This is a genomic window from Blastopirellula marina, assembly GCF_002967765.1.
GTDB lineage: Bacteria > Planctomycetota > Planctomycetia > Pirellulales > Pirellulaceae > Bremerella > Bremerella marina_A.
This window is the reverse complement of the sequence record NZ_PUHY01000004.1, coordinates 230,687-288,357: the sequence shown is the minus strand read 5'-3', so window position 1 is coordinate 288,357 and position 57,671 is coordinate 230,687. Positions and strand designations below refer to the sequence as shown.

43 protein-coding genes and 1 tRNA gene (1 of these 44 cut by a window edge) are annotated in these 57,671 nt (G+C 53.4%); 16 read left to right on the top strand and 28 right to left on the bottom strand.

What is annotated here, in order from left to right; all coding sequences use genetic code 11:
- Window positions 1-384: 384 nt before the first annotated feature.
- The 6 genes from C5Y83_RS02535 to C5Y83_RS02510 all read left to right on the top strand — a co-directional run bounded on the left by C5Y83_RS02535 (window position 385) and on the right by C5Y83_RS02510 (window position 12,097).
- Window positions 385-3,951: a flagellin gene (locus C5Y83_RS02535; protein ID WP_105328079.1), complete on the top strand. Its 3,567-nt coding sequence runs from the start codon at window positions 385-387 to the stop codon at window positions 3,949-3,951.
- A 202-nt stretch (window positions 3,952-4,153) separates the two neighbouring features.
- Window positions 4,154-7,915: a flagellar filament capping protein FliD gene (gene fliD / locus C5Y83_RS02530; protein ID WP_105328078.1), complete on the top strand. Its 3,762-nt coding sequence runs from the start codon at window positions 4,154-4,156 to the stop codon at window positions 7,913-7,915.
- Window positions 7,916-8,018: 103 nt separating this feature from the next.
- On the top strand, window positions 8,019-8,576 hold the full coding sequence (gene fliS, locus C5Y83_RS02525; RefSeq protein ID WP_105328077.1) for a flagellar export chaperone FliS: 558 nt from the start codon (window positions 8,019-8,021) through the stop codon (window positions 8,574-8,576).
- Window positions 8,577-8,720: 144 nt separating this feature from the next.
- A complete protein-coding gene (locus C5Y83_RS02520) occupies window positions 8,721-9,584 on the top strand; it encodes an MqnA/MqnD/SBP family protein (RefSeq protein WP_233207048.1) in 864 nt (287 codons plus the stop codon).
- Window positions 9,585-9,682: 98 nt separating this feature from the next.
- Window positions 9,683-10,951 carry a M20 family metallopeptidase gene (locus tag C5Y83_RS02515; RefSeq protein ID WP_158262199.1) on the top strand — a complete coding sequence of 423 codons (1,269 nt, stop codon included), beginning with the start codon at window positions 9,683-9,685 and terminating at the stop codon, window positions 10,949-10,951.
- A gap of 9 nt (window positions 10,952-10,960) precedes the next feature.
- Window positions 10,961-12,097 carry a YbdK family carboxylate-amine ligase gene (locus C5Y83_RS02510; RefSeq protein ID WP_105328074.1) on the top strand — a complete coding sequence of 379 codons (1,137 nt, stop codon included), beginning with the start codon at window positions 10,961-10,963 and terminating at the stop codon, window positions 12,095-12,097.
- Window positions 12,098-12,120: 23 nt separating this feature from the next.
- Here the strand turns inward: C5Y83_RS02510 and C5Y83_RS02505 are convergent, their stop codons facing one another.
- From C5Y83_RS02505 to C5Y83_RS02445, 13 genes are all read right to left on the bottom strand, one after another.
- On the bottom strand, window positions 12,121-12,714 hold the full coding sequence (locus tag C5Y83_RS02505) for a thioredoxin family protein (protein ID WP_105328073.1): 594 nt from the start codon (window positions 12,712-12,714) through the stop codon (window positions 12,121-12,123).
- A gap of 102 nt (window positions 12,715-12,816) precedes the next feature.
- Window positions 12,817-13,599, bottom strand: a complete 783-nt coding sequence (locus C5Y83_RS02500) for a TatD family hydrolase (RefSeq protein ID WP_105328072.1) — start codon at window positions 13,597-13,599, stop codon at window positions 12,817-12,819.
- A 68-nt stretch (window positions 13,600-13,667) separates the two neighbouring features.
- A complete protein-coding gene (locus tag C5Y83_RS02495) occupies window positions 13,668-14,108 on the bottom strand; it encodes a hypothetical protein (protein ID WP_146117599.1) in 441 nt (146 codons plus the stop codon).
- Window positions 14,109-14,128: 20 nt separating this feature from the next.
- A complete protein-coding gene (locus C5Y83_RS02490) occupies window positions 14,129-15,838 on the bottom strand; it encodes an NADH-quinone oxidoreductase subunit N (protein WP_105328070.1) in 1,710 nt (569 codons plus the stop codon).
- 20 nt (window positions 15,839-15,858) lie between these two features.
- A complete protein-coding gene (locus C5Y83_RS02485) occupies window positions 15,859-17,619 on the bottom strand; it encodes a NuoM family protein (RefSeq protein WP_105328069.1) in 1,761 nt (586 codons plus the stop codon).
- A gap of 33 nt (window positions 17,620-17,652) precedes the next feature.
- Window positions 17,653-20,076, bottom strand: a complete 2,424-nt coding sequence (nuoL, locus tag C5Y83_RS02480) for an NADH-quinone oxidoreductase subunit L (RefSeq protein ID WP_105328068.1) — start codon at window positions 20,074-20,076, stop codon at window positions 17,653-17,655.
- Window positions 20,076-20,411 carry an NADH-quinone oxidoreductase subunit NuoK gene (nuoK, locus tag C5Y83_RS02475; RefSeq protein WP_105328067.1) on the bottom strand — a complete coding sequence of 112 codons (336 nt, stop codon included), beginning with the start codon at window positions 20,409-20,411 and terminating at the stop codon, window positions 20,076-20,078. The genes nuoL and nuoK overlap by 1 nt, the downstream gene beginning before the upstream one ends.
- Window positions 20,412-20,433: 22 nt before the next feature.
- Window positions 20,434-21,138, bottom strand: coding sequence for an NADH-quinone oxidoreductase subunit J (locus C5Y83_RS02470; protein WP_199194967.1), 705 nt, complete (start codon window positions 21,136-21,138; stop codon window positions 20,434-20,436).
- On the bottom strand, window positions 21,135-22,370 hold the full coding sequence (gene nuoH / locus C5Y83_RS02465; RefSeq protein WP_105328066.1) for an NADH-quinone oxidoreductase subunit NuoH: 1,236 nt from the start codon (window positions 22,368-22,370) through the stop codon (window positions 21,135-21,137). The genes C5Y83_RS02470 and nuoH overlap by 4 nt, the downstream gene beginning before the upstream one ends.
- 135 nt (window positions 22,371-22,505) lie before the next feature.
- A complete protein-coding gene (locus C5Y83_RS02460; protein ID WP_105328065.1) occupies window positions 22,506-23,711 on the bottom strand; it encodes an NADH-quinone oxidoreductase subunit D in 1,206 nt (401 codons plus the stop codon).
- 20 nt (window positions 23,712-23,731) lie between these two features.
- Window positions 23,732-24,295 carry an NADH-quinone oxidoreductase subunit C gene (locus tag C5Y83_RS02455; RefSeq protein ID WP_105328064.1) on the bottom strand — a complete coding sequence of 188 codons (564 nt, stop codon included), beginning with the start codon at window positions 24,293-24,295 and terminating at the stop codon, window positions 23,732-23,734.
- Window positions 24,276-24,911: an NADH-quinone oxidoreductase subunit A gene (locus C5Y83_RS30110; protein WP_105328063.1), complete on the bottom strand. Its 636-nt coding sequence runs from the start codon at window positions 24,909-24,911 to the stop codon at window positions 24,276-24,278. The genes C5Y83_RS02455 and C5Y83_RS30110 overlap by 20 nt, the downstream gene beginning before the upstream one ends.
- A gap of 112 nt (window positions 24,912-25,023) precedes the next feature.
- Window positions 25,024-25,560 (bottom strand): 4Fe-4S binding protein, encoded by a 537-nt coding sequence (locus tag C5Y83_RS02445; protein WP_105328062.1) that lies wholly within the window; start codon window positions 25,558-25,560, stop codon window positions 25,024-25,026.
- 542 nt (window positions 25,561-26,102) lie between these two features.
- Between C5Y83_RS02445 and csrA the strand changes: the two genes are divergently transcribed.
- The 4 genes from csrA to C5Y83_RS02425 all read left to right on the top strand — a co-directional run bounded on the left by csrA (window position 26,103) and on the right by C5Y83_RS02425 (window position 28,408).
- The gene (csrA, locus tag C5Y83_RS02440; RefSeq protein WP_105328061.1) at window positions 26,103-26,315 is read left to right on the top strand and encodes a carbon storage regulator CsrA; all 213 of its coding nucleotides are present in this window, start codon (window positions 26,103-26,105) and stop codon (window positions 26,313-26,315) included.
- A gap of 215 nt (window positions 26,316-26,530) precedes the next feature.
- Window positions 26,531-26,603: transfer RNA gene (locus tag C5Y83_RS02435), tRNA-Glu, on the top strand.
- A gap of 146 nt (window positions 26,604-26,749) precedes the next feature.
- Window positions 26,750-27,793: a ferrochelatase gene (locus C5Y83_RS02430; protein WP_105328060.1), complete on the top strand. Its 1,044-nt coding sequence runs from the start codon at window positions 26,750-26,752 to the stop codon at window positions 27,791-27,793.
- A gap of 6 nt (window positions 27,794-27,799) precedes the next feature.
- Window positions 27,800-28,408: a hypothetical protein gene (locus tag C5Y83_RS02425; protein WP_105328059.1), complete on the top strand. Its 609-nt coding sequence runs from the start codon at window positions 27,800-27,802 to the stop codon at window positions 28,406-28,408.
- On the opposite strand, the gene C5Y83_RS02420 is transcribed toward C5Y83_RS02425, so the two are convergent.
- From C5Y83_RS02420 to C5Y83_RS02405, 4 genes are all read right to left on the bottom strand, one after another.
- Window positions 28,390-28,920 carry a PH domain-containing protein gene (locus C5Y83_RS02420; protein WP_105328058.1) on the bottom strand — a complete coding sequence of 177 codons (531 nt, stop codon included), beginning with the start codon at window positions 28,918-28,920 and terminating at the stop codon, window positions 28,390-28,392. The genes C5Y83_RS02425 and C5Y83_RS02420 overlap by 19 nt on opposite strands.
- 45 nt (window positions 28,921-28,965) lie before the next feature.
- A complete protein-coding gene (floA, locus tag C5Y83_RS02415; protein ID WP_409994580.1) occupies window positions 28,966-29,892 on the bottom strand; it encodes a flotillin-like protein FloA in 927 nt (308 codons plus the stop codon).
- Window positions 29,893-30,092: 200 nt separating this feature from the next.
- Window positions 30,093-31,676: an aldehyde dehydrogenase (NADP(+)) gene (locus tag C5Y83_RS02410; RefSeq protein ID WP_105328056.1), complete on the bottom strand. Its 1,584-nt coding sequence runs from the start codon at window positions 31,674-31,676 to the stop codon at window positions 30,093-30,095.
- Window positions 31,677-31,715: 39 nt separating this feature from the next.
- The gene (locus tag C5Y83_RS02405) at window positions 31,716-32,582 is read right to left on the bottom strand and encodes a fumarylacetoacetate hydrolase family protein (protein ID WP_105328055.1); all 867 of its coding nucleotides are present in this window, start codon (window positions 32,580-32,582) and stop codon (window positions 31,716-31,718) included.
- A 709-nt stretch (window positions 32,583-33,291) separates the two neighbouring features.
- On the opposite strand from C5Y83_RS02405, the gene C5Y83_RS02400 reads away from it, so the two are divergent.
- Window positions 33,292-34,404, top strand: a complete 1,113-nt coding sequence (locus tag C5Y83_RS02400; RefSeq protein WP_105328054.1) for an HD domain-containing protein — start codon at window positions 33,292-33,294, stop codon at window positions 34,402-34,404.
- Between the two features lie 32 nt (window positions 34,405-34,436).
- Here the strand turns inward: C5Y83_RS02400 and C5Y83_RS02395 are convergent, their stop codons facing one another.
- Complete coding sequence (locus tag C5Y83_RS02395) at window positions 34,437-35,960, bottom strand: RNA polymerase sigma factor RpoD/SigA (RefSeq protein ID WP_146117598.1); 1,524 nt, start codon at window positions 35,958-35,960, stop codon at window positions 34,437-34,439.
- Window positions 35,961-36,199: 239 nt separating this feature from the next.
- Complete coding sequence (locus C5Y83_RS02390; protein WP_105328052.1) at window positions 36,200-37,672, bottom strand: hypothetical protein; 1,473 nt, start codon at window positions 37,670-37,672, stop codon at window positions 36,200-36,202.
- Between the two features lie 469 nt (window positions 37,673-38,141).
- Between C5Y83_RS02390 and C5Y83_RS02385 the strand changes: the two genes are divergently transcribed.
- Window positions 38,142-41,231 (top strand): secretin N-terminal domain-containing protein, encoded by a 3,090-nt coding sequence (locus C5Y83_RS02385; protein ID WP_158262198.1) that lies wholly within the window; start codon window positions 38,142-38,144, stop codon window positions 41,229-41,231.
- On the opposite strand, the gene C5Y83_RS02380 is transcribed toward C5Y83_RS02385, so the two are convergent.
- The 7 genes from C5Y83_RS02380 to C5Y83_RS02350 all read right to left on the bottom strand — a co-directional run bounded on the left by C5Y83_RS02380 (window position 41,228) and on the right by C5Y83_RS02350 (window position 50,604).
- Complete coding sequence (locus C5Y83_RS02380; RefSeq protein WP_105328050.1) at window positions 41,228-41,680, bottom strand: acyl-CoA thioesterase; 453 nt, start codon at window positions 41,678-41,680, stop codon at window positions 41,228-41,230. The two genes, C5Y83_RS02385 and C5Y83_RS02380, sit on opposite strands and share 4 nt — an antisense overlap.
- A gap of 49 nt (window positions 41,681-41,729) precedes the next feature.
- Entirely contained in the window at window positions 41,730-42,890 is a 1,161-nt protein-coding gene (locus C5Y83_RS02375) for a DNA topoisomerase IV subunit A (RefSeq protein WP_105328049.1), read from the bottom strand.
- A gap of 110 nt (window positions 42,891-43,000) precedes the next feature.
- Entirely contained in the window at window positions 43,001-44,329 is a 1,329-nt protein-coding gene (locus tag C5Y83_RS02370; RefSeq protein WP_105328048.1) for an ABC transporter permease, read from the bottom strand.
- An 18-nt stretch (window positions 44,330-44,347) separates the two neighbouring features.
- Window positions 44,348-45,091: an ABC transporter ATP-binding protein gene (locus C5Y83_RS02365; RefSeq protein WP_105328047.1), complete on the bottom strand. Its 744-nt coding sequence runs from the start codon at window positions 45,089-45,091 to the stop codon at window positions 44,348-44,350.
- A complete protein-coding gene (locus C5Y83_RS02360; RefSeq protein ID WP_158262197.1) occupies window positions 45,088-46,866 on the bottom strand; it encodes an efflux RND transporter periplasmic adaptor subunit in 1,779 nt (592 codons plus the stop codon). The genes C5Y83_RS02365 and C5Y83_RS02360 overlap by 4 nt, the downstream gene beginning before the upstream one ends.
- Before the next feature lie 434 nt (window positions 46,867-47,300).
- Window positions 47,301-50,075, bottom strand: a complete 2,775-nt coding sequence (locus C5Y83_RS02355) for a TolC family protein (RefSeq protein ID WP_105328045.1) — start codon at window positions 50,073-50,075, stop codon at window positions 47,301-47,303.
- A gap of 16 nt (window positions 50,076-50,091) precedes the next feature.
- Window positions 50,092-50,604: a MarR family winged helix-turn-helix transcriptional regulator gene (locus C5Y83_RS02350; protein ID WP_158262196.1), complete on the bottom strand. Its 513-nt coding sequence runs from the start codon at window positions 50,602-50,604 to the stop codon at window positions 50,092-50,094.
- A gap of 467 nt (window positions 50,605-51,071) precedes the next feature.
- On the opposite strand from C5Y83_RS02350, the gene C5Y83_RS02345 reads away from it, so the two are divergent.
- From C5Y83_RS02345 to C5Y83_RS02335, 3 genes are all read left to right on the top strand, one after another.
- On the top strand, window positions 51,072-52,571 hold the full coding sequence (locus C5Y83_RS02345; protein ID WP_105328043.1) for a hypothetical protein: 1,500 nt from the start codon (window positions 51,072-51,074) through the stop codon (window positions 52,569-52,571).
- Window positions 52,572-52,875: 304 nt separating this feature from the next.
- Window positions 52,876-53,688, top strand: a complete 813-nt coding sequence (locus C5Y83_RS02340; protein ID WP_158262195.1) for a rhomboid family intramembrane serine protease — start codon at window positions 52,876-52,878, stop codon at window positions 53,686-53,688.
- A 31-nt stretch (window positions 53,689-53,719) separates the two neighbouring features.
- Window positions 53,720-54,682 carry a formylglycine-generating enzyme family protein gene (locus tag C5Y83_RS02335; RefSeq protein ID WP_105328041.1) on the top strand — a complete coding sequence of 321 codons (963 nt, stop codon included), beginning with the start codon at window positions 53,720-53,722 and terminating at the stop codon, window positions 54,680-54,682.
- On the opposite strand, the gene C5Y83_RS02330 is transcribed toward C5Y83_RS02335, so the two are convergent.
- Both C5Y83_RS02330 and C5Y83_RS02325 read right to left on the bottom strand, forming a co-directional pair.
- Complete coding sequence (locus C5Y83_RS02330; protein WP_105328040.1) at window positions 54,679-55,461, bottom strand: aldo/keto reductase; 783 nt, start codon at window positions 55,459-55,461, stop codon at window positions 54,679-54,681. The two genes, C5Y83_RS02335 and C5Y83_RS02330, sit on opposite strands and share 4 nt — an antisense overlap.
- Before the next feature lie 26 nt (window positions 55,462-55,487).
- Entirely contained in the window at window positions 55,488-56,711 is a 1,224-nt protein-coding gene (locus tag C5Y83_RS02325; RefSeq protein WP_105328039.1) for an FAD-dependent oxidoreductase, read from the bottom strand.
- Between the two features lie 248 nt (window positions 56,712-56,959).
- On the opposite strand from C5Y83_RS02325, the gene C5Y83_RS02320 reads away from it, so the two are divergent.
- Window positions 56,960-57,671, top strand: partial view of a c-type cytochrome gene (locus tag C5Y83_RS02320; RefSeq protein ID WP_105328038.1) — the 5' end (the start) only. The gene runs 3,512 nt beyond the window's last position; the window shows 712 of its 4,224 coding nt (coding positions 1-712); the start codon lies at window positions 56,960-56,962; its stop codon lies beyond the right edge, outside the window.

Genomic DNA, 57,671 nt, shown 5'->3' with positions numbered 1-57,671 from the left:
TTTGAATCTCGGTTTGCGTTTGTAGGGCCTGTTCTGGCTATGCCGAATCGGTAAGCCGTGCAAGTCGGCTGAACTCGATCATTAAGGAAAAAGAATGCCTTTATCTCAAGCTAGTGTCAAAGTGTGACGATCTTCCCATTTAGATGTTTCGGAATCCTCGAGCAACATGCGCAGTCCGCATAGCTAGCTCAAGGAAACTGATGGATAGGGGCAAGCCCAGATTGGCTTACATGTTTTGTATGCCCGACGAGTGGCCCACTCGAAATAGATAGTCGTTCGTTACCAATATTTCGGGGCTGCGTTTTGCAGCCGCACCAGCTGAGTCACGACTCCCCGTCTCGGTTGGCAACAAACGTAGTCCTCAACTAGGAGGGGTGTCCTAAAATGACCCGAATTAATACCAACGTCAGCTCTTTGGTTGCCCAGAACACTCTGGCGCGATCGAACAATGACCTGCAAACGGCACTGGGCCGTTTGAGCACCGGTCTGCGTATCAACCGCGGTAAGGACGATCCCGCTGGTTTGATCGCTAGTGAAGCTCTGCGTAGCGATATCACCAACGTGGAAAAGGCGATCACCAATAGTGAACGTGCTAACCAGTTGATCGCTACGGCCGACAGTGCTCTCGGCCAGGTCAGTCAGCTTCTCAACGACATCCGTGGCTTGATCTCAGAAGCCGCTAATACGGGTGCCTTGAGTGACGACCAAGTCGCTGCGAACCAATTGCAGATCGACTCGTCGCTGGAAGCCATCGACCGTATTGCTCAAATCACATCTTTCCAAGGCAAGCGTCTGCTCGACGGTAACCTGGACTTCATCACGCAGGACGTCGATTCGTCCGCGATCGAAGGCCTGCGTGTCGACCAAGCTAACTTCGGTTCTTCCGCCTCGATCGGCGTTGAAGTCAACGTTGTTAAGCAAGCCACACGCGGCCAGTTGAACTACAACTTTGGTGCCATCGCTGAAGATGTCGTGCTGCAAATCGGCGGCGGCAACGGTACAGAAGCGTTCAACTTCGCCAAGGGTTCGACCATCGAAGAAGTCGCTTCCGCTGTGAACCTGGTTTCGGACGCCACCGGCGTGGAAGCTGTTTTGGAAACGGCCGCCACCAAGGGTACGATCGTCGCTTCCAGCTTCGGCGAGAACAACGACGTTCTCCTTACTGCCAACGAAGCAGGCTTCGAAGCTGGCGACGTCCGCATCAAGTACACCAAGGGCACGTCGTCCACCACGACCGCAACTTACACCGCGCCTGTTGGTAGCGATCCAGCACAGATCGAAGTTGCTCTCGGCGTGAAGGACTTTGAAGCCGCGTCGGTCACTGTTGATACCGCAGGTACCGACAACGACTTCACGATCACGGCTGATCAAGCTGGGGCCGATTTCAACGATATTTCGATCGTCTTCGCTGACGGTGCCGTTTCGGGTCAAGAAACCGCTGTTTACGACGCCGACGCCAAGACGTTGACGATCACCAAAAACGCCGCGTCGACCGCCGATGACATTGTCAAGGCGATTAACAACACGCACACCCTTTCCGATACGCCGCTGGCTGTCGTCGATGGTGCCGCTGCGAACTCCGACTTCACCATCGTGTCCGACTCGACCGGTCTGGCGTTGGACGACGTCACGATCAACTTCGTTGGCGGTGGTACGGCTGGTTCGGAAACCGTTGTCTACGATGACTCGGATCCTGACAACAAGACCTTGACGGTCACCATCCAAGATGGTGTTTCGACGGCAAACCAAGTCATCGCTGCAATCAACGGCGACGGTACGGTTGGTCCATTGTTCACCGCTGCAGCTAACGTTACCGGAAGTGACGGTTCTGGTGTTATTGCGGTGGGTGATAGTGGTGCTGTTACAACGACCTCGAACAACTCGGCTGCTGCGGCCCTGTTCACCGCTGCCTTGGTTGAAACCAACGGTACGGGTGCTGGTGCGGTGACCTTCACGGGTACTTACGGTACGACGACCGCAGATGGCGTTGACGGTGGCGAAATCATCGCAACAGCCAACGACGTTATCGAAGCGATCAACAACGCTTCGGGTAACGACAAGGTCACGGCTTCGTTGCAATCCGGCAACAACGGCTACGGCGTTGTCTCCGAGTTCAGCAACTACGCTTCCTCGGGTGTTCCAGAGCAGAACAACAGCCTGCAGTTCCTGGCTCCTGATTCGGCACCGAACATTCGTTACGTCTCGAATCCTGGGACGGGTCTGAGCATCGACACGTCGACCGACCCACGCGTCGAAGATTTCTCTTCGGCCACGTTCCAGAACGCCGATGCTAACGGTACGTTCACGATCAAGGCCAAGCTCAAGGGTACGGAATACGACGGCTACACGGTTAACTTCGTGGACAACGCGAAAGTTACTGGTGGCTCGAATGAGTACGTGACCCTCGACAAAGAAAACAAGACGCTGACTGTCAACATCGAAGACGGCGTCTCCACGGCTCAAGACATTATCGACGCCGTCAACAACGACGCGTATGTCAGCCAATTCTTTGGTGCCGAAAACTACGGCTCCAGCGATGGCTCGGACGCTGTGACCATTGCCGATCTGACCATTCCGACCGAAACAACCGGTGGAGTCACGTCGGAAGGTACGCTGATCGTTAATCTGGAAACAGATGAAAACGGTATCGTTAAGACGACCGCAAACGATCTGATTGCGTTCTTCGATGATCCTAGCCAGTTCATCAGCGACTCCGGCGACGCCGCAGACGCCTTGGCTGAACTGACCACGCGTGGAATCAGTGTCACCAACTCCGGTGGAAGCGATGGCACCGGTGTCCTGACGGCTACTGACGAAGACATCACCTTCGCAACCAACGGAACCGACCTGGTTGATTCGCAAGCCTCGGGTACGACTTTCGCTGTGAACGGCGAAAACGCACAGCTGACCTTCACGGCAGTTGATACGGGTGCTGACTTCGATGACGTTACGATCCAGTTCGTCAACGATGGTTCGGTGACCGGTGGTACCGATGAACGTGCCGAGTACGATGCCGCCAGCAAGACGCTGACTTTCTTCGTCGAAGAAGGCGTGACGACCGCTGCGGACATCGAAGACATCTTCACGTCCAGCGAATCGCAATACGACGCCGACATTGCCGCGATCTTCACCGCTTCGGCGGGTGGTACGGGTGCAGGCGTGGTTACCAGCGACGATACCGCGACACTTTCGGGTGGCGTTGTCGACAACGGAAGCGTCCAAGGTGCCAAGCTGCAAGGCAACTCCGACCTGGAGAACCTGGGCCTCACATTCCAAGCGACCGGTTACGGTTCGGACAGCTTCGTCAGTGTCAAAGCGTTGAGCGGAACGTTCAACCTGACCGACGCTGTCGGCGACAGCTCGGACCGCTCGGACGGTACGGACGTCGACGTTCGTATCAACGGTATCCAAGCCGTCGGTGACGGTCTGCGTGCTTCGATCAACACTTCGTCGCTCGACATTAGCTTCTCGCTGAGTGCCGACGTCGGCGACAGCTCGAAGTTCGAGTTCCAGATCTCCGGTGGTGGTGCGTTGTTCCAACTCGGTCCAGACGTTGTCAGCAACCAGCAAGCCCGTCTCGGTATTCAGAGCGTCAGCACGGCGACTCTGGGTGGCGTGAACGGTCGTCTGTTCGAGCTGCGATCTGGTGGTGCCAAGAGCCTGACCGCTGACGTTGGTGGTGCTGCAAGCATCGTCGACGAAGTGATCGGTGTGGTTACCCAACTTCGTGGTCGATTGGGTGCGTTCCAGAAAACGACTCTGGAATCGAACATCTACACCCTAAACGACACGTTGGCCAACCTGACCGATGCCGAAAGCTCGATCCGTGACGCTGACTTTGCAGCAGAATCGGCCAAGCTGACGCGAGCTCAGATTCTGGTCCAATCGGGTACTTCGGTGCTGGGTATCGCCAACCAGAACCCACAATCGGTCTTGAGTCTCCTCCGATAACGGAAACTCAATTCCTAGGCTATCCATATAAACGCCCGATCAGAAATGGTCGGGCGTTTTTTGTGGCAAACAGTAGCCATTCAAGTCTACCTAATCGGAAAATTTATCCAGCCAACTCCTCCCAGTAGTCGATACTTAAGATGACGCGGAGCCCCTCGGGAACTATTGCGTGAGTTGAAGCTCACCCACTTGATCGATCTCCATGGCAGGCATTCAGGCAACCAATGGTCTTGTGACCGGTATTCCGATCCAGGATACCGTCAAGCAACTGCTAGCAATTGAAGCACAGCCGCGTGATCTTCTCGTCAGTCGTACGGAACTGATCAACGATGAAGCGAAAGCAATTGCGGAACTGACCGCCAGCGTGCTCAGCTTCCAGTTCACTGCTAAGAAGTTTCAGCAGTCGAGTATTTTCACTGCCGCCAAGGCGACCAGCTCGAACACAACGTTTCTTTCCGCAACGGTTACCGGTACGCCGAAGACAGGTAATTACCAGTTTACACCCGTTCGAACAGCTCAGTCTCAGCAGTTGTTGAGTTCGGGCGTCTCTTCGTTAACGCAACCACTCAGCAGCGGTTCGATCCAAATCAATCACGGCCCGAAATTGGACGATGGGATCTCCCTAGACGAGCTCAATTCTGGTCAGGGGGTTCAACGTGGTAAGATTCGTATCACCGATCGTAGTGGCGCAAGTGCCTCAATCGATTTGAGCTATGCGCAGAACATCGACGATGTCCTGGACGCCATCAACAACAACGATACGATTCAGGTCACGGCATCTGTCGATGGCGATCGGATCAAGCTTACAGACACTTCCGGACAAACATCGTCAAATCTTATTGTTCAAGCGGTTGGAAGCGGAACAACCGCCGCCGATCTCGGGCTAGAAGGAATCAACGTCGCCTCAAATACCGCAGCAGGCGATGACCTACTGAACCTGCATTCCAATACTCTTCTTTCCTCGCTGAATGATGGCAGTGGGATCAGCTTAAATCGTAACGGTGCCGACCTTTCTGTTTCGTTACGCGATGGTACTTCGCTGGAACTCGAACTGGGCAAAGCAGCTGCGCCAGAAGATTTCGCCAGTGCCACGATTAAGCCAGGGGATGCACGTCTCGATTTTACGTCGGTCCAGAGTGGTGCCGCCTATGATGGCGTCCAAATCATCTTTCAAGATAATGCCTCCGTTTCCAAAGGTAACGAAACGGTGGTGTTTGACGGCAACGCCAAGACGCTCACCTTCCAGATCGATGCCGGAAAGACGACGGCTTCCAACATTGTTTCGGCCCTCGCAAATGACGCGACGGCCAGCCAATACTTCTCGGCAAGTACGGTTAACAGCGGCCTCGGCAATGGAGTGATTGATCCGACCAAGGATTCCGTCACAACGTCTGCCACGACGGGAAATGCTTCGGCGACCACGACATCCGTTGATCCCAACGCCTCAATCACCTTGACGGCCGACTCCACGGGCGGCACATACGATGATGTTACGATCATCTTTGTTGACGACGCTGGAGTCACTGCAGGCTCGGAAACGGTGGTTTACGACGATTCTGATCCGCAAAACAAAACGCTAACCGTTCACATCGACGCTGGTAACTCCACCGGCACGAATGTCATTGACGCGATCAACAACAACCCGACCGTCGGTCCGTTGTTCACGGCTTCCAATGGAACCGGTAGCGATGGAAGCGGCCTGGTGGACGTGACTGATACAGCAATCACCTCCGGGGGAATTCAGCAGTCGACGGCCACAACGCCTGACGATGCGAGCAATGGCCAGGTCAGCCTGACGGCGAAAGTCAAAGGGGAAGCTTATGATGACTACGTCCTAAAATACGTTGCCGACGGTGCCGTGACTCAGGGGAACGAGGTTGTCGAATTCGACGAAGATGCGAAAACAATCACGGTTCGAATTGACGCTGGTGCTTCCACCGCCACGGATGTCGTGGCGGCGCTGAATGGTAATTCGGATGTCAGTTCTCGATTCACGGCAGCGAAGCCAAGCGGAGCCACTGGCGATCGAATCGTTAACGCTTCGGCGACGGCAACCACGAGTGCCGGTGCAGCTTCGGAAGCTTCCACGCCGCAGACACTTGGCGAATTGATCGATGTCATTAACGCGGTCGACCCCACGAAGCTGCGAGCCCAGATTAGTGGCGACGGCGATCACATTGAACTGATCGATTTATCGACCGATAACGGTGGCACCTTCTCGGTTTCCAGCGTCAACAATAGTTCGACGGCAGAAGATCTTGGTCTCACAGGGACAGCCTCGGGCGCAACACTTACGAGCGATCGGCTTCAGTCAGGATTGAAGACGACACTTCTATCGTCGCTCGGCGGAGGGAACGGGCTGGGTGATCTCGGCACGATTTCCATCACGGATCGTAGTGGCGCGTCGGCGAATGTCGACCTATCGTCAGCCGAAACGGTGGAAGACGTCCTGCAACTTATCAATGACTCCGGACTATCGGTCAAAGCAAAGTTGAATGAGGCGGGCAACGGCATCTCGCTAACCGATACGAGCGGACAGTTTAGCAGCAACTTCATCGTTGCCGATGCCGACGCGAGCGAGACCGCGACGCTACTCAAAATTGAAACCGATTCAACTTCGGTGAACGTCAACTCCGGCAGCCTCCATCGCCAGTTTGTCAACGAAGACACCAAACTGGACGAACTCAAGGGAGGGCAGGGCATTGAGCGTGGCAAGTTCCTGGTTCGGAACGCCGCGGGTCAAGCTCGCCAATTCGATCTTACCGATCCATCGATTGAAACGGTTGGTGATCTGATCGACAAGATCAACTCCGAATTGACCCTTAACGTTGAAGCCAGGATCAATGATAACGGCGACGGAATCGTGCTGATCGACAAGTCGACCGGTTCCGGGACGCTAACCGTTAGCGAAAGCGGATCGACGCAGACGGCTGCCGACCTCGGGCTAGCAGGAACTGGCGTCGAGAAGGAAGTCGATGGAGTTACCCGAACCGTAATCGAAGGTTCGGAGGTCACCACAATCGAAATCGAAGATGGGGATACCATCGAAGACTTGGTGACCAAGCTCAACGATGCCAATGTGGGCCTCTCAGCCAGCATCCTGAACACAGGTTCCGGTACCAATCCCTATCGCTTATCCCTGGTCAGTGAGACTTCAGGCAAAGACGGACGGGTTGTGCTGGACTCGAGCCAGTCCCAGTTTCGTTTTGATGAAATTGTTGAAGCACAAGATGCCCTGCTTTTATTTGGTTCGGCATCCAATGCATCGGCTGGCATTCTTGCCTCTTCCAGCAGCAATACATTCACGGAAGTGCTGGATGGGGTCTCACTCAAGGTGAACGAGGCGTCGACTTCTCCGATCAATGTTAATGTCCAGATCTCAGACGAATCATTGCTGAGTGTCGCGAATGAATTTGTTACGCAATACAACGCATTGCGCGACAAACTCGACGAAAAGACCTTCTTCAACGAATCCGATAGCTCGACGGGGATTCTATTCGGCTCTAGTGAAGCCCTCCGCATCGATACGCAGCTAGGGGGACTTCTTACCTCGCGATTTTCCAGCCTCGGAAAGATTCAATCGCTCCAACAACTCGGATTCGACGTGAACGAATCAGGCAAGCTGAGCCTGAATACCAACAAGCTGAAGGCCGCCTTCGCAAGCGATCCGGAAGGGGTCGAAAAGTTCTTCACCGAAGAAACAACGGGATTCGCTGATAAAGTTTTCAATCTAACGGAACAATTCGCTGGCCGAGGGAACTCGATGCTGGTCAGTCGTGCTCAAACGTTGCAATCACGTGCTGACTTGAACACCGACCGTATTAAATCGATGAACGAACGTCTTGCCAGAAAGCAAGAACAACTGCTGACCCAGTTTTACAACCTGGAAGAGACAATCGGGAAACTTCAAAATAATTTGACTGCGTTGGATGGTATTGGTTACATCTCACCCGATGGAACGTAAAAACCGCAGCAAGTTTTATTCTTTCAAAGGCTTTCCCGACTTTGGCCGATAATACCGAGAGTAGGACCCGCATCCGCTTTTCCCGACAGCAGACGAGACCCAAATGACCTTCGACAGCGATTCGCCAAACAGCTATCTGGAAACGGAAGTTCTCACGGCAACCCCGCAGAAGCTGCAATTGATGATGATCAATGGAGCGATTCGCTACGCCTATCAGGCCCAACACTTACACGATCAGGACGAGAAAGAAGCAGCTTGGGAAAAGTTGCTTCGATGTCGCGAGATCGTGGCTCTGATCTTGAGCAACATCAAGCCTGACGGTTCGCAACTGATGAAGGATGTGGCGGGAATCTACATGTTCATCTTTCAAGAGCTGACCGATCTACATGCCCAGGACGAATATCATCGCTTAGATGGGGTGATCAAAGTCCTTGATGAAGAACGCGTGACTTGGGAAGAACTGTGCGTGAAAGAGCCGGAAGCCCTTGAGCGACCTTCCGAACAAGAGCGCGAAATTACATCGTCAGATGCCGAAGAAATTATGGGCAAATTCGACGCCTCTGAGGACGATTCGAGCAATCGCTCGAACACCGCTTTCGGCTACGATCCAAGCAGCGACTACTACGGGAATTCCGGTGGTGGCATTTCTTTTGATGCCTAACCCCGCTTAATTCCCCCAACTGGCGGAAAATCAGCCGTTATTGCGGCGATTTCCCCTCGGTTCCCTGGTTGATGGAAAACGTCGATCCACGCAACAATGGATGGTTTGTATTTCCACCGCGCACCCTATCAGGGACCCAGAATCTTGGCCGAGAAACAACTGATCCGTGTTGGGCACAGTCCAGACCCGGACGATGCCTTCATGTTCTACGCATTGGCCTGCGACAAGATCGATACCGGCAACTACCGGTTCGAGCACGAATTGGTCGATATCGAAACACTTAACCGCCGTGCCTTCTCAGGCGAGCTCGAGCTGACCGCGATCAGCATCCATGCCTACGCTCACCTGCACGATAAATACGCGATCTGCTCTTGTGGCGCGAGCATGGGGGATAACTACGGCCCCATGGTCATCGCGAAAGAAAACCTCTCTCACGACGAGCTGAAAACAAAGACGATCGCCGTTCCAGGCACGCTTACCTCAGCGTTTCTTGGCCTGCGGATGTACTTGGGCCAAGAATTCGAACACGTTGTTGTTCCTTTCGATGAAATCATCGAGGTCACAGCCGCAGGTGAATTTGAAGGCAAGAAGATCGATGCTGGCTTGATCATCCACGAGGGTCAGCTCACCTACCAACGACAAGATCTGAAGTTGATTGTCGATCTGGGCGTCTGGTGGCACGATCGAACCGACGGCCTTCCTTTGCCACTGGGTGCTAATGGAATCCGTAAGGACCTGGGCGACGAAACCATTCGTGAAGTTACACGGTTGCTCAAAGAAAGCATCGTGTATGGTCTCGAGAACCGTCAGCCCGCACTCGACTACGCCCTACAGTTCGGGCGTGGCTTGGACAATTCGCTCGCCGACAAATTCGTTGGCATGTATGTCAACGATTGGACGATCGACTTCGGCGACCGTGGCCGCGAATCGGTAACCCGGTTTTTGAAGGAAGGTTACGAACTTGGAGCCATCCCAGAACTGATCACACCGGAATTCGTTTCTGGTTAAGGGCCGACGCCTTTCAAATTAAGGATGCTTGGTACTCCAATTGCATGGTAAAATTGGAGTACCTGCTTCCCTTATTTTTGAGAGGAATGCCCCACAGAATGACTGCTTGGCAATCGCGACTGAGCGCGAAGATCGACCAACTCAGTGAATCGTTGGTCGAATTTCGGCGTAATCTGCATCGCAACCCGGAAGTTTCCGGTGAAGAATTCCAAACGAGCCTGACTCTCTATCAGATTCTGGGCGATCTTGGCCTAGCCGTTCGCATGGGTCCTGATGGTCGTGGCGTCATCGCCGATCTCGACACATTCGACGATGATGGCTCGACAGCAATTGCACTGCGTGGCGATATTGACGCCCTTCCAATTCACGACTGCAAAGAGGTCGATTACTGCAGCCGGAAAGATGGCGTAATGCATGCGTGCGGCCACGACGCCCATGCCACGGTCATTCTCGGTGCTGCTCAAGCTTTGCAGCAGATGACACGCAACGGCGAACTGCCGTGGCCGATCCGAGCCCGTTTTATCTTTCAACCCGCGGAAGAAATCTGCACGGGCGCTCGCGACATGATCAAGGCCGGAGCGTTAGAGGACGTTTCCGCCATTATGGCAACCCACATGGAGCCGGGCCTTCCGTTCGGGAAGGTCGGTTTCCGCAAAGGGGAACTCACCGCAAGCTGTGAAGAAATCAGAATCACGATCCACGGCTCAAGTGGCCACGGTGCTCGACCGTACGAAGCCAACGATCCAATCGCCGCCGCGGCTCAGCTGATCAATACGCTCTACTTAGCCCTCCCACGTGTCACGCAAACGCACGAAGCGGTCGTGGCCAGTTTTGGGCAAATCCATGGTGGGGCAAGTCCGAACGTCATTCCCGAGACCGTTAAGCTCGACGGAACACTTCGGACGCTATTGCCACAAACACGTCTCGATACCATCCAGCATATTCACCGGATCGCGGAAGGTATTGCCATGGCGACGCAAACTGAGATTGATGTTCAATTCGAGCTCGGCACCGATGCCGTGCGAAACGACGCTAATTTGATTGATCTTCTTAAAGAAAGCTGCGTCGAGTTGATGGGCATGCCAGGGGTTTACGACATCCCTCGGGCTAGTATGGGAGGCGAAGATTTCTCGTTTTATTTAGATCATGTGCCTGGTGCCATGGTTCGTCTTGGTTGCGCTACACCTGGCAGCGATCATTGGCCGATGTTGCACAGTACCCATTTTGATATCGATGAACGAGTCCTCCCATTTGGTTCGAACCTGCTTGCCCGCAGTGTTGTCGCCGCTTTCGAGCCTGGCTCGCGGTGGCATCAGCAATTGCTTACTTCCCGTACATCATCTCATCACGATTCGCCCCCGGATTAGGACGAACCCATGACGAAAATCGAGTTTCGTTCCAACAACTACCCCACACTCGGTGTTGAATTGGAACTCGGTCTCATCGACAGCAAGACGATGGAATTGTCGTCGGCCATTCATCGTGTACTTGAAGGTCTCCCTGAAGAAAAACGCGAGCTCTATAAGCCCGAGTTGATGCAGTGCTGCCTCGAGATCAACACCGGCATCTGTCACACTGTGGCGGAAGCCGAGGAAGACCTGAGCCGGAAGGTGAAGCAAATCGAGGCGGTCCTCGACAAGCTTGATCTGCGCCTATGGTGGGGAGCAACTCATCCGTTTTCAAAATGGAGTGAGCAAAAGGTAACGCCCAACCAACGCTACCTCGACCTCCTGGAGCTGTTGCAAGAGATGGCTCGTCGTCTCGTCACGCAAGGTCTGCACGTACACGTGGGGGTCGAGTCAGGCGATAAAGCGGTCATGATATGTGATCGCATCATGCAGTATCTACCGCTGCTGTTGTCTCTTTCCAGTTCCAGTCCTTTCTGGGAAGCCCGCGATACCGGCCTTGCTTCGCACCGCACCAAGATTATGGAAGGCCTACCAACCGCTGGTATTCCGACACTGATGCGCAACTGGAGCGAATATGTCTGGATCGTCAACCACATGGTCGATACCGGCTTCATCAACACGATTCGCGAAATCTGGTGGGATGTACGACCCCATCATAATTTCGGTACCGTCGAGGTGCGTGTCTGCGACATGCCCGGCAGCTTAGAAGACGTTTTGGCGTTGACCGCAATGACCCAGTGCTTGATTGTTTATCTCTCGCGTGAGATCGACGAAGGTGCCTACCAGCACGACTGCCATCCCATGATGGTTCGCCAGAACAAGTGGCGGGCCGCACGTTTTGGAACATCCGCACGCTTGGTGAACTCGTTCACTTTCGACGTTGAAACCGTTCCAGAAATGACACAGCGTTTAGTGACGGCGCTCGCTCCGCTGGCCAAACGCTTGCAGTGCGTTGATTATTTAGAACATTGCAATGTCATTGCAAATCGACCAAGCTGGGCTTCGCAGCAGAGAACGCTGCTTCACAAAACAGGATCAGCGGCCGAAATGGTCCGGATCCTGTCCGAAGGATCTCGACTCAGTAAGGCCGCTGGTTCCGTTTAAGATCGAACTCTGGCTCGCTGTGACTATGCGGTGCCAGCTGAGTTAAAGTAGGCAGGTTCCTTCCCGGCAATCCACTTGATGTTGCAACCGATGCTTGGCATATGTGGCTCAGGGACTTCCTGACCAGCAAGTACGGCGTCGACCGCTTTACGCAAATCTTCGCCAGTCACAGGTACATCGTTTCCTGGACGACTGGCATCGAACTGCCCGCGATAGGCCAGCTTCTTATCGGCGTCGAACACATAGAAGTCGGGCGTACACGCTGCTTTGTAGGCCTGAGCGACGCTTTGATCCTCGTCGTACAGGTATGGGAACGTATAACCACGATTCTCGACTTCATGCACCATCTGTTCAGGTGAGTCGTCGGGATAGTTGGCGACATCGTTCGAGCTGATTGCCACCACGGCCGCTCCCTTAGCTTGGCATTCGCGACCGAACTCCGCCAATCCGGAAGCCAAGTGCTTTACGAAAGGGCAATGATTGCACATGAAGATCACGACCAAAGCCTTGGCATCGGCAAAGTCAGCGAGCGAAACGGTCTTTGAATCAACATTGAGCAGCGAGAAATCGGGAGCAGTCGTCCCCAATGGTAGCATGGTGCTGGCGGTCTTAACCATCGATTAAGGTCCTAGGTTGGGTGTTCAATTAGTTCGTCTTCTGTTTCCGTATTTTAACGAACCCATCTCGTGTCTCAACCGAGGTCACGAGTTATGCTGCTTCTACTCGCTAGGGATACCAAATAACTTTCGCGCATTATCAGTCGCAATGCGTGCCATTTCGGCAGGGCTAATCCCTCGTTCGTTTGCCAAACAGGTTCCGGTATGCACGACCAAAGCAGGCTCATTAGGCCGCTGCTTGCGGTATGGCTCGGGACTGAGATAAGGGCAGTCCGTTTCTACCAACAGCCGATCCTCCGGAATAGTCTTCGCAACATCGCGTAGTTCTTGATTCCGTTTGAACGTCAGCATTCCAGCAAAGCTAATGTGTAGACCACACGCGACACCTAGTTCTGCTAGTTCGACATCACCTGTGTATGAATGCAAAATCCCGGAAAGAGGTCCGTCCAATTGGGAGGCCTCAAGGAACTCAACGATATCTTCACGACAATCACGCATGTGAATAACGAGCGGCTTTCGATATTCACGCGACTTTGCAATGTGCCACTGAAAGTACTCCTTCTGAAGTTCGATCGGTGCGAAGTCCCAATATCGATCGAGCCCAGTCTCACCAATCGCGACGACCTTCTCATGAGAAAGTAGCTTTTCGATTTCATTCAGGTCACTTTCACCAGCCTCGGCACTGTGATTGGGGTGAATCCCAACCGAGGCATAGACTTGAGGAAATCGTTCCGCGAGTTCAACGCAGATACGACTATCTTCCAGTGTCGTACCAATCGCAACAATGTTTGCCACTCCAGCCGATTTGGCTCTGGCCAGAACGTCTTCTATTTGCGGTAACAATCCTTCGTCAAACAGATGAGCGTGCGTATCGAACCATTCCACGAGTGCGACTACTCCTTGTAAGATTTAAACAGAGAATTTGAGGCAGGCCATTACATTCGTCGCAACATTCACGAATGAATTGAAGGGGATTGGTTTCCCATTTCTTCCAGGTTCTGCAAGTGCCCAACGGTCATGCCGATGGCGATGTTGGTCAATCGATAGACAGGTCCATCTTTATCGGCCCATTGAACCAACTCTTCTAGCGTCGCCAAAAGATTCCGCTCGTAGATCTTAATCTCATTCAGAATGAAGGAGAGCGAAAGATCATTCAAATCGGTGTAGTCCATGGGGAAATCCCCCAGGTGAACCGGGCGATCGTCTTTCTCTAGCTCATGCAAAACGCGCTCGACTAAGTCGTGATGATCGGCAGCGATGTCGTCGATCACGAGGGCTTCGTCTTCTTTCCCGGTCGGCACCCATGGCTTCGCGTACGTTAAATAAGTCGGCAACGAACGATGATGCAGCGCCGCAATGCGATTGAGTAATTGATGTTGATCGTCGGGCAGCATGCCAGCGGAATCCATGAAATCTAGATAACTAATCCTCGAACGGCAGCCTGAATCCAGACGTTCAGGAAATCCCAAGCAATAATCAATACGAGAACCGGTGCGGTAATGGCCCATAGGTAACCGACTTGCAAGACGCCGGGCGACTCTTGCATTGGAGCCGCATCGGGATCGATGGGATCGATCGTCATGATCTTCACCACTCGCAAGTAATAGAACAAGCTGATCACCGTATTCAAACAACCGACGACAAGCAGTCCAACTAAATAAGTTTCGCCGGTAAGTAGATAGCCACGAGCCAAGCCAGCAAACACCGCGAACTTGCCAATGAAACCTGCCAGCGGAGGCAGACCGACCAAGCTCACGAGCAGGATGGTAAAGCAAACTGCGATGGGCAAATTGCGTTGAATCATCCCGGCATAGTCGGAGATCTGCTCGCTACCAGTCACATCACGCACTATTGCCGCGACAGCGAATGCCCCGAGGTTCATCAGCAAGTAAACCGCCACATAAAGTGTCAAGTAACCCGCACACGCTCCGGCAGCCTCCGGATTTGAGGGCGCGAGCGTCAAAATAGGAGGCACAGCCATCATCATATAACCAGCATGCGCAATCGTAGAGTAAGCCAACAAACGTTTGATGTTCGTCTGTGCGAAAGCTGCCAAGTTACCAAAGGTACAAGTGACCGCCGCCACAACGGCAATGAGCAGCGCGATGAAACTCCGAATTGGCTGCATCGCGTCACCCGGCGTTGGCTCTTCCGGATTTAAGTTTGCGGCGTTGTCTATATCAGCCACGGATAGGGAGGTATCGCTTATGGCAATCAGCGGCTGAGGAGCCGATTCGATTGCACCTAAGCCTAAAGCAACACGAAGAAGCAGCGCCAAGGCAGCAGCTTTGGACGCAACCGAAAGGAATGCCCCCACTTCCGCGGTTGCTCCTTCAAACACGTCAGGGCACCATTGATGAAACGGCACGGCCGACAACTTAAAAGCCAGACCTGCGAGAATCATCAGAGCCGCCATGACCAACATGACATTTTGCGCCGGAGAGAGTCCTGCTTCGGCCATTTCACTCAAACGAACCGCCATCGTCGGCAGATGGGCCGAGTTAAGCATCCCACATAGAAGACTGATTCCGTAAAGCATCACCCCAGCCGTACCGGCGCCATACACGGCATACTTAAGCGCCGCTTCCGAACCGCGTGGATCGCGTCGTCGCATCGCAGCAAGGGCATAGGAGGGAACCGAGGCCATCTCGATCGCGAGGAAGACCACCAGCATATGATTGGCTGAGACCATCAAAAACATGCCTAGTGCGGAACCTAGAATGAGCGAAATGAAGTCGGTATTATCTTCCTTTCGGTGAGCCCGGGTCAGCTTAATTAAGATAAAAAACAGCAGTAGAAAGACGAGCATCAGCGTCTTCGTCACCACCGCAAAGCCGTCGTTCACCAACATCCCTGTAAACAGTTCAATGCGAGGCAAGGCGCCGATGGGGACCATGCGAGCCGGGCTTTGGCTAACATCCCATGGTGCCAGGGGAGAAAGAACGGCAATCGCTAAGATGGTACCAACCAACGCGAAATAGACCGAGTCGATTTTCTCGGAGAAGCGAAACATCCGAGCCAGCAAGATCACCACGATTGTCGCGCACAACACTAACTCCGCCCCAAATCCCATGAGGCTGGCGAGTGTGTCGGACGTCAGATGGTTCACCAAAGTGAAGAACATATCAGGCTAACAGCTCGGTGCTAATCTTTCGCGGCCACTTCATCTTCCTGCGATGCCTCACGTTCGGCACGCAGACGCGGGTACTTCACTTCTTCGGTCCACTCGGTTAGATCAGCAATTTGCTGATCGACCGTACTGTCCATATAGCGGAATACGGTGTTCGGGAATACGCCCAGAACAACGGCTAGGACACACAAGGGCAGGGCGATGAGGAACTCGCGTGGGGTTATCTCACTCAAATCGTCTTCATGCGGCCCGTGATACTCTGGCCCGAGATAAACACGTTGAATGGCCCACAAGATATAGCCAGCCGTCAAGATCACCACCGCAGCGGCAACGACCGCGAGTGCCCCGCTCAACTTCCAAACCGAAAGGACAACGAACGCTTCGCCAATGAAACCACACAAACCAGGTAGCCCCAAGCCGGCGAAGAACAGCAACATCGCCATCGCCGTGTAGACCGGCATTTTTCCGTATAGTCCGCCGAACTTGTCGAGCTCGCGATGATGAACGCGATCGTAGATCACGCCCACCATACAGAACATGCCCGCGGAACTGATGCCGTGGCCAATCATTTGAAACAGCGCTCCTTTGACCCCCATGCTCCATGAAACCGGATCAAAGACGTTACCGACGGTTGCACTCCATACCCCCAGTCCCAGCACGACGTAGCCCATGTGGCTCACCGAGCTGTAAGCGACCATTCGTTTAAAATCCTTCTGGGCCAGCGCGGCGAAGGCGCCGTAAACCATGCTGATGACACCAATCGAGCAGACAAACCAAACCAGGTCGTATCCCGCGTCGGGGCAAATCGGGTAACAGATTCTCACGATTCCATAGCCCCCCATCTTTAGCAGCACGCCAGCCAGGATCATCGAGATCGGCGTCGGAGCTTCAACGTGAGCATCCGGCAGCCAGGTATGCAGCGGCACACTAGGGACCTTGATGGCGAAACCAATGAACAGCAGCACAAACGCCCACCATTGGATCGATCTCCCAAACAAGAGTGCTTGATCGAACACGTCGGTGTGTTGCCCTAATTGCTGGAGGGCCAAAATGTTGAACGTGTGGACTGGGTACTTTGCCGCATCGAGCTGTGTTTTGTAGGCCTCGCTGGTGAGCAGCTTGCCTGATTCGTCCCAGGCGGCAACATGAGCAACATCAAGCTGATCGGTAGAAAGCTGACGCAGGTCGCTATTGAAGTAAAGCATCAACACAGCAATCAGCATCAACACGCTACCGAAGAGCGTGTAGAGAAAGAATTTGATTGCCGCATATTCCTTCCGCGGCCCCCCCCAAACGCCGATCAGGAAATACATCGGCAGCAGCATCACTTCCCAGAAGATATAGAACAGGAAGAAATCAAGCGAAAGGAAGACCCCCATCATTCCGGCCAACAGAAGTAGATAAAGCACGCAGTAGCTCTTCACGTGCTTATCGATAGTCCAACTCGCCCCGATCGCTAAAAAGGAAATGATGGCGGTTAGCATGAGCAAAGGAAAGCTGATTCCATCGATCCCGAGAAAGAACTGAATATCAAACGAGGGAATCCATGGCAGCTGAATAACCTTCTGGACGCCAGCCATGTCGATCTGAAAACTCAGCTGATCGCTATAGGGCATCGCGATCCATAGTGTCGGCAGCATCACGAGCAAAGTCGTCAGCAGCGTAAACCATCGCAGCAGTGGCTTGTTTTCCGCAGGAAGGAACAACAACACGACTGCCCCCAACACTGGCGTGAAGATCAGCGAGGTGATGATGGTAAGGGTAAAGTTATCCATGCGATTGCCTTTCGGCAGGCCAGCGTTGGGGGTCTAACGTGCGAAGGAGTAAGTCCACAAACTCAAAATCAAAAACAACGTTACTGTGCTTGCCACGATTAACATCACATATTGCCGCAGGTGGCCCGTTTGAACGCCGCGAAGGCGACTACCGAGTTCGTAGGTCCGATCAGCGAACCAATTCACCAAGCCATCGACGCCACGTCGATCGATCCAGGAGTCACCACAACGTGCGATCGCGACGGCCATCCAAGCCAAGCCATCGACAAAACGGTCGATCACTTGGCGATCGAACCAAGCCACCATCGCGGCGATCAGCAAGGTTCCACGAACGAAGACGATGTTGTAGATCTCGTCAAAGTACCACTTCCCAAAGAGGAAACCGTAGACCGGAACAAAGGTCTTACGTACGTCCGCCACATCCAGCGTTCGCCACAAGTAAAAGACCGATGCGAGCATAATACCGCCCAATGCGGCCGCGAAGGCAATCAGGCCAACTGGGCCTTTGACATTGGCAGCATGCCCTTTCGATTCTTCCGGCAGCACCACGTGCCACGCCTGTCCGCTCATGTCGCTCCAAATCCCGGCGGGACGAGCTTGTTCAATCGTGCGAGCCAAGGTCGGAAATCCGATCCAATCATAAACTGGCCAAGCTACGGCAACAGCGAGCACAGCCAACAAGACCAACGGTACGACCATGACCCTAGGTGATTCTTGAACATGATCGTATTTTTTCTGCGATCTTGGCTCGCCAGCAAACGTTAAGTACCACATCCGGAACATGTAAAATGCCGTCAGCACAGCACCACCAACTGCGATTCCAAAAAAGACGTTGCCCCACACAGGATTCAGCACGCGAAATGAGTAAATCTGTTCGAGAATGGCATCCTTCGAGTAGTAACCACTAAGCCCGAATGAGATTCCCAATGCCGAAGGTATCCCGACCCCGGCAATAGCCAAACAGCCGATCAACATGGTGTAAGCCGTCCACGGCATCTTATGACGCAGTCCGCCCATCTGCGGCATTTCGTTGGTGTGCACTGCGTGGATTACCGACCCAGAGCACAGGAACAGCAAACTCTTAAAACAGGCATGCGTCACCAAATGCATCACGCCGGCCGCCCAACCGCCGACGCCCAAGGCCAGCATCATGTAGCCAAGCTGACTGACCGTTGAGTAGGCCAGAACACGTTTAATGTCGGTTGCGACGATGGCGATCGATGCTCCGATGAGCAGCGTCATACAGCCAATACAGGCAATCACCAGCAGCACTTCGGGTAAGAAGATCGGATACGATCGCGCGACCAGAAACACGCCCGCCGCAACCATCGTGGCCGAGTGAACCAAAGCCGAGACAGGTGTTGGGCCTTCCATCGCATCTGGCAACCAAACATGCAGCGGGAACTGAGCACTTTTGCCGACGCATCCGCAAAAGATACCAAGACCAGCAATCATCAAGAGTATGTGACCGTAACGAGTCGCGTCTCCTTCGGCCTTCCCATCACGCCACTGAGGAATCTTTTCGTTAACTTTCGCTTGAAGTTGTGCGGCGCTGAGCGACGCTTCGGACGACAAGGCAAGCTCTTTTACTTTTTCGGCGGCCGCAAGTTGTACCAATCCTTCTGGAACGACCAGAGCGTAATGATCCTGCTCGCTACGCATCAAAGAAAAAATCCCTTGATCGTCCGAGCCACGATCAATATCGCCGAAATTGAAAGTCCCTAAGCTGGCCCACAGCGTCATCATGCCAACCAGCATGCCAAAGTCGCCAACCCGATTAACGATGAACGCTTTGTTGGCGGCGGTCGAAGCGGAGTTACGTTCGACATAGAAGCCGATTAGAAACCACGAGCAAAGCCCAACCAACTCCCAAAAGACAAACGTCATCAGGAAGTTACCTGAGATCACCAAACCAAGCATGCTGAAGCAAAAGAGCGACAACGCCTGGAAGAAGCGAGCATAACGCCCTGGCCGACGTACCGATTCGCCATCACGGCGGATTGCCTCGTGATCGACGACACCATGAAGTTCGTCGTGGATGTAGCCAGTGGAATAGAAATGGATGCACGTCGCGATGAATGTCACCAGCCCGAACATTAAAATCGTCAAGCTATCAATGTAGTAATTGATCGACACCTCGGTGCCGGCCAGCGTAGCGATCGTGTAGCCATGTCCTGTGAGTACTGGGGGCGGTGAGTGTGTTTCTTCAGCGTGTTCCGTTGCTGCTGCATCCTCAGCATTATGCGGCGCAGAGGTCGGATGCATGCCGAACCAAATCCCGGTCGCAAAGATCGACAAGACGAGCGATCCAACGATGGCCGTCGTGGCAACATAGGAAGCTCCACGACCACGGCTTCCCAATTGAGGCCCGGCCACTAGAATCACGCAGAACGAAACCAACGGCAGCAAAACCGCGGTCGCGAGTAGCATCGGAAGATAGGGGGCAAATGTCTCCATCAACCTTTCAGTTCTTGTGCCTTATCGACGTCGATCGTCGCGTGGTTATTGTAGAAGTTCAAGGCAATCGCTAACGCTACGGCAGCTTCTGCGGCCGCTAACACAATGACGAATAAAGCAATCACATGGCCATCAAGTCCGAGATTGTCTTCGCGGAAGTAGGGACTGGCGAAACCAACAAAATTGAGAATCGCGCCGTTGAGGACTAATTCGATTCCCATCAAGATCCCCAGTGCATTCCGCTTGGTTGCCATGCAGACGATTCCCGTTACGAACAGGAACGCTCCAACCGCAAGGTAATGCGAAAGGCCGATTGGTTCGTAGAAGAATTGCATGGTTCGTCGGTCCTTTTCTGATCTAACCTTGTTGCCGCTTAGCACGAGCCAAGTAAGCCGCACCAATCAGCACAACCAAAAGGTGTACCGAAACAATTTCAAACGGAAGCAAATAGCCTGACAGGCCTTCGTTTGCTTGAGGGTCTTTGTCGGGACGCAGTCCCACCAATGCCAAACCGATTTCGCCGGCCCGCTGTGGTTCGCCTTGGGTCGCTTCCGCTTCGAGCTGTGCCAGTTTCTGCCTCTGATCTTGCGTTAGTGTTTCGCCCGCTTCGATTGCTTGCTCAAGTTCTCCGACGTAGGCCGTCAAGGCCTCGTTCGACTTCGACTGATAGTCCGAGCTTTCCCATTGCGGGATCGAGAAAGCCAACTGTACCAGGACGGCTAGAAACGTTCCCCCAACAAGCAAGCCAAGCAGCCAGTCGCCTGCGCCGGTGCGCATCGTGATAAACGCCTTTTGCGCTGTCAGCATGACGCCGAAGATCAGCAACACGACCGTTCCGCCGACGTAAATCATCAACTGCATCGAACCAACAAAGTACGCCCCCGCCAAAAAGAGCAGTCCGCTGATGGCCGACAGCGAAACGATCAGGGCGAATGCCATGCGAACGATGTTATTGGTAAACAGCACGACCAGGGCAAAGCCACAGGCAATCAGTGCAACCACATAGAACATAACGCTATGCCAATTGATGGTCGCGTCAGCGACCGCGATTAGGAGATTCATTCGACCTCTCCTTTCGCTGACATCTTCGCAGCTGCTTCCAATTGTTCGATCCGCTTAGCTGCCCGTTTCTCAGCTTCGCGGACCCATCCCTCCCGCACCAATGAACGATCTTGAGCCGGCAGCAGATCATTGAAGAATGGCACGCCAAGGGCGGTCCAAAACAAAACACCGATCAAGCAAACGGCTGCGATCGGCACGCAGTATTTCAGACACATCGTAATCACTTGATCGACACGCAATCGCGGGAACGTCCATCGAACCCACATCATTGCGATCACACCAATCGATGCCTTGATCAAAAGGTTCAATACGCCGAACAAGTTTGCGAAGGTTCCGAAATACCAGCAGTTACCCAGGTAATTTGGGAAAAGATCCATCAAGCCGCTGAAGACAGGAATGGGACCGTTCCATCCGCCAAAAAAGAGGATCGCGGCCAGCGCTGAGACAAGGATCATCGAACCATACTCAGCCATGAAGAATAAGCTCCAGCGGATGCCGGAATATTCCGTCAAAAAGCCAGCGACCAACTCACTTTCGGCTTCGGCCAAATCGAACGGTGCCCGGTTAACGCTGGCGACGGCACAAGTAAAGTAAACCCAGAACACGACGAAGATGAACGGGTCGTGAAAGATCAGCCAGTTGGTAAACAGGCCACGCTGCTGCTCGCCGATTGCGACTAAGTCCATCGTGCCGCAAATCATGAGCGGCACGACAACGCAAATCCCGAGTGGCACTTCGTAACTAACAACCTGGGCTGCTTGTCGCATCGCCCCAAAGAGTGACCACTTAGACCCAGACGAGTAGCCTGCCAAGATCACGCCGAAGACTTCCAAGCCGAGCACAGCAATCAAGAAGAACAAACCGACGTTGATATGCAGCGCCACCCAATCAAATGCAAACGGCAACGCCATGAAAGCCGCGAAACTGGCAGCGAATGAAACGTATGGAGCCAACCGAAAAAGAATTGGATCCGCGTCTTTCGGCATCAAGTCTTCTTTCGAGAGAAGCTTGATCCCATCGGCCAGCGATTGCAGCCAGCCGAACGCTCCACCGGTGCGTGTTGGCCCAAGACGATCCTGGATACGTCCTGAGACTTTTCGTTCGGCCCAGATGAAGACGAATGCCCCCAGAGCAATCACGTGGACCAGCAGAACAGCCTGGATGAGCGCGGCAAGCGTGTACCCCAGAAATTCCCATCCGGCGGGAAACCAGCCTGCGAAGTACTCTCCCACGTGCGCGCGTCCCTTGTGCGTTCTCGATGCCGGCGAAACGTCGCCGCGTACGGGCCTCATGATAACGGCCCAATCGACCGACGAAAACTACTTGGCCGGCATTATCGCCCTTTCCTGCCAAGACTTACGACCAGATCAGCGGTCGATTTCCCCCATTACAATATCCAGTGAACCAACGATGGCTGGGATATCGGCAATTAGGCAACCTCGGCAAAGTTCCTCGACGATCGAAAGGTTACTAAAACAGCTACTTCGTGCTCTGGCTCTTCGCGGAATCGATTCTCCCCCGTCCGACACGATATAGAACCCCATGTGGCCGCGAGGACATTCCGTTTCGAGATAGGCCTCACCCGGTGGCAATTTCGTGTTCAACTTAATGGGGGTTCCCCAATCACCCGTTGCCTTCTGGTAGAACTCCATTCCTTGCCGAATCAACTTAATGGCTTGGATCACTTCCAGCATCCGGACATAAAAGCGATGCCAACAATCCCCCAGCACCGTCTCGCTAGGAACCTCCGGGTAAACTTGGTCCTTCGGGTAGCTACCGTCCTTCTGGACCACTACCTCGAAATCGTACCCTTCGTACAAGGCCGTGTACCGCGGGTCTCCGTCCCGCCGCAAATCGTAGTCGACGCCAGACCCACGTAATACAGGCCCCGAACAGGCATAGCCAATCGCCATGTCAGCCGCCAACAAACCGATGCCGGCAGTACGCTTGATAAAGATCGCGTTAGTCGTCAGAAGCGTGTGATAGTCCGGAATCTGCGGTTCGAATTGGTCGAGGAACGCCGAGCACTTTTCGATCCAACCGGTTGGCAAATCAGCGGTTACCCCGCCGGGAGTAATATAGCTATAGGTAAGCCGTGCCCCGCAGACGTATTCCAAGAGATCAAGAATCTTCTCCCGCTCGCGGAAGGCATAGAGAAACGGGCTGAACGTTCCCAGGTCGAGACCATACGTTCCCATGCCGACTAAATGGCTCGCGATCCGGTTGAGCTCAGCAATAATGACCCGCGTGTGCCTCACCTTTTCAGGCAGATCATAGTCCAGCAACTTTTCAACAGCCAACGACCAGCCAAGATTCATGTTCATCCCGGCCAGATAATCCATGCGATCGGTGTACGGCACAAACTGCCGTGGGGTTAAATTCTCACCGATCTTCTCAGCGCAGCGATGCAGATAACCGATATGCGGTACAGCTTCCGAGACCACTTCACCATCGGTACGCAGGACCAATCGCAACACGCCGTGCGTGCTAGGATGCTGCGGTCCCATGTTCACCAACATTTCATCGGTGCGGACATCGAGCTCAATGACTTCCGTTGGATTCTCGCTACTCATGCGATCAATACTTTCCTGGCTCAACGACCCCGAATACCGTGATACTCGAGCGGCATCTGGTAATCCTTGCGCAGCGGATAGCCAACCCAATCTTCGGGACACAGAATTCGTCGTAGATCGGGGTGCCCAACAAACATGATGCCTGACAAATCGTACACTTCGCGTTCTTGCCAATTGGCCGCCGGCCAGATATCGCAAACGGACGGTACCTCGGGCAGTTGCCCTTCGACCCCATCCTTCCAGCGTGGCAGCATCACCTTGAGCACGCCGGTCGTTCTATGACGAATGCTTGAAAGGTGATATACCAACTCGAGATGCGGCTTCCACTTTGCTTTTGCTATCTTCTTCGGGTCGGTCTCGCAATAATCAACCACACAAATCGAGTTCAAACAGTCGTAACGAATTGATGTTTCGTCACGCAAGAAGCGGCATACGCCTGACAAACCTTCAGGAGCAACCTCAATCCAAGGGTCAACATTGTCGAAGTTCGCACCGACAATCTTGTCGCCGAACTGCTGCTTCAACTTCTGAATCAGGTCTTTGTTGATCACAATGCCTTCTCGACTACGGACTTGAAACGACATGAGGTGGATCACGCCAGGCGGTATCCGTCTCGGCTGGATTCGCCGCTCGCTCATGCCCAGACATCGAGCGGACCCAATCGAGATCCCCTCGCTTCCACACATAGGCGAAACCGACTAGAAGAACCGCGAAGAAGACGCCGATATCAGCAATGCACGTCCACACCAGTTTCGATGCAGCCGATTTGATGCTCGCTTCTCGTTCCGCAGTATCGACACCGGAAAGCAAACTGGCTTCATCCGTCGGTAACCCCAGCTCGGTCATCAAGCCTCGATAGCCAGGCCCCAGGACCTCGTGGCCATCGGTTGTCTGCACAATGACTGGCACATCAGCTTGTGCCAATTGCGTTGACTTGCCGAAGACGACAGCCCACGGAAAGAAGAAAGCGACCTCAACATCGAAGATAATGAACAACAGAGCAACCACATAAAAGCGGAGATCGAACTGCACGAAGCTGGAACCGATCGTCGGCTCACCACACTCGTAGATCTCTAGTTTTTCGTCATGCGAATTCTTGGGCCGCAAGAGACTACCGAGCACTATATTCAGCAGCACGAACCCGAAGCCTGCCACTGTGAAAAGCAGCAAGTAGGCAACGATCGTGGTTGAGAGACTCATAGTTGGCTCAGCATTTGACGCAGGGCATAGGAAACGGATCCAACCAACGACTCGTTGGTATCCATTTCCATCATTTAAGAGCGGTAGGGCCGAAGGTGCAACTGCCCTTGGACTAACCCTCCGGTTGCGACGGCCCGCCATGGACTGGATACATGACCGCTTTCGACTCAGCAACGGCCGTGGGATTCAAGGTTGCTCGGCCCCAGGCTACATCAATAGGCAACCGCGTGAAATCAACCAACGCGCCGTCTCGACTGTAGGAACTGAGATCGAGAGTGCCCCCCATAAAGATGCAATCCACCGGGCAAGGCTCAACACACAACGCGCAGAACATGCACTTTGTGTAGTCAATCGTGAAATGCGTTAGCTGAAAACCCTTGCCGTTCTCGACACGTTCTTTCCCAATGTAGATACAGTCAACCGGGCAGGCCTTAGCACACTGGTCGCAGCCAATGCAGGTGGTTAGATCGAAGCGATGAAAACCACGATAACGGGGGGCAACTTTTGCCGGAAGCTCTGGATATTCAAAGTGTTCCGTAAATGTTTTTCGAGATGGATCGTAGGTCGCCTTCCAGACCCTCAAGGTCACCAACAGGCCTTGAAAAACCGTTGAGATCGCGCGAATTAGGTTCTTCCACCAGTCAGCCATGCTTTCCCCGAGTAATCTCGCTCGAACTCCATTTACGTAAAAGCCCAGCCCCTTAGGTCAGTAATAATCAGCCGAGTGGGGTTGTACCTAATATTAGCGATTCTACTCCTACCTTCAATGCGACACCAAGTGACCAAGTGGTGGGGATAAACTGCCCCGATTCGGAGACTTTAGCGAAGCCAGGCAGGAAAGGTAAATGCTCCTGTTTTTTCGGCACATTCCTCGTCAAGCATACCAGATTTCATTAAAGTCCGGGGATTGCTTGCTTGACGCGGCTAATTTAGCGCGTAGAGTGAAGTGAGAGTTTCCTCGCGCACAACAGGTTGTTCTTGTCGTGCCAAGTGGAGATTTTCGAGGATGTCGCTGCTTAGTTGAACGCTTTGTTGTTTTGTTAAACACCCAAAGTGAAGATGCGACTCGAACCTTTTGAGTTTTGTCCAAGTCTAACGAAGGCAACCAAAAGGATCAAGCATTCGACAGGGCAGTGCCGCCAAATTCATGAGAGAGAGTATCCCCCTTGGCGGTTGCGTGGAGAGCATAAAATGCTGGTATTATCGAGGAAGAAAAACGAGAGCATTGTAATCAACAACGATATCACCATTGTTGTTGTTGAAATCCGTGGTGATAAGGTACGTTTGGGCGTCGAAGCTCCTAAGGAAGTACCCGTTCATCGACGTGAAGTCTACGATGCGATCAAGCGTAATGAGAATGGACAATCGGAGGCAGATGCTTCGGCGAACGTTGATTCTGAATAATCACGTTAATTCGTCGCTTCGTGCATCCTCCTGTTTGATCCCCCCTCGTTCGATCTATTCAGAAAAGCAAGTTCGCAAATTTAAGGCTGGATTCTGTCGCCTTCGCTGTTTTCGAAACTTGCCATCGCGAATTTCAGGGCTTTTTTCGGTCACTTCAGTTTACCCCACTTGAAGACTCGGTCGACTTTTTAATATACTCAAGCCCTTCAACAAACGGCCCCATCGTCTAGTGGTCTAGGACACCGGCCTTTCACGCCGGTAACACGGGTTCGAACCCCGTTGGGGTCACTTTTAAAGCCTTCCGTTTTTTCGGAAGGCTTTTTTTATGCCTTGCCCGGCAGAACAATGTCATTCAATTAGGTTGATGGTTTTGGATGGCCACGGTTATGCTCATCTTTAACCCTAGATAACTATGCTCCGAAGTCGATAACATCATGACCGATCTGCCTTACGATGCGTTGCTGGTTCTCTCATTCGGCGGCCCAGAGAAACCAGACGATGTTATTCCGTTTCTCGAAAACGTTCTCCGTGGTAGAAATGTCCCGCGAGAACGAATGCTAGAGGTAGCCGAACACTACTACCACTTTGGTGGCAAGAGTCCGATCAACGATCAGAATCGCGAACTGATCGAAGCACTCACTACCGAACTAAAACAGCACGAGATCAATCTTCCCATTTACTGGGGAAACCGGAACTGGCATCCACTGCTCACCGATACCATGCGTCAAATGCACGCCGACGGCGTGCGTAAAGTTCTGGTTTTTGTCACCTCAATCTTCAGTTCCTACTCTGGCTGTCGGCAATACCGGGAAGACATCCAGAAAGCGCAAGCCGAACTAGGTCTCGAATCGATCGTCTTCCACAAGATTCGCACGTTCTACAACCATCCGTCGTTTGTCGAAACGATGGCCGATCGCGTTCGAGATGCGATTGCTCAATTACCGGCTGAGGATGCCCAAAACAGAAAAGTGCTGTTTACCGCGCACAGCATTCCAAATGCGATGGCCGAGAACTGCGACTACGAAAAGCAACTCGAGGAAAGCTCGCGTTTAATCGCAGAAACTGCTGGTGTTGAAGATTGGGCACTTGTTTATCAAAGTCGTAGCGGTCCCCCAACGCAACCTTGGCTGGAGCCAGACGTCTGCGATGCGATCCAGGAACTAGCCGACGCGAAAGCAGCAAGTCAAATTGTGTTGGTTCCGGTGGGGTTCGTATCCGATCACATGGAAGTCATCTATGATTTGGATGACGAGGCTGCCAGCTTGTCTCAAAAGCTTGGCATCCCTCTCGCAAGAGCCAAGACCGCTGGTACCCATCCAACCTTCGTAGCGATGATTCGGCAACTCATCGAAGAGCGACTTGGAAAGACGGATGAAAAACTGGCGGTTGGCAATTACGGGCCTTCTCACGACGTTTGCCCAACGAACTGTTGCCGCTACGAGCCTCGCCGTCCTCCCGCCTCCCGTCCCAAAGAATAGATCGGTATGCGACGTATCCTGCTCACCGCGTTTGAACCCTTCCTGGAGTATCCGACCAACGCTTCGCAACTAATTTTGCAGCATTGGGAGCAGGACCATCCTGGTTCGCCAAGCAGTGAATTCACAACCGAGATTCTGCCGGTCGATTACGAGTTGGCAGAGCCCCGCATTCAGGAACTGCACGAGTCGACATTCGACTTTGCGATTCACCTGGGACAATCGCCCCGCATCGATCGATTTAACTTGGAGATGGTCGCCCTCAATTTGAAGAGCGGCCCCAACACACCGATCGCGAAATTAAACGGACGAGGCCCAGCTGCTTATACTAGCCAACTGCCACTGGAAAGTTGGTGCGAAGAACTGTGTCAGCACGACATCCCAAGCGATGTCAGCTTTCATGCAGGAACTTATCTTTGCAATGCCGCGTACTTTTGGTCGACCGAAGTCTTCCTACAACGCGGCATTGAGAATCGCAGCCTATTCGTCCATGTGCCGCTGATTACCGGAGAGGACGCGGAACAAGAGATGGCCATTCGCCGCGGATCACGAATGCTAACCCGCCTGATTCGCCTGATCGAAGGGCACCTCGCGCAGGATCAACCGCCAACGGCTTGACGTTGCCGAATTTCTTGAAAGCCACGAAAGGTCATCGCTGCCTTCTTGCATGCGGCCTGAAACACCTCGGGATAGGGAACGCCAGGCAGTCGCAGCACTTCGGTTTCCCCTTCAATACCGTCAGACTTAGCAGTTTGCCAGAAGATCATGTCCGCCGACCGAAACCAAACTTGGCCCGGCTTCTGCTGAATCTCAATTCGATCGAACTGATCTAAACCAATTTCTTTTTCCGTAGTGCCTTGAATCCCACGTTCGACGAGAATCCGGCGATTGGTGATGCGATAACGCGTACCGACAACCGGCAAAAAGTTCCACAGGTAAAGCGGTATCGCAATAGGAATCGAGAGCAATACAAACAGATTCCCCAAGGTAAAGATACCAGTGCCATCCTTCTTTTCGTAAAGCTTGCCCAGCGTCTGGCCAGTATCCGTAGCAGAAACCGACGGCCACACAACAATCGCAGTTGACTCGTGTTGGCCACTTAATGAAAGGCCAGCAATGGCTTGTTTCATGGGAGGTTATTCTTCGCAACCGGTTAGGATATCAATAACGATGCACTAACCTTGGCCATTTTCGTGAGGTGCATGCATTGAACCACTGCGGAACGCATCCGCCATGGCCCGAGGAACCTCCGCCTCTGCGAATACCAGCTTGGCTCGATTCATCGCGACCTTGGCCTTGTTCTCTTGTTCGGCGGCAACCGCTTCCGCACGACGTTGTTCCGCTTTCGCGCGGGCAACACGGGTATCGGCTTCGGCCTGATCATTCTGCAGCCGGGCCCCAACGTTCTCGCCAACATCGATGTCCGCGATGTCGATCGAGACAATCTCGTAGGCGGTATGCGCATCAAGTCCGCGGGCCAAAACCGCTCGGGTGATGACGTCAGGATTTTCGAGCACATGCGTGTGATGTTCCGAAGAACCAATCGCCGAAATGATACTCTCGCCCACCCGGGCAATCACCGTCTCTTCGGTGGCACCGCCGATCAATTGCTCGAGCGATGTCTTTACGGTCACCTTGGCCCGCACGCGAAGCTCAACACCGTTCTTCGCGATAGCGCTCAATGTGTTCTTACCACTCCGGCGTGGATCAGGACAGTCGATCACCTTCGGTAGAACACTGGTCCGCACGGCGTCAACAACATCACGACCAGCCAAGTCAATCGCCGCAGCACGATCGAAGTCGAGATCGATTCCTGCCCGATGAGCCGCGATAATCGCGTGAATCACATGCATGACGTTGCCGCCAGCCAGGTAATGCGCCTCCAGCCGCCGCGTACTGATCCCATTACGCCGATCGATATCGAGACCAGATTGTTTGGCCATAATCTTCGCTTTGACAATCAACCGGCTGTTGACCTGTCGCAGGCTCATGCCGACAAGACTCCACAATGAGATGTCGGCACTCGAAGCGAACGCTTGAAACCATAATTGCCCGTAGTTCAGCAACACAATCAATATGACGATGCCCAGTACGACCAGCATGAACGTCGCACCGGCCCAAACATACCAAGGCGCCAGGGCGTCTTCTTGGGCGAATAAAAGAAATGCGTCGATCATTCGGTATTACCTTGCCTGATTGAATTCGCTGCGATAAGAAAACTCTGCAGTGCTTCGTCTGCCGCAATCATATCCGATTGCCGAAGCGCACTCCAGCAATCGGACCTGAACATTCAGCATGGACCTTACGAGACACTCTTTTGAGTCCAAGCTCCGTCAATCAATCGCCACGTACGTCCCGTAGGATTTTCGTTATGAAGTTCCCGTGGCAAACGGCTTTCACGGACGTTGTCGAAACACTGTAACATTGCGAATCGATGAATCGATGCCGGGATACCAACCGCTGTGAATCCTGGGTGCCCGGTTGAAGGAAAAGGACCACCGTGATTCATGGCCGCACTGACCGCGACCCCCGTTGGCATTTTATCGTTGATCAAACGCCCCACCTTCTGCCGCAAAATCAAGCTGACCGTATCGTAAGCGGGGTCATCGCTTCCCTCGGTATCCGAATAAATCGTACCGGTCAGGTTACCCTCCAGCGATTCGATGATCTTACAGACTTGATCCAAGTTCTTAGCTTTAACGACAAGCGACGAATTTCCGAAAGCTTCGGTCTGGAACAATTCGGGCTGTTCCAGGAACTTGTCGCCGGAAGTCGTCAGCAAGGTATTGGGGCAAGAGTACCCCTTGGACGAACCTTCGCCACTCTCGCTCACTTCGACGTCCGCACCGGCGTCGATCAGTTTCTTCAAGCTGTCCGCCAACGAAGCTTCGACTCCCTTGGTAAGCAGCGTGCCAGACGGCGCCTTTCCAAATGCGTCTTTCACGGTGGTGATGAACTGAGTGGTATGCTCGTCGTCCATCACGATAACCAAACCTGGGTTCGTGCAAAACTGTCCCGCGGCCATCAAACAGCTGGTGCTGAACTCGGTAGCCAAGTCGGCACCACGTTCGGCCAATGCTCCCGGCAGGATGACAACCGGGTTGATGCTCGACATTTCGAGATAGATCGGCTTACCCACTTTATCAGCCGCTTCCTTCAGCTTGCGACCGGCCGTACTGCTTCCGGTAAAACCAACCGATCCGAGTCGAGGATCGGAAACCATCTTCAGTCCGTCCTCATTCGACATGTGGTAAACCAGCTGAATCGCAGCAGGAGGCAAACCGATTTCGTTCGCGGCCTGAACAGCCAACTTGACGAGTTCACGTGTCGTCGCCGGGTGGCCAGGATTTGCCTTCACGATAACCGGGTTGCCAGCGGCAATCGCCGCGGCAAAGTCACCGCCAGAAGCACCATTGAATGCCAAAGGAAAATTGTTCGGTCCGAACACCGCCACAGGACCAATCCCCGCGTAGTAAGAGCGAATGTTGGCCTTGGTATCAATCGTCGGAATACGCCAGCTACCTTCACCGGCGGCCTGGGCGGCCAGCTTTAATTGGTTGACCGTTCGTGGCAACTCGACATCCAACAACCGCGGCGAAACGGCCAATCCAGTCTCTTGACTCGCCAATTCGCACAGCGTCTGGGCGTTTTCTTCCAGCAGATGGGCGAACAAATTGAGGAACAGTTCCAGCCGGTCGACCGCCATTTGACGCATCTCTCGGAAGGCAACATGCGCAGCCGACAAAGCTTCGTCAACGTCTTGCCAAGTGCTTACCGGAAACTCATCAGCCAAAGCTTGCTTGGTAGCAGGATTATCTGCCTGGAACGTCCCACTATGATTTGCGTCACGCCATTTTCCGCCAATGAAAACTTGTTGAACCGCCATGAGCCTGAAACCTTTCCCGTATTCAATAATGGACAGTGACTAACCCTGAATGATCTCGCTGGTCAGGGTTCCGATGCCCGAAATGGTGATATTCACGATGTCTTGCGGCTGAAGGGTGAAGTCGTTGTCCGGCACAATGCCAGTGCCGGTCAACAAGAAGGCTCCGCGGGGGAAGTGCTGATCACGGAAGAGGTATTCAACCAATCCCTCCAATGAACGAGCTAGTTGGTCGAGGCTGGTCTCTCCCCCGAACACACTTTCTCCACTGCGGACAATGTCTAGCCGAACTTGAACGTCTGAAAGCTGCGGAAAGTCCTTCCAATACTCCGAAGCCAGAACGACCCACGGTCCCAGCCCGCAACATTGGTCATAAACTTTTGCCTGGGGGAGATAAAGGGGGTTCTCGCCTTCGATGTCCCGGCTGCTCATGTCGTTGCCAATCGTGAGACCAACGATTTGTCCCCGAGAATTCAGGGCCAACGCAAACTCCGGCTCAGGGACATTCCACTTGGAATCCTTTCGAATTCGCAAAGTTTGTCCCGTTCCCGTCACGCGGTGCGGCGTTGCCTTGAAGAACAGCTCAGGCCGATCGGACTGATAAACGCGGTCGTAACAGTCCGCTGCAGCTTCCGACTCTTCCATTCGAGCGGTCTGACTCCGCTTGTAGGTCACCCCGGCCGCCCAGACCTCCTGCTGATCGATCGGCGGCAACCAGACCACTTCGTCAAGCGGAATCGTTTGCTCCGCCTTTGGCAGCAGTGATTCAACCATCTGCGCCGGGTTCTCAGCATTCAAAATGTCGAACAGGCTACTGATCTCGTGAGACGAGAACTGAACGACCTCGTTGTCGCGGACCAGGCCGATCGCGGGTGTTCCATGGGTGCCGATGAACTTTGCAAGACGCATGGTGGAAATCTCTCAATGAATGGGGCCGAATGGTTTCGCCGTATTCTAACGCCGGGAAGCATCGGAATGTAGTAATCCAAACCAGATCCACTTCTGCCCCGGAAATAGGCACAAGTGGCGCGCATCCGTGGCAACTGCCGCCAAGAATTGCTTAGCAAGGGTGTTGCCAAGATGCATCAATCGTATCTAACTCACGCTGTAGTCAGTGGCTAGGGCATGTGGCCAAAGCTGAACCACTCAAGGGTTTAGGGGCTGCGGCATGCATTTTGCAAATGACGAGTCCATCCGCTGGCCCAAGGACGCCGCCCCCCCCTTTTCCTCGCTACGAGTTGCCCACATTCAATCGGGCAGTTCCCCAACAATGTTGGGTTGGACTAAGTAGGGAAGTTGCCGCCTTTGACGCCGCGAGGAGTGCATCTTGCGGCTGACGTGCGCACCGTTGCCGGCCGGTGATTTGGTTGTCGGGAGAGGGCACCTGGTTGCCGGATCGGCGCGGTGCGACGTAGCCTACCTCTATGCCTTAGCACTCCATTTCCAGGATGCCTGCTCCGGGTCGTTTGATCCTTGCTTACCGCTTCACGCCTGTAATACTGGCATCACGCCTACTGAGCAAAATTGTGTATAATTCACGTAGCCGTTCTGTTGTCGACCAGACGGCATAAAACTTCTAAACCCGTCGACCTGCCAGCGATTCAGTTCGCTGCCTCTTATGTCGGAACCGTCGAAACTGCGTCGTCAGATTGCCCATGAAGCTGCGCGCTTGTTGTATGACCGCCAGGTATCGGAGTACTATCAGGCCAAGATGAAAGCGGCCCGCCGAGTTCAGCGCGGTTGGGTCAAAGATGCCGATCTCCCCACGAATGCCGAAATTCGAGACGAGGTCCAGTCCATGGCTCGAATGTTCGAGGGAGATTCTCGCCTAAGCCACCTTTTGTCGATGCGTCTGGAAGGCCTGCGGATGATGAAGATCCTGGAAAGATTTCGCCCGAAAATCGTCGGAAGCGTACTCACAGGCCACGTTCGGAAAGGATCGGATATCGATCTCCATGTTTTCAGCGATAGCGTCTCCAGCGTAACGTCGGCATTAGATGCCGAAGGGGTACGCTACGACGTCGAACGAAAACACGTCAACAAACCAGGTGCCGAAGGGGTCTATGTCCACATCCATATCCGCGAAGAATACCCGTTCGAGATCACTGTGCGGGCAAGCAACGAAGTGTCGGTCGTTTCGCGCAGTTCCATAACAGGTAAGCCGCAGGAACGGATGAGCTTAGCCGAGTTCGAGCAGTTTCTCCAAACACAATACGAGCCCGGCGAATATGAAGAAGGCTTGGCCGCAATCGAGAATCAGGTCGATCGCTTTTTGCAGTACGAAGCTTTGATGCTCCCACTGGAGAACGTCAAGCAAAACCCCAAATGGCACCCCGAAGGTGACGTGCTCTACCACAGTCTCCAAGTATTCGAATTAGCCAAACGGCAACTTCCTTATGACGAAGAGTTTCTGTTGGCTGCCTTACTACACGACGTAGGAAAGGGGATCGACCCGTACAACCATGTACAGGCAGGGCTGACTGCGTTGGGCGAAGATATCACCGAACGGACACACTGGCTCATCGCCTATCACATGGAGGCTGGGCAAATCCTGGATGGCTCCCTGGGGGCCCGAGCAAAACAGCGACTCAAGCAATCGGAGAGCTATGAAGAGCTGATGCTCCTGGCTCGCTGCGATCGGGACGGCCGCCAAGTTGGGGTCGAGGTCGCCGAATTGGAGGAGGTGATCGACTACCTGCGGCAACTTTCCTACGAATGCGATTCGTGGTAGTTACCGCACGAAGTCGATTTGAGCACAGACATTTACAAAGTTACTGGCTCATCAATCCAATCTTCAAGACAGGCACATTCGCTCGACTTTCGCAATTTACGCAAAGCTGCGATCTCGATCTGACGAATACGCTCTCGCGTTAATGAGAACGCGCGACTGACTTCCTCCAATGTTTGCGTTCGGCCATCACCGATGCCAAAGCGACGGCGGAGGATTTCTTGTTCCCGATGATTGAGAACATTGAAAACTTTAAGCAGAAGTTGTTGTACCGTCGACCGCCCTGATTCGCTTAGCGAGCGCGACTCGTTTCGATCGGGAAGGATGTCAGCAAACTCATCGTCATCCGACAAGCGAACATCAAGCGAAAGTGGCCCGCCCATCAACGCATCGGCATGACGAACGTCCTTTTCGCTGATCTTAGCGTGATGCGCGATTTCTTCGATGGTTGGGTTGCGATTCTCTTCCTGCCGAAGCACTGCCTTGGAAGTTTGCACCGACTGAATTCGCTCCTGCATGCGGACCGGAACTCGGATCAGTTTTGCTTGGTCGGTTATCGCCTTAAGAATCGCTTGCCGGATCCACCAAGTTGCATAGGTCGCAAACTTAAACCCGAGCGACTGGTCGAACTTTTCCACTGCACGCATGAGACCGAGGTTCCCTTCTTGGATCAAGTCCATGAAGTTCAAACCACGGTGGCGATACGACTTGGCGATGGAAACAACCAAGCGAAGATTCGCGCCGACGAGTTGCTGTTTCGCTAGGGAGTAAGCCTCTTGCATCTGGCGAATTCGCGGCAATTGAAATTGCAGCGTGCCAGGCGATTCGTGATACAACCCGAGCACTTCTCGCGCTGCAGCCGTGCTTGGCTGGCGAAAGATATCAGCGGGTTTGCTGATGGCGTATTCTCGCGAAATACCGAGCTTTTTCGCGGTATTCTCAACGGCTTGCATCCATGTAGGATAATACTTCTCACGTAGTCCCAGCGCCAAGAGGAAGCAGGCGGTAGCATGTCGACGACGCATTAGTCGCTCGACCGCATGACTTCGTTGGTCCTCGGTGTATTCAGTTTCCGACATGGCGACAGAGAGATCATCCTGATCGAGTACGGCTGCTTCTGTCAGTCGACTAATCGCATCCTTAATTCGATCATGCCACTTCGCTTTCTCCTGCGGACTGCTGATCGTCACTTCCAGGGTACGATCAAGCCGGCGATCCCCTTCCACGACTTCGACTAGCAAATCGCAGATTCGCGTCGATACGACACCGCAAGCGAACAGTCGCTTCAAGAAAGCGGTCCGTGTCTTGGTAACACGTTGGGCTAGATCAATTTCCTGTTCTGGCGTCAGGCGAGGAATCTTACCCATCTCGGTAAGGTAAGCTCGGAGCGATTCTGGCTCCCAAGCTTTTGATGAAAACTTACTAGCGGTTCCATCCTGACTACGAGTTCCCGGCAATTGAGACGAGATACTCGTCTCCCAACTCGCTGTAGCCAAATTTAATTCGGCGCCACCGGAACGGTTACCCTTCCGAGCCGCGCTGCTGCCTCCGTCGGTCATCTTCGAATCTGCTCCCGCTCGTTCACGGTTAACCACAAGCAGCGAAAAATGCTGCGTGCAAACCACGAACGCGTTCGACCTCGACTCAAACGAACATGCTGGCAAATGCTCGTCTAAGAACACTCATTCTACGCCGTCGGGTGACGAAAGAAAGGAAGTAGCCCCAATTCACCCGGCGTGTAGTTTTTGCACACGGTTGCCCGCACGTTATCTACTCCACGCATCCAACGAAGGTTCGACTAGAGTTGCTTCAATTCGATCAAAAGATAGAGCTCGTAAGCAGAGATACCATCCTGGTCGATATTCTCCAGAAGTGATTTCAGATCTTCGCGACTTTCACGCAGACGTCGAAGTTCTCGACCTGCTAGCTGGCTATTGCCATCGCGGTCGAATTCTGCGACCAACTTCTGAGTCTCATCATAAACCCGAGGATTGAGAAGCTTCTGCTCCCAATTCTTCAAGGTTAGTTGCATTTGGCCCGCCGAAAGCACGTACTCTATGCGTGATACGCTTCCATTGCGTGATCGGTCGAGTAAAGAATGCCACTGCACAACTTCGGTTTGGATCGGAGCGAATCGAGCATTACTGGCAAAGTCGCTTGGCGACCAGACGCCATCTCCGTTCGCATCCAAGCGGAACCAGATTCGACGAATCGCTTCCGACGAACTCCAGCGAACCGAAGCAATCACTAAGTTGAACTCAGCGGCTGAAATCTTCTCATTCATGTCCCGATCGATTAGTTTCAACGAAGCATCACTAATCGCCGGTGCTTGCATGTCTGGCTTCGAGAAACGAAACCAAGCTTGTTGCATTTCTGAATCGGAAAGATTGCTATCTTGATCGGCATCGATCCAATTGACCAATTCGGTCAACGTATTCGCATCGTCGATCGCGACCATTTCGCTTCGATCGAGTCCTAGATCATCTTGCTTCTCAAGGTTGTACACACTCCGCGCAATTGTGGGAGGTCGAACCATAGTCTCTGGAGTTGGCTTCGTATTTCCCGGCCGGGTCCGGACGCGAATCCGGAAACCACTTGGTTTCTCTTTATCCGCATTGTCCATGGCTGGCTGATCTGTCAGTGGCGAATTATTGTCGTTGGCAAATTGGTTGACATCTGGGAAAGGAGACTTTTCCGATGATTCTGGCTTAACGTCGACCGCAGGCTGATTATTGATAGGCAGGGGATCGGTGTTGGTTGCTAGGGCCGCCGTAGGATCTTGGACCGGGTTGGCATCCTGGTTATCAACGGCAACTGGAGTCTGATCACCATCAAACATGCCAGCCTGAATCGCGATCCCCAAACCAATGGCCACTACGACACAAGCTGCCAAAGCGAGCCAAGCAGGAGAAACCGCTGACGGTTTTCTACGAATGCGTTTTGACTGCGAACGCTCGGCGGGCGTTGCCACCACAACTTGGGGGGCAACATGAACCGGGGCTGGAGATGTACCATCAGGCGATACGTTTTGCCCGGACTGTTCCACCTGCTGACGCTGCGCAATCTGAGCCAAGATCCCCTGCGAGAAATCTCGAGGCAACGTTTCCTCAGGGAGGGTTCGCACCAGATTCACCGCCTCGACCATCTGGCGATAGCGTTTCTGCCATTCTGGAGACGCGGCCAGCATGACCTCGATTTGCCGACGTTCTTCCGCGGAAACTTCCCCATCGAGGAAGGCCGAGAGAAGTTCATCATTTAGTTGCAAACTCATGGATCAATGCCGAGGTCGGACGCTGGATCGTACTTTAGTCGTCCGAACGTTCTTTGCTGCAAGGACTTAAACAAAAGGTTTAACACATGCGGCCGATGTATCTGACCGCGTGCAAAGCAGTAGATGGGCTTGTAGCGAGGAAAGTTCCCCAAAACCAGGGCAAAACTTCCTCAATGTGAAAATAGAAATTGCCAGCACTGACGTCACGCAATTCCTCCGGTCCGCCTAGATTGCCTCTAAGTTAAAGGGTTCCTGGCACCAAACAAGAGCTAGCGAGAAAACCAAATCGGTTTTGATACGTCTTGCTAGATGGCTTGCTTACCACCTTCCGAGATGACTAGTGATCCTCCAAATTTGGGGGAAAAGTCTGGCAATTCGTTGCGACCGTAGCAATATACGAGGATAATTGACGACTCACTTATCAAATCTCGGCCGCCCCACCCATCATTCAGCCGGATCAATGACCCCCATGACTTCGCCGAATCTCAGCACGGAATGTCGCGCTGGACGAATCCTGGCCTATTTTCTGGTCAGTTCAACACTCATGCTGTTACTGGCAGATAACAGCTTCGCCCAACAAGAAATTGTCGTGGAATCGTCTAGCGGCCCGGCTCAAGTACACATGCGGCCAGGCCGAACAGGCGGTCCACAAGCGATTCAACCGGGTGGGCCGATGCCAGAGGGCAACCCCCCGATGGGCAATCCTGGCGAAACCAAGCCAGGCGAAAAGCCTGGAGAGGGAAAGCCAGATGGTGACAAGAAAACGGAAGATGCACCGAAAGGTCCCATCCAACGAAAAGACGAACCTGCAGACCCCGCCGATCCTGAGGAACTGAAAGTACGTCCGGATGAACAAGGCAAAGTCAGCTTCAACTTTCGTGGCCAAGCGTGGCCAGACGTCTTAGATTGGCTGGCCGATATCTCCAATACCAGTCTGGACTGGCAAGAACTTCCCAGCGATTACTTGAACCTCACCACGCAGCGTGCCTACACCGTGGATGAAGTACGTGACCTGCTAAACGAACGTTTAATGACGCGTGGCTACACCATTTTGCAGCAGCAGGAAGGTATGGTCGTCGCCAAGTTGGAAGGACTTAATCCGGCTCGCGTTCCCCGCGTTCACGCCGAAGACCTCCGCTATTGCGATGATCATGAGTTCGTCAAAGTCTCTTTTCCGCTCAGTTGGTTAATCGCCGAAGACGCCGTCGAGGAGTTGAAGCCGATGCTTAGCAAGCATGGCACGATGTCAGCACTCGCGACTTCTAATCGACTGGAGGTGATGGACGTCGTGACCAATTTACGTCAAATGCAGCATGTCCTTCAGGAAGAGCAATCATCCGAAGTGCGATCGGCAAAGGTTCACGAATTCTTTCTCCGATATACCCGCGCGGAAGACGTCATGAACCAGCTTGAATCTCTGCTGGGCATGCAAAAAGCAGGCGGTGGCGGCGGCATGATGAACCCGCAGATGATGCAGCAAATGCAACAGATGCAGCAGCAAATGATGCAGCAAATGCAACAAGCTCAACAGCAAGGTGGCAATAAGTCGCGACGCCGCCCCAGCGGCAACGATGATATCCATCTCGTCATCAATTCGCGTCAAAACAGCATTATTGCCAACGCTCCGCCGGATAAGCTGGTCGTCATTGCCGAAGCGGTCAAGATGTTCGACGTGCCGCCGCAGCCAGGGGCAACGATTGGCTCGAACTTTCAACGAGTCCAAGTCTTTCGTCTGGCACAACTCGATCCCAAAGCCCTTCAGGCCATGCTCCTACAAGCAGGCAATCTCGATCCTTCCACGCAGTTGGTAGCGGATGACAAAAACAAAGCTCTAATCGCCTACGCCACCCCAGCCGACAAGATCACCATTGAAGCATTGATCAGCAAGTTGGATGGCAGCGGACGACAGTTTAAAGTGATTCGCCTCCGTCGTCTTCAGGCTGATTACGTAGCAGGTTCAATTCGCTTCATGATGGGCGAAGGGGAGGAAGAGGAAGAGAACAACAACCGGCGCGGAGGCTACTACTCGTATTACGGCTTCGGTCAACAGCAGCAAGACACGAAAAGCAAAGACAAATTCCGCGTCGACGCCGATGTGATCAACAATCGTCTCCTTCTCTGGGCAAATGACATCGAACTGGAGTCGATCGAAAATCTCCTGATCCAGTTGGGCGAGATTCCGGCCGGTGGAGATTCTCAGCGAGGACGTTTACGGACGCTCGAAATTGGTTCTTCCGAAGATGCAGACAAGCTGCTCAAAAAGTTAAAGGAAGTGTGGCCCCAAGTCTCGCCGGCTCCACTGGAAATTGACTTGCCAGCCCCCAAGAGGGAAGAGTCACCTTCCGAACAAGACCAGGAAGTCGAGTCGAAACCGCAGCGTCCGAAAGACGACTCGGTCACTCGCCGCCGACGAATCGCGGTTCCGGTACATCTGGCTTCGGTGATGGCCGAAGATAACTCAGCAGGGGAAACGCCTACTGCCGCCCGTCAAACCGACACCTTGGAATCGGATCTGGAGAATCTCTCGCAGCAAGAACTCAAGCAGCGGTACTTTCCCGAGGCCAAACAACCATCGAGTGACAAGCCCAAACAAGACCAGCCCGTCGTGATTCAGGTTGATCAAAATGGTCGCCTGACACTTTCCTCAGAGAATCCAGCTTTGCTCGATTTGGTCGAGGATGTCCTCAACGAAATCACCCCCCCTGCGAAAGACTGGGAAGTCTTCGAGCTCAAGTATGCTCCCGCCTACTGGGTCTCATTGAATCTAGAAGACTTCTTTACCGAGGAAGATGAAGAGGAAGATACCGGGCGATCCCCTTGGTTTTGGGACTACGGCCGCGAAGAGAAAAAAGAAGATCCACTGCGATTGTCCCAACGCAAGAAACTGAAGTTTCTGGCCGATTCCGACACGAATACGATCGTCGTCCAGAATGCAACCTCCGAGCAATTGGCGACCATCCGCGATCTCATCAAGTTGTATGACAAACCAGAACCGGTCGCCGAAGAAAAGACTCGGTTGAACTCAACCTATGCAGTTCGCTACTCCCGAGCCACGGCCATCGCCGAGTCGGTCAAAGAAGTCTTTCGAGATCTACTTTCCTCGAACGACAAGTCCCTTCAGCAGCCAGCTCAGGGTGGTGGCGATCGCGAGAAAACGCCAGAGCGTTACTCGAGCGACTTGTTATCGCGAAGTGGTTCGGCCTTTAAAGGCAAGCTTTCGATCGGCGTCGATAGTATCTCGAATACACTGCTTATTTCCGCCGAAGGGGAACCGCTAATGAATCTGGTCATGGATATGGTTAAGCGGATCGACGAATCGGCCAAACAAGCCTCGACGGTACGCGTGGTGAATCTGCGAACCGGGATCGGTGGTGACAAGATTCGGGAATTGCTAAATCAACTTTTAGAAAAGAACGATCCCAATCAGCAGCAGCAACCCAATCAAAACCCAAACGGCCAGCCCAACGGCAATCAGCCCCAGAATCCGAACGGCCCGCGTGGCCCTCGAGGAGGCTGGCAGAACGGAAATCAGCCTCAAGCAATCCAGATCGAGAACTAGAGATCTTTCCCTTCGGTCTTGCTGATCAGTTCCCGGACGTCATCCGGGATCATGATAGCCTTCTGATTGGCGTAGTCGAAATAGACGATATTCGACTCGCCATCAGCGACCGCTGATTGCTGCGTGATGCTGTAAACCGTGTGCTCGACCTTCATGCTCGTTCCACCCAGCTTGACCATCCGCGCCCCAATCAACACTTGATCTGGGTATCGCAACTGCTTCCGATAGTTGCAGTGAACCGATACCAGAATCGGACCGCAGCCAGAACCTTCCAAGATTGGATTCAAACCGGAAACTTCCAGATAACGGACGCGAGACGTTTCAAACCACCGCAAGTAAACGACATTATTTACGTGCTGGAATGAATCCATGTCTCCCCATTGCACCGGAACCTTGGCCACGGCGGGAAAATCAGCAAGTTCCGGGGGAAGATTATCTAAGTCGTACATCACATCTCTAATCGGTTTTCGTCAGCGCCTGGGTCAAAGTCAGCGTCGCCTAATCGAGCCAGGATCGTTCGGCCAGACGAGCCGGAACATATTCTTCCGTCACGTAGCTCACCCCTTGGCTGATTAACGCTTCCACTTCCAACTTGAAGCCGTTATCGAGCATCTTCTGGATCTCTTTTTGCCAGGTCTTTTTGTGCTCGAACCAGGGATAACTGGCGATCTGTTTGGCTCGCTTACGATCGGAATCGTTGAGCGCGATTTGAACGCTGGGAGAGAGATTACAGCGTTCGTAATCAATCGATCGCAGACCAATGAACTTGGCATCTGGGACGGCCATTCGCTTTGATTCGTAGGCCAGGTTAATCGAGCCCTGTTTGATCACACTGTAGATGTAATACCCCCACGGATCGTTATCAAGCACGCAGTAGATTGGTAAGCCAAGTTCACCGTTCAACCGAGCGAGTAACCGCCGTACTCCGCGCGAAGGCTGACCACCGCCGTGCGTCAAAATACAATTGTGCGTTCGCCAAAACTTGTCTTCGTTGAAGCGTTGCCAAACAGTTCCTTTTTCGACATGCAAGACAAACTCGGCATCGCACTTCACGAACTCAATCGTATCAGGCTCGACAATCGAAGGAATCCCGTAACCGCCACTCCCCATTCGCGAGCAGTCGATCTCGTCTCCCTTGTCGCGGAGGATGATATTGCCGACCATGTCGCCCTTTTTCTGAGCGTACAAGTGCAGTTCTTCGCGAAGGACGTTCAACAGCACCTCGACGTCTTCGATGATCGGGTCGCTTTCGGCCTGATCGGCAAAGGTTTCTTCCTTGGTACCGGCAATCGTATGCTTAAGTAGGTAGTAGAGACCTCGAATGCTGGTTGACTTGCCCTCGTCGATCAGCTTTTTACATCCACTGCCGACCAGCATGGTCTGCATGTAGCTCTTGGCCTGATTCAGATTGAAAAGCTGCCGACCGGTGGTGTTTTTGCCCATCTCGAGGATTCTTTGCGTCTTATTGAAACGCACATTCGAGAGAGTCCGGGTCGGTATGTCCATCTTCGGGTCGCGAACACGGCCTGCCGCCGAGACAACACTGTCCGCCAGATTGACCAACTGCTTCAGTGTGTAGACGTCCTTCTTAGTCAGTTCGACATCCGACTTGCTATTGGACTTCGGAGCTTCCTTCTTCGGGGCTTTTTTCTTGGCCATCCTCGCCGCCTGATCGTTAGAACTTGTGGAACCTGGGAAATATTTCCGCATTGCGAAGAACGTAACAGAATAACGCACTTCGCACAGTTCGAGAATGGCCTTCGCCAAGACTAGTTGGCAGCTCGCAATGCCTCGATCGGATCCAAGTCAGCTGCACGGCTAGCTGGGTAAAGGCCGAACACGACCCCCACAATGACGGAAATCCCAAATGCCAGCGGAATGGAAAGCGGGACAATCTGAGGTCGTACGTCTCGAATAGTGTCTGGCAAATCGGCCACCAAGGCCGGATCGTACGAGGTAGCCAGGAAACGGGCTAAGTCGACGGCGGGAATACACAACAGGCCCCCTAACACGCCAGTCAGTCCACCCACGACCGACAGTACGATCGTTTCTACGAGGAACTGTCGAATAATATCGCCTCGTTTTGCGCCCAGAGCCCGGCGAATGCCGATCTCTCGGGTTCGTTCCGTCACCGTGGCGAGCATGATGTTCATGATCCCGATACCACCCACCAAGAGCGAAATCGCCGCAATCAGGCCCATGAAAACCATGAACATGAACTTCGTTTGCTTCGCTTGCTCCAGCAGTTCTAGGGGAACCACAACCGAGACGTCACGCAGACGATTGTGATGCGAGAGGCTTTCGCGAACCAGCTCGGCCGTATTCATCACATGATTCACATTGCCGACTTTAAGCGTCACTTGGTTGAGCTCGACGATCTCGCCAGAGAAAGAGCCACTTTCACGGGTGATGATGTAGTCGCTCATCCGCTGCCAAAGCGTGGTGATCGGGATGTAGACGTCTTTATCGAACTCTTGTCCGGAGAGACTTCCCCCGACTGCGGCCGTCGCGGCTTTCGGCTTTAGAACGCCGACAACCACATACTCGTCCTGGTCGACGTGAACCGTTTTTCCAATCGGCTTCTCAAATTGAAACAGCGCTTCCGCGACCTCAGCGGCAAGGACGCAGACATTCGACTCTCGTTCCACTTCAACCTTGGAAATGAAGTGACCACCCTTACTTTGGATCTCCAGGTGATTTAGGGCCGCGTATTCGGTCGTACAACCGACCAAACGTCCGTGAACTGTATTTGGGCCGCGACGAATCTGGCGACGAACTTCCCGAATCGGGGTTGCTGTTTCTACGGAATGAAGCGTTTCATCAAGAAGTCGCCAGTCATTTCTCGTTAAGCCATACGTGAGCGGACCACGCTGTTCAGCCGTCGCTTCGGATGGTGGTTTGACCGTACGAACGATGATGTTTTCCGCGCCGAGCTTTTCGATTTGCTGTTGAGCTTTGGCACTAATGCCTTCGCTGATCGCCAACAGCCAGATCACACTCGCCACCCCGATGAAGATACCAAGAATCGTCAACAGCGACCGCATCGGGTGCAGCAGCAGACTTTTGATTCCGAGTTTCCAGATCCGAATTCCGAGCATATCGAACTTCTTTACACGTTAAGTGACATTTAATGCCGAAGTATCCATGCCACCGCTCGACATAGCGGAGCGACGGTTTTCGACGGGATGATCTTCTTTGATCAGACCGTCCATCAAGCGAATCGTTCGTTTTGCGTGTAGCGAAACGTCGTCTTCATGCGTGACGAGGATGATTGTTCGGCCCTCGTTATTGAGTGTCTCGAACAGTTGCAGGATTTCTTCGGTCGTCTTTGAGTCGAGATTACCCGTTGGCTCGTCGGCTAGGATGTAATCCGGATTGTTGATCAAACTACGGGCTACGGCCACACGTTGCTGCTGACCACCGGAAAGCTGCGTCGGACGGTGACCAAGTCGTTCGCCAAGACCAACCATCTTGGCCAACTCGCGACTTCGGCGATGATCGGCTGCAGTTACGTTACCGCGATAGAACAGTGGCACCTCGATATTCTCGATCACGGTCAACTGCTGGATCAAGTTGTAGGATTGAAATACAAACCCAACCCGCGAGGCCCGCAGATACGAGAGTTGATCGTCGGTGAGTTTGCTCGTATCATGCCCTCCGAGCACCACTTGCCCGGACGAAGGACGATCGAGACAACCCAGCATGTTCAGTAGGGTGCTCTTACCGGAACCTGATGTTCCCATGATTGAGACGTAGTCACCCTCGGGAACATCGAAGTCAATGCCTCGCAGTGCGTGAACCGTTTCGCCCTTGAGGTGATAAATCTTCTTGAGGTCAACTACGCGCGTGGCGTAATTCACTGGGCGCCTCCGACCGGTTGGGTTGGCTGATCTTCGGCAACTCGGACCGAATCCTCAGTAAATCGTGATCGACCACCGGTAGATTCATCGCTTTCATCACCACCGGTTTGCTTCGAGACTTTGTCGACCAACTGAGTTTCTCCTGTGGCGGTGTCTTGTTCACCCGGGCTTTGAGGACGATCGCCAGGAGATGGACGTCCTTGAGGACCTCGACCGGGTCCCCCAGGACCGCGACGTTCGGGGCCGCCTGGGCGTTCTTCACCTTCTGTTCCGCCAGGAGATTCGTTGGAATCGCCTTCGCCGCGTAAATCTCGTACTGGCTTTCTACCACCGGCGACCTCTGGCATTTCGACTACATCCATGAATCGACGTGGACTCAATGAAACCAAGTCGCCCGCTTCCAGTCCGCTATTAATAACGACGAAACGCGTATTATTCGATCCGACGTTAACCTGACGCGGGACGATTTCTTCCCCCTCACGCAGCATGCAGTAGTAGTGATCGCCGTGGGGCATCACACATTGGACTGGGACTTGAACGACATTCTGCAGTGATTCGACGTGAATGGCAATGTTTGCCGTCAGACCAGGCTTAATCAGCTTGGGAGGTTCTTCAATTTCGATGATCGCGGCGTATCGCTTCACCTGGGGACCGAATCGACTGATTGGTTCCGGGTACTCGTTAACTTTGATCACCTTACCGCGAAGAGTCAGTTGGTCGAATGCGTCCAGCGTGATCGTGGCCGGCATGCCAACATCGACGAGCGACACGCGAGATTCGTTGATTAACACGTTGACCTGCATCGCACTGTAGTCGGGCAGACGAATAATAGTCTGACGCTCACGAACACTTGCCCCCGGCTCGACGATAAACTCCGATGCTTCGCGGTTACCACGTTCATTGCCGTAAACGACCTGTCCCGAAGCAGGAGCCCTAATTGTGCAGTTCTCGATTTGTTCTTTAATGAAATCGAGGCGCTTTTGCTCGATGCCTTTGCGTTCCTTTGCCGACTCGAGATCGGCTTGGGCGACACCGATCGAACTTTGTAATTCCTTGATCTTCTTTTCTTTGGTCTGCTTGGTCAGAACATCCAGCTTCAGCTGCGCGTTATCCAGTTCGGTTTGAGCCTTCTCGACCGCAAACTCGTCCCCTTCCAATTGCAACGAGGTTACGTAGCCTTTGGCTGCCAGACGAGAGCTGTAGTGGAAGTATTCTTGGGCCCGCTTGAGAGTCTCTTTCGCGTATGTGATCTCCGCTTCGATTTCTTTCCGCTCTTGAACGAACAGACCATCGACATATTCCGTCATCGCGATCTGAGCAGCATCAAGTGTATTCTGGGCTTTCGCCAGACCGGCGAGCGATCCACTGAGATCAAGCTCTTGTAGCTTTGCTTCTTCCTCCAACGCCGAGGAATCGAGTCGCACAAGAACGTCCCCTTCCTGAACAATCTTCCCTTCCTCGATTACCCAGAGGATTTCAAAGGAGTTTGCTTCGCGCGTACCCCGCACTTGGGAGATCACATCGACGTTTCGGGCACTTTCGACTTCGCCTTGCTCGACGACATCGTGCACGAAATCTCCCACTTCAACTTGGTGGAACATTTCCTCATCGATGACGACTTTTGGCTTGCCCGTCGATACGAAGAAGTAACCAGCCGCACCCGCAATTGCGAGTCCTACGACGGCCACTTTCGCGAAGTAACCTCGTCGGTGCGAACCGCGAATCGATTTGGTCGACATCGAAAGAGTTGGATTTCCAAACTTAGCGCTAGCCATGGACAATTTCTCAATGCGGAAGGGTGCATGGCGAAAACCATGGATAACCATGCACAAGGATGTAAAGAAGGGGAGAGTTCGCCCCGAGGCAGGTGACTCTCATTCTAACCGGCAACTGTCCAACATGCACGTCAATTTTGACGTATTGAAGCGGCAACATTGCCTCTAAATCGTGTCATACGCGAGAGTTAACGACATTTCGGGTGTTAAACCGTGCGTTAGGAAGACCGTTGTCTTCCACCGCGCGCTCACTAGATTAAACCCCGCGAGTCGCGAAATGATTCCCTCAGGCACCTAAAGATTGTCGAAACATTTGTCAGCTTGATGGTCAATTCTTTCTGTTGGGCGAGGAACAAGCAACAGGGCGAACTCGCCATTTACGCAAAACACAGAAAATAGGGAACTTGCGACTGTATTTTCCTAGCAATGCCCGTCTATTCTGGCGGCTCAAGCTGGGGATTCGCAGGTACCGCCTCAGCGGGCTGTAATATCTGACCTGGCGGCAACTCTTCCAGAATTTCAACTGGGGTATCAGGATCGTCCGCCGGATTGGCCTCAGTTCGCGACTCGATCCCCTCTAATAGTTGTTGTTCTTGATGAAAGTCAGGCAGATCGCTCTGTGTTCCCATGTTTTCGACCTGCTCTTCCCAGAATTTTCCATCGACCGGCCCCGGATCGATCCAAATTCCTCGATCATCCAGTTGAATGGTCCCCATATCGACGTCCAATCCGCGACGAAGCACTTCGTAGCTCACGCCGACCGTCAAAATATCGTTCTGGGCCGATAGCAAACTATCCAACGCGTTCAACAAGTCACGAGCCGTACTCGAATCGAATTGCTGATTGGTTTGATTCGGCTTGGCCGGTTCCTGCAATCGCAATTGGGTACGTTCCACCTGTGAAATCGCCACCTGGACCGCCGCACGTCGCAGTTCAAAGTTGATGCGATTCAAGTCCATCGTTCGAAGCGTACTTCGTAGCCCCTGGCTGATTCGGTCGCGGTACTGGTAGTAATCGCGCCGTGTCCGCTGAAAGGCGATCAAAGATTCTCGATAATTGTTACGTTCGATCAGGCGTGTTAACGGCGCGTCCCATTCAAGACCGGCACGTAAGCGACCGTTGTCACTATTGAATTTGACAGGGTTGTCACCACCTACGTTTCCGATTTCGCCGGTGAAGACCACGTCGAGATCGCTCAGTAAGTCGTTCGCCACGATCTGAATGTTTCGCCACGAGTCGACGTAAGCTGCTTGAGCATTCATCCAGTCGAGTCGGTGAATGCGAGCCACCTTCAACGCCGTGTCCGAATTAATATCGACCGGAACCAGGCTTACCGTTTCGGTACGAGCTCGGGCTTGGACTAATTGCAGACTGAGGACATCGGCGATCAGGGTCTGAATTTCGTCAGGCACCGGATCGAAGACAACCGCCTTGGCTCGCTGATACAGTTGCTTGGAATCGAGGTTAGGTCCTTGCTCGGTGAGAGTTCCAACTTCCTGATCGATGCGATCGAGAATCTCGCGATGCTGGGCGAATCGATCGCGGAGATCATCCAAGATTGCTCGGAGTTGCGGTGGCAGTTCTTCCAAGCGACGCGTGCTAAGCACCCCGTTAGACACCACTTCCGGCGGAACGTCTTCGCTGTAACCGGCGAGCTTCTCTTGAATCTTCTTCAAGTCGGTCACTCGGCTAGGTAACACGTTCTCCAAACGGGTGACATCCTCTTCCACGAGCGGGTACAAGTCTTCATTGATCAGCTGCAAAATCGCCTTCAACTGACCGGTCATCGTTCGCAGATTTTGCAAACGCTGATTCACCTCGTCGCTCCAGACTAACTCCGGATTAAAGGGCTGATTCGGATCGATTGCTTCAGGGTCTGGCAACACTTCCAGCAACGAAACACCTACCACCGACTGGATATCGTTCAACTTGTTGGTCACCGGCGTGAACACGGGATCGATCAGATTAAACTGCTCGAAGAAATTGTCCCGTTCCAGCTGTACGTTGATCTCTGGAGGAAGCCCCATATCGATCTTGAACTGGTCCAATGAGTTCTGGAGGGTTGTCTTGCTTTGTAGCAGCGAACTTTGCGTTTGAAACAAGGACTGTCGTGTCAGTTCCACCTGGAACGAGTCGATTCGTCCCGCCTCAAAGAAAGCTTCGAGCTGGGCCAGGCTGGTTCGTAGCGATGCGATGTTGCTCTCTTGGTTGCGAATCGTCTGCTGACGTTGCAATAGCCCGTAGTACCCGCTCGCGTTGAACGCACCACTGGGACCAATCGAAGGGATGCCGCCAACATTTCCAGGACTGGAGGTCAAACCACGGCCGGCGATAATATCCAAGTAGAACGATTGGTTAAAGCGTTCCATCGATCGAACCGACGCCAGCAAGTTGCGTTCTTGTTGCGTGAGATTCTCGAGCACCACTTTTCGTCCGCCATTACGCAATAGTGGCTGAACGAGTGAGAAGTCGATCAGAGAGTTCACCGAATGCGTGTTCGGACCTGAGAATTCCCACATGATGTTGTTCGCTAGACCAACGACCAATTGGCCACCAGTTGCGAACATCTTTTCCATTTGAATGTTGCGTGTGTTGGCCTCGAGCAAGCTGGACGAGCCACCACGGGCCGGCCCGGTCGAGGTGAAAAAGGTTTCGTAACCACCAAAGAATTGAGCGTCGAATTGAAATCGTTGGAAGCTAACATCGAGCGCGGAAATATAAAGGTCTTCTAGCGCACGCTGGTAGCTGGGCGAGTTCAAGCGGGCGATCTCAACCGCTTTGTCTCCATCGAGAATGAGAATCCCTTCTTCGTTCATCGGCAAGTAAGCCATCCAATTGGGGTTTGCAACGTCGGTAGTCACACCGTTGCGTTCCCAGCCCCAATAGGCTCGCTTCCCGTCGACAACTTCCATGTATTGATGAGCCGCCGGATCGTCCACCGGCATGGGGGGACAATCAGGGCTGAACGGGTCGAACATACGTGACCGCGGGTCAGGCGTGATGTTGGTGCGTTGCAAATCCCATCGCGGATCGTTGTTCTTTTCCGCGACGAGGAAATAGGCATCGTCGTCCGCTTGTGTCCGGTAAAACGCCTGAGAGCGGCATCCGGCCAACAAGACCCCGGCTATCAACGAACACAAGAGCATCGTCCAATAAATGGAATTGTTGGCAAACGATGCGTTCCGAGAATGAGCGGTATTATTTCGCATAGTGCCCCTGTTCCCTTTAGGCTGCGTGGGATTTGGAAAGGGAAGCCGGCGGAGTTGGTGCCGGTCGGGAATTTAACGAAGCCCCTAAAATCGCGACTAGCTTTCGCATTCCTGCGACCAGCGTTTGCGGATCAACCGGCAATTGATCGAATTGCCAGGCCTCACGGAAATGGGGCATGATCTTTTCCAGACGTTGTGTTCCGTCATCGGTTAGCGTCCAGAATTGGCGGCGACGGTCGTGCGGATCTCGCTGTGGCTCGATCCAATCATCCTGACGAAGCTGCTCGACGAGATGGCTTAACTGGGCAGGCGAAAGACCGACCATTTTCGCCAGAGCCGACTGCGAGAGCGACTTTCGCAGGTTTTGTTGGCAGAGGATCAGTATGAAAAAGGCATTCTCAGAGAGATGAAACGGAGCTACGACCTGAGCGATCGCGGCTCGCATCGTCTTCTCACATGATGCCATTTCGATTGCCATACCTATTAGTTCCACCGCATCCTGCGGTGTCGCTGGCTCGGAACTTGCCATAGATTCCATCCGTGGAATTTGGAAGGCAGCCTGCACCCTACCGGCCCACTCGGCCTGTACGATGGAAAAAGCTTTGGTTCATTCAAGAGCGAACCATTCCGGGGGAGAACGTTCCGCTGTCGATATCTTTCGACAAACAATCGTTCGAACTTGAACGATTTTGCCGGTTGTAGAGCCCTGCTTGCTGGCTATTTGTGACCTAACCTTTTCTAAGACTGGAAGTTAGGTAAATGCCTGCCCGTCAGGCTAGACTTGACGACCCAAAATACCCAATTTATGATCTGAAGGTGATTTCTGCGGAATGCCTACGCATTTTGCGTGAAATGCCAAGGGTCTGAAGTACAATACACGGATGGATTTGCGCGTCCCTATTGCCTCATGGAGGGTGAACGACGCCGATACGCGGATCCAAGCCTCAGTCTTTTCTGTCATCATCACGACCGTTACCTATCAGAACCTAGGCCCACATGACCGTCCTCTACATTGTCATTGCCGTGCTCGTTCTGCTGTTTGGGTTCTTCTCGTACCTGAACGCGGCCAACTGGAATGTTCTGCACGTGTTGGGCTTGTTCCTGACGTTTGGTGCTGGGTTTGCCTACCTGATTCTTTCTGCCGCCGTGCTCAAGACCGAGACGTCTTGGAAAAAGACGGCTGAGCAGCTGCAAGAACAACTAGCCACCCAGGAAGCGCGCGTCGAGCAATTACAGCATGGCTTCTCTATCGATCCGAAAACCGGTCGTCTAAATACCGTCGAAAACGAAACTGATAGCCTCTCCGGTGCCGAAGCGGAGTTGCGACGTGTGATGTACGATCGTGGACGCTTGTGGCGGAATGTGAATCGTGTCGGTGTTAACAACAACCAAATTAATCTGGCCCTGCCCCCGATCCAATCCGCAACGCCTACTGACCCGGACGCCCCTGCAGCGGGCCCAGCTCCCACGCAGCCTCCACGTTCGCTGGCGGTCAACGATATTGTTTATGCGTTCGGTCAAATGCCGTCGCCAGACAATCAGTCGATTGCTGTGCCGGCTTACTTCATCGGTGAATTCGTCGTTAAGTCGGTTAATGCGCAGAATTTGACCGTTGAACCAACCACCAAGCTCGATCAAACCCAGCAACAAGTGATCAACTTGAAGAATCCTTGGATGCTGTACGACAAGATGCCCGTCGACGAGCACCAAATCTTCGAAAGCATGGACGACGAGAAACTGGCTGCCGTCATCCGAGGTGCCTGCTCGCGGCTCGGCCTCCCTCAGCCGCTGGCTGACGAAATGGTCGTTCGTTTCCAACGCACCGGTGAACCAGCGCAGAATGACGATCCAGAATTGGCGGTCATGAGCAAGGTCACCTTCGAACAGGACTACGAAGTTCCGGTCGATGCCGAAACAGAAACCTCAGGCGTTACGCAAGAGTTCGAACCAGCTTCTGGTTTGGCCGCCGCTGGCTTCCTGAAACAGGGTTCTCCGACTAAGTTCACCAAGGGAACCCAGGTCATCATGTCGACCACAGGTGACAAAGGGAAAGCACTGGTTGATCAGGGCATCGTCAAGATCGACGAACGACTTTACTACCGCCCACTCAACGACTTCGCATTCCAATTCCATGCTTACAAGGCTCAAGTCGAAGATCTGCAAGACACAGCTTATGTGCTAAACAAGTCGATCGATATGCTGAAAGCATCGGAACAAGTCGCCAAAGATGTTGTGGCTTACCGCACGCAAGAAAAGACGAAGTTACAGGACGACAAGACCAAAGTCGTTTACGAGCAGGAGCAGATCGCCGAGTACAAGACTCGCCTGATGGACTTCCTGACTCAAACGCTGAAGACGAACAGCCAACTCTATCGGACGAACCAGACTTTGGTGGAAGAGCTGAAGCGTGTTAGCGACGCGGTCCTGCAAAAGCTCGAGCAAGAGCAGCGTAATCAAGATAGCTCAAGTTCCGACTCGTTGACGCTGGCCAACTAGTTTGCCAGTACAAGCGTTTCAGCTCCTGCGTAAATTCGAAGTGTAAAACGTTCTGGGTGTCCGTGAACGTCGCTGGCGGGGGATGCGTAAGTCGCTATAGCCCCTAAGCTATCACCCTCTCAAGACTTGCAGGCCGCGCAAGATCTGCGGTTTCTGGAACTGCACTGCACTTTTTTCCTCGGCGCACCTAAGATAAGTTGTGTAAATGCTCGTAGTACTTTCTACGAGCACAGATACAGCACCCTGCTTGGGTTAGGAAATGGGTCTCTACGATCGGGAATATTACCGCGAACCAGAAGGGCAAATGTCTTTCAATTTGGAAGGACAGTCTGCCACCATGCTGTTGGTGTATACCAACATTGGGATCTTTCTGGCGGATTGGTTATTCCAGCTTCAACTGGCGAACAACTTCGGTGTTCACGCCGATACGCTTTACAATCCGATTCTGTGGTACCAGTACTTAACCTACGGGTTTCTCCACTCCACAACGACGATTTGGCATATCGTGATGAATATGTTCGTCCTGTGGATGTTTGGGCGAATCGTCGAAGACCGTTACGGGAAAGCTGAGTTCCTGAAGATCTATTTCATCAGCATTCTTGTATGCGGCATCGTCTGGAACTTGGTGACGATGGCAACATTTGGTGCGAATCACCAGATCTTGATGGTGGGAGCCTCGGGGGCGATCTCGACCATTATGACACTATTCATCTGCCTCTATCCGAAGATGACGCTCTACCTCAGCTTTATCTTCCCGGTTCCGGCATGGGTAGCTGGTGTCATCATCCTGCTGCTCAACCTGTTCGGAACGGACGAGCAAGTTGCCTACTCTGCTCACTTAGCTGGTATCGGGCTCGGCTTGGCGTATTTCTTCAGCGGTATCCGCTTCGGCAGTTTCATTCCCAGCAAATTCGCGATACCTAAATTGTCGATTCGATCTCGACCACGACTTCGGGTCCATACCGAAGAAGAAGAGTATGATCCCTACAACGACTCCGACGAAGAAGCGGAACGCATCTTGGACAAGGTCCGCGAATCAGGCATGGATTCGCTTTCCGAAACCGAGCGACGGAAGCTCGAGGCCTACAGCCGGCGCATGCGGCAGAAACTAAGCTGACGCATTCGTTGTGTCAGCCTGAGGAGCATGGATGAACCGAAGGCCCAATCGATCGATCATATTGCTTGTTGCATTCGGAACGCTATTTATCGCTGGGACTGTTGTCTATCAAAACCAAAGCGGTGAGCAAGATGCTGCTCCGCCCGATCTAGCGATTGCGTCGGAAAATGCGACACGGAACGAACCTCAAGGTGGGGTCAGCATTGCTGGTGGCATCTATTTAATTGGATACGACGCTGGTCCGCGCGACGTTCGTCCGTCGTGCCAGATCAAGCTTGCTCCATTCGTGATTGATTCGACGGAAGTCACAAACGCCATGTTCGCCGAGTTCGTCGAAGCCACCGGCTACATTACCGATGCCGAACGACGCGGGCAATCGCTTGTATTCGATCTTCAAAAGCAAACGTTTACGCAGCAGCAAGGTGCGAACTGGCAAACCCCAGCGGGGCCTGGCTCCTCGGCAGTTGGCAAACCAGACCACCCTGTCGTCCAGGTAAGCTGGTACGATGCCCAAGCCTACGCGAAGTGGGCCGGTAAAAGCTTGCCAACGGAATTCCAATGGGAAGCAGCTGCTCGAGGAAAGAATCTAGAACGAAGCTATCCCTGGGGGACGACGCTGAATCCAAATTCCAAGGCCATGGCGAACCTCTGGGAAGGAAACTTTCCAATTCGTGACCTAGGCACGGACGGCTACTCCGGTACTTCGCCGGTTGGAATCTATCCGCCCAGCGAGAACGGTCTGTTCGACTTAGCAGGCAACGTGTCTGAATGGACATCAAGCTGGTACGCAGCCGACAGCTACGATCGGATTACGCGCGAGAATCCCACTGGTCCGAATACGGGCGATGCAAGAGTTACGCGAGGTGGAAGCTGGCTTAGTTCCGACCAAACTGGCACCAGCGAAGCGATGGTCTGGTACCGCTCGAAACTATCTCCGGAGATGAGCAATAATTTCACCGGCTTTCGCTGCGTTCGCAATCAAACGCCCAACTAAGCGCCTTCGCTCATTGTTTCCAAACAGCGACGCGCAATCTCTAGATTATCGCCCATATGCTCGAGGTTAAGGCCGCCAATGACTAGGCTGCTGACACCTTTCTGGCGTAGCACAAAAGGAATCGCGTCCGCGGCAGGAAGGTGCCCGGAGGCCAATCCTTTCTTGACCAGTACACCGAGCCCGCGATTTGCTGCGTCTTCAATCACGTCGGCATGACCCTGATCTTCAACGTTGAACTCGACCATCAACAGGTCCGCCCACTCGAGTGCCATGGTTGCTGCCTGAGGCGTTTTGCCCGACAAGCCTATCGCCCGAATATCACCCGCCTCCTTCAACGATTGCAGCGTCTCGACAACCGGCGACTCGGTGAGCACCTCGACGTCGTTCGCGGGCGTATGAATCAAGACGATATCAAGAACATCACGGCGCAAGAGCCGCAGGCTATTCGCAACGCTGGTTCGTACCGATAACTCGTCGAAAACGTAGCGAGATTCACCATCGTGGAAAAGCTCGCCCACCTTGGTTGAAACCACAACCGAATCCGATCGTTGAGCAAGCCAATTCCCGATACGTTCTTCGCTGAGTCCATAAGCCGGAGCCGTATCGAAATGGCAGATTCCCATCTCGATCAAGCCATCTAACAAATGGGCAACACCAGCTTCATCAGGTAAATCGTAGGCTGATGGATATTTGATCTTCGCGTTGCGTCCTATCTTAAACGCTCCGAAACCAATCGGTGCGACATGAAGCCCTGTATTTCCTAGTGCCCTGGTATACATGCTGCCCTTTCGGCTCGACAAATTCACTAGGCTGCGGCGGAAGCGGAGCGTGCAACCGAGGTCCACATGGTTTCACGATCCCAGGGAGCCTTGGCAACGCTTGGCCTTGCCCAGTCGGCGAGAATAGTGGAACTCATCGAGATATTGGAAGCACGTTTCGCGACTGTCTCGCTCAAGTGATCTACCAACTGCGGCACCAATACCAGCTTGGTTGGCCAAGCCGTCAAAAGATTGCCGTCTTTCTCAACGCGAAATGATTCGGGTCGACCACCTGTGACGGTCGTCCCCTCTGCTCGCTCGACACGGTAGGTTGACCACTTTGCCGCTTCGAGATTCAGTCCTGGCAGAGTTGACGAAAGCTCGCGCTGAGCCTTAGCAATCAAGATCTCACGGTCCTTTGCAACGCCCTCTTCTGCGAGTTGACCACCGACCTGCCAGACAATTTCGCCTTGCTCGCTCCGCGCCGAGGTTATCGATACCCGTGTCGTGGCCCCATCGACACAATGCCCGTAGAACTCTGGCAGGCCACCTTGGACCATCACCATGTGCAGCGGACGCGTCTGTTGCTTGTTCGGATCGAGTCCAGCTGATTGACGTAACGCAGCATTCCCAAGTCCAGCGGTAAGGACGATCCAATCGGCGACAACTTCCACCTGGTTTCCATTTGGCGAAGTCACTATCGCGGAGCTAACATTGCCATCGTTAGCTCGGATGAAGCGAACACCTCCCTCCCTGGCGACCTGAACGATCTGCTGCGAGTTCGTCTCCGCGAGATTCTCTAAAAACGAACCGCACGAGATGACTTGCTCGCCGACACGGAAAATGGCGCCGGGACAGGCTCGCAAGATATCGGGGGCATTATGAGGACTAACCGCTTTCGGAGTGACCTGAAGCCCCAGACGTGCCCCGAGCATCCCTAGTTTGGATGACGCGGAGTTAGTTCCCCACAGGTAAAACGATTGCGAACGGACTTCCGTTTTCGAAAGATCTGGCCGTGATCCCCCCTCAAGGCATTTTCTCCATAGGCTAGGCATCTCGCGGGCCTGTCGGGCAGAAGCCGTAAGTAGGCCCTGTAGCGAGTACTTCAAACCGCTATGCAAGATTCCTTGTGCGGCGATTGTTTGCCCCGTGCCGAGAGCTTGGCTTTCCAGCAGCAACGCAGATCGGCCGTCGCGACGAAGCCGGTCTAGTAGCCAAAGGCCCGTCGCTCCTCCGCCGATAATCAATGCGTTGGTTTGTATTCTTTCCATCTTCCCTAACCTCGATCGAGCCCGAAATCCGTCGCTTCGGCAGTGTAGGAAGAATGCTCAGTTCAGGGCAAGGTCAATGCGAACCCCCAAATCGCCACTTCTCTCCCCCGAATCGGCTGGCTGGCAAAGACAAAAACCGTTACCAAGACAGACCTTAAAGCTCGACCTGGAGCTCGTTTTGGGCTAAGTTGAACTTCCAAGCCCTCCTTTCGACCGCCTACCCGTTTCTCCTCTGCAGGATTCAGCGAATGCGTTTTCTCGCGCCAGCGTTATTTCTCACTCTCGCAACGATTACCTGGCTTGCCACTCCAGCCACTGCCCAGTTCGAGGAAGACTTTGGCCGTGGCATGATCACGACCATTCGCGGCACCGATGGCTCGCAGTGCGTCCGCATTGATTCGACCGTTTCGTTCGATTGGCAAAACTCGGCACCAGATCCGCGAATCAGCGATGGTAAGTTCAGCGCGCGATGGGATGGCCTGCTCCTAAGCCGCACGTCCGGCGAATACACCATCCATGCCCACGTAAGCGGGAAAGCACGGGTGATCTTGGAAGGGGAAACGGTCCTCAACGTCGATACCGATAGGCCGAAGTGGGTTTCGGGCAAACCATTGTCGATGAAATTTGACTGGCATCCCTTCCAAGTCGATTTCGCCAAGACGAATGACAACGCAGAACTACGGTTATTCTGGTCAGGCCCTGACTTTCCCCTGGAACCAATTCCTGCGGAGTATTTCTATCACGATATCGATAAAACCATCGAGCAACCCTTTGAGCGCGGACGCGAACTCGTGGCGGGCTTTCGCTGCGTTGCTTGTCATGAAATGCAAGGAGAAACCACTGCCCTGAAAGCGCCGTCTTTGGCGGCATTGAGCGGCAATATTTCCGAACCATGGCTGCGTGATTGGCTGGGAAGCCATATCCAGGAAGCGGCCAATGACTCGCTGCGAAGAATGCCGC

Bases quoted from the DNA above. Each gene is read 5' to 3' on its own strand.
- C5Y83_RS02535 (WP_105328079.1), top strand. From the start codon at position 385: ATGACCCGAATTAATACCAACGTCAGCTCTTTGGTTGCCCAGAACACT.
- fliD (WP_105328078.1), top strand. From the start codon at position 4,154: ATGGCAGGCATTCAGGCAACCAATGGTCTTGTGACCGGTATTCCGATC.
- fliS (WP_105328077.1), top strand. From the start codon at position 8,019: ATGACCTTCGACAGCGATTCGCCAAACAGCTATCTGGAAACGGAAGTT.
- C5Y83_RS02515 (WP_158262199.1), top strand. From the start codon at position 9,683: ATGACTGCTTGGCAATCGCGACTGAGCGCGAAGATCGACCAACTCAGT.
- C5Y83_RS02510 (WP_105328074.1), top strand. From the start codon at position 10,961: ATGACGAAAATCGAGTTTCGTTCCAACAACTACCCCACACTCGGTGTT.
- C5Y83_RS02505 (WP_105328073.1), bottom strand. From the start codon at position 12,714: ATGGTTAAGACCGCCAGCACCATGCTACCATTGGGGACGACTGCTCCC.
- C5Y83_RS02495 (WP_146117599.1), bottom strand. From the start codon at position 14,108: ATGCTGCCCGACGATCAACATCAATTACTCAATCGCATTGCGGCGCTG.
- C5Y83_RS02490 (WP_105328070.1), bottom strand. From the start codon at position 15,838: ATGTTCTTCACTTTGGTGAACCATCTGACGTCCGACACACTCGCCAGC.
- C5Y83_RS02485 (WP_105328069.1), bottom strand. From the start codon at position 17,619: ATGGATAACTTTACCCTTACCATCATCACCTCGCTGATCTTCACGCCA.
- nuoL (WP_105328068.1), bottom strand. From the start codon at position 20,076: ATGGAGACATTTGCCCCCTATCTTCCGATGCTACTCGCGACCGCGGTT.
- nuoK (WP_105328067.1), bottom strand. From the start codon at position 20,411: ATGCAATTCTTCTACGAACCAATCGGCCTTTCGCATTACCTTGCGGTT.
- C5Y83_RS02470 (WP_199194967.1), bottom strand. From the start codon at position 21,138: ATGAATCTCCTAATCGCGGTCGCTGACGCGACCATCAATTGGCATAGC.
- C5Y83_RS02460 (WP_105328065.1), bottom strand. From the start codon at position 23,711: ATGAGTAGCGAGAATCCAACGGAAGTCATTGAGCTCGATGTCCGCACC.
- C5Y83_RS02455 (WP_105328064.1), bottom strand. From the start codon at position 24,295: ATGTCGTTTCAAGTCCGTAGTCGAGAAGGCATTGTGATCAACAAAGAC.
- C5Y83_RS30110 (WP_105328063.1), bottom strand. From the start codon at position 24,911: ATGAGTCTCTCAACCACGATCGTTGCCTACTTGCTGCTTTTCACAGTG.
- C5Y83_RS02445 (WP_105328062.1), bottom strand. From the start codon at position 25,560: ATGGCTGACTGGTGGAAGAACCTAATTCGCGCGATCTCAACGGTTTTT.
- csrA (WP_105328061.1), top strand. From the start codon at position 26,103: ATGCTGGTATTATCGAGGAAGAAAAACGAGAGCATTGTAATCAACAAC.
- C5Y83_RS02430 (WP_105328060.1), top strand. From the start codon at position 26,750: ATGACCGATCTGCCTTACGATGCGTTGCTGGTTCTCTCATTCGGCGGC.
- C5Y83_RS02425 (WP_105328059.1), top strand. From the start codon at position 27,800: ATGCGACGTATCCTGCTCACCGCGTTTGAACCCTTCCTGGAGTATCCG.
- C5Y83_RS02420 (WP_105328058.1), bottom strand. From the start codon at position 28,920: ATGAAACAAGCCATTGCTGGCCTTTCATTAAGTGGCCAACACGAGTCA.
- floA (WP_409994580.1), bottom strand. From the start codon at position 29,892: ATGCTGGTCGTACTGGGCATCGTCATATTGATTGTGTTGCTGAACTAC.
- C5Y83_RS02410 (WP_105328056.1), bottom strand. From the start codon at position 31,676: ATGGCGGTTCAACAAGTTTTCATTGGCGGAAAATGGCGTGACGCAAAT.
- C5Y83_RS02405 (WP_105328055.1), bottom strand. From the start codon at position 32,582: ATGCGTCTTGCAAAGTTCATCGGCACCCATGGAACACCCGCGATCGGC.
- C5Y83_RS02400 (WP_105328054.1), top strand. From the start codon at position 33,292: ATGTCGGAACCGTCGAAACTGCGTCGTCAGATTGCCCATGAAGCTGCG.
- C5Y83_RS02395 (WP_146117598.1), bottom strand. From the start codon at position 35,960: ATGACCGACGGAGGCAGCAGCGCGGCTCGGAAGGGTAACCGTTCCGGT.
- C5Y83_RS02390 (WP_105328052.1), bottom strand. From the start codon at position 37,672: ATGAGTTTGCAACTAAATGATGAACTTCTCTCGGCCTTCCTCGATGGG.
- C5Y83_RS02385 (WP_158262198.1), top strand. From the start codon at position 38,142: ATGACTTCGCCGAATCTCAGCACGGAATGTCGCGCTGGACGAATCCTG.
- C5Y83_RS02380 (WP_105328050.1), bottom strand. From the start codon at position 41,680: ATGTACGACTTAGATAATCTTCCCCCGGAACTTGCTGATTTTCCCGCC.
- C5Y83_RS02375 (WP_105328049.1), bottom strand. From the start codon at position 42,890: ATGGCCAAGAAAAAAGCCCCGAAGAAGGAAGCTCCGAAGTCCAATAGC.
- C5Y83_RS02370 (WP_105328048.1), bottom strand. From the start codon at position 44,329: ATGCTCGGAATTCGGATCTGGAAACTCGGAATCAAAAGTCTGCTGCTG.
- C5Y83_RS02360 (WP_158262197.1), bottom strand. From the start codon at position 46,866: ATGGCTAGCGCTAAGTTTGGAAATCCAACTCTTTCGATGTCGACCAAA.
- C5Y83_RS02355 (WP_105328045.1), bottom strand. From the start codon at position 50,075: ATGCGAAATAATACCGCTCATTCTCGGAACGCATCGTTTGCCAACAAT.
- C5Y83_RS02350 (WP_158262196.1), bottom strand. From the start codon at position 50,604: ATGGCAAGTTCCGAGCCAGCGACACCGCAGGATGCGGTGGAACTAATA.
- C5Y83_RS02345 (WP_105328043.1), top strand. From the start codon at position 51,072: ATGACCGTCCTCTACATTGTCATTGCCGTGCTCGTTCTGCTGTTTGGG.
- C5Y83_RS02340 (WP_158262195.1), top strand. From the start codon at position 52,876: ATGTCTTTCAATTTGGAAGGACAGTCTGCCACCATGCTGTTGGTGTAT.
- C5Y83_RS02335 (WP_105328041.1), top strand. From the start codon at position 53,720: ATGAACCGAAGGCCCAATCGATCGATCATATTGCTTGTTGCATTCGGA.
- C5Y83_RS02330 (WP_105328040.1), bottom strand. From the start codon at position 55,461: ATGTATACCAGGGCACTAGGAAATACAGGGCTTCATGTCGCACCGATT.
- C5Y83_RS02325 (WP_105328039.1), bottom strand. From the start codon at position 56,711: ATGGAAAGAATACAAACCAACGCATTGATTATCGGCGGAGGAGCGACG.